This window comes from Pseudoalteromonas sp. SG43-8 (assembly GCF_014164245.1).
Classification (GTDB): Bacteria; Pseudomonadota; Gammaproteobacteria; order Enterobacterales; family Alteromonadaceae; genus Pseudoalteromonas; species Pseudoalteromonas distincta.
In genome coordinates this window covers 1-42,188 of record NZ_JACJEX010000018.1, presented here as the reverse complement: position 1 = coordinate 42,188, position 42,188 = coordinate 1, and the positions used below count along the sequence as shown (strand labels likewise).

At 38.7% G+C, this 42,188-nt stretch carries 35 protein-coding genes, 1 tRNA gene and 1 rRNA gene; 9 read left to right on the top strand and 28 right to left on the bottom strand.

The window, feature by feature from the left end:
• The 8 genes from tolA to H5122_RS18840 all read right to left on the bottom strand — a co-directional run.
• A partial coding sequence (gene tolA / locus H5122_RS18875) for a cell envelope integrity protein TolA (RefSeq protein ID WP_182713006.1) occupies window positions 1-398 on the bottom strand: 398 nt, incomplete at its 3' end.
• Between the two features lie 4 nt (window positions 399-402).
• On the bottom strand, window positions 403-831 hold the full coding sequence (gene tolR, locus H5122_RS18870) for a protein TolR (RefSeq protein ID WP_002960641.1): 429 nt from the start codon (window positions 829-831) through the stop codon (window positions 403-405).
• Window positions 818-1,522, bottom strand: a complete 705-nt coding sequence (gene tolQ, locus H5122_RS18865) for a protein TolQ (protein WP_002960643.1) — start codon at window positions 1,520-1,522, stop codon at window positions 818-820. Before tolQ ends, tolR begins: the two co-directional genes overlap by 14 nt.
• A gap of 965 nt (window positions 1,523-2,487) precedes the next feature.
• Window positions 2,488-3,495: a Holliday junction branch migration DNA helicase RuvB gene (gene ruvB / locus H5122_RS18860; RefSeq protein WP_182682942.1), complete on the bottom strand. Its 1,008-nt coding sequence runs from the start codon at window positions 3,493-3,495 to the stop codon at window positions 2,488-2,490.
• A gap of 7 nt (window positions 3,496-3,502) precedes the next feature.
• On the bottom strand, window positions 3,503-4,120 hold the full coding sequence (gene ruvA / locus H5122_RS18855; protein WP_002960647.1) for a Holliday junction branch migration protein RuvA: 618 nt from the start codon (window positions 4,118-4,120) through the stop codon (window positions 3,503-3,505).
• A gap of 2 nt (window positions 4,121-4,122) precedes the next feature.
• Complete coding sequence (gene ruvC, locus H5122_RS18850) at window positions 4,123-4,647, bottom strand: crossover junction endodeoxyribonuclease RuvC (RefSeq protein WP_002960649.1); 525 nt, start codon at window positions 4,645-4,647, stop codon at window positions 4,123-4,125.
• Between the two features lie 130 nt (window positions 4,648-4,777).
• Entirely contained in the window at window positions 4,778-7,279 is a 2,502-nt protein-coding gene (locus H5122_RS18845) for an ABC transporter permease (RefSeq protein ID WP_182682943.1), read from the bottom strand.
• Entirely contained in the window at window positions 7,269-7,982 is a 714-nt protein-coding gene (locus H5122_RS18840; RefSeq protein ID WP_182682958.1) for an ABC transporter ATP-binding protein, read from the bottom strand. The genes H5122_RS18845 and H5122_RS18840 overlap by 11 nt, the downstream gene beginning before the upstream one ends.
• On the opposite strand from H5122_RS18840, the gene H5122_RS18835 reads away from it, so the two are divergent.
• Together H5122_RS18835 and H5122_RS18830 are read left to right on the top strand one after the other, a co-directional pair.
• Complete coding sequence (locus tag H5122_RS18835) at window positions 7,983-8,606, top strand: arylesterase (RefSeq protein WP_039490141.1); 624 nt, start codon at window positions 7,983-7,985, stop codon at window positions 8,604-8,606.
• A 111-nt stretch (window positions 8,607-8,717) separates the two neighbouring features.
• Window positions 8,718-8,794: transfer RNA gene (locus tag H5122_RS18830), tRNA-Pro, on the top strand.
• A gap of 439 nt (window positions 8,795-9,233) precedes the next feature.
• Here the strand turns inward: H5122_RS18830 and H5122_RS18825 are convergent.
• Window positions 9,234-9,482 carry a hypothetical protein gene (locus tag H5122_RS18825; protein ID WP_024596835.1) on the bottom strand — a complete coding sequence of 83 codons (249 nt, stop codon included), beginning with the start codon at window positions 9,480-9,482 and terminating at the stop codon, window positions 9,234-9,236.
• 92 nt (window positions 9,483-9,574) lie between these two features.
• Window positions 9,575-11,212, bottom strand: a complete 1,638-nt coding sequence (locus H5122_RS18820; protein ID WP_182682944.1) for a cyanophycinase — start codon at window positions 11,210-11,212, stop codon at window positions 9,575-9,577.
• Between the two features lie 262 nt (window positions 11,213-11,474).
• Between H5122_RS18820 and H5122_RS18815 the strand changes: the two genes are divergently transcribed.
• From H5122_RS18815 to H5122_RS18805, 3 genes are all read left to right on the top strand, one after another.
• Window positions 11,475-12,062, top strand: a complete 588-nt coding sequence (locus tag H5122_RS18815) for a hypothetical protein (RefSeq protein ID WP_182682945.1) — start codon at window positions 11,475-11,477, stop codon at window positions 12,060-12,062.
• Window positions 12,063-12,157: 95 nt separating this feature from the next.
• On the top strand, window positions 12,158-13,072 hold the full coding sequence (locus tag H5122_RS18810) for a zinc dependent phospholipase C family protein (RefSeq protein WP_182682946.1): 915 nt from the start codon (window positions 12,158-12,160) through the stop codon (window positions 13,070-13,072).
• A gap of 1 nt (window position 13,073) precedes the next feature.
• The gene (locus H5122_RS18805) at window positions 13,074-13,472 is read left to right on the top strand and encodes a hypothetical protein (RefSeq protein ID WP_182682947.1); all 399 of its coding nucleotides are present in this window, start codon (window positions 13,074-13,076) and stop codon (window positions 13,470-13,472) included.
• Between the two features lie 23 nt (window positions 13,473-13,495).
• Here the strand turns inward: H5122_RS18805 and H5122_RS18800 are convergent, their stop codons facing one another.
• Together H5122_RS18800 and H5122_RS18795 are read right to left on the bottom strand one after the other, a co-directional pair.
• On the bottom strand, window positions 13,496-15,766 hold the full coding sequence (locus tag H5122_RS18800; protein WP_182682948.1) for an EAL domain-containing protein: 2,271 nt from the start codon (window positions 15,764-15,766) through the stop codon (window positions 13,496-13,498).
• A 126-nt stretch (window positions 15,767-15,892) separates the two neighbouring features.
• Window positions 15,893-18,742, bottom strand: a complete 2,850-nt coding sequence (locus H5122_RS18795) for a UvrD-helicase domain-containing protein (protein WP_182682949.1) — start codon at window positions 18,740-18,742, stop codon at window positions 15,893-15,895.
• Window positions 18,743-19,013: 271 nt separating this feature from the next.
• On the opposite strand from H5122_RS18795, the gene H5122_RS18790 reads away from it, so the two are divergent.
• The 3 genes from H5122_RS18790 to H5122_RS18780 all read left to right on the top strand — a co-directional run bounded on the left by H5122_RS18790 (window position 19,014) and on the right by H5122_RS18780 (window position 21,264).
• On the top strand, window positions 19,014-19,751 hold the full coding sequence (locus H5122_RS18790; protein WP_182682950.1) for a hypothetical protein: 738 nt from the start codon (window positions 19,014-19,016) through the stop codon (window positions 19,749-19,751).
• A 114-nt stretch (window positions 19,752-19,865) separates the two neighbouring features.
• The gene (locus tag H5122_RS18785) at window positions 19,866-20,780 is read left to right on the top strand and encodes a M14 family metallocarboxypeptidase (protein WP_182671832.1); all 915 of its coding nucleotides are present in this window, start codon (window positions 19,866-19,868) and stop codon (window positions 20,778-20,780) included.
• Between the two features lie 73 nt (window positions 20,781-20,853).
• Window positions 20,854-21,264 carry a hypothetical protein gene (locus H5122_RS18780; RefSeq protein WP_182682951.1) on the top strand — a complete coding sequence of 137 codons (411 nt, stop codon included), beginning with the start codon at window positions 20,854-20,856 and terminating at the stop codon, window positions 21,262-21,264.
• A 42-nt stretch (window positions 21,265-21,306) separates the two neighbouring features.
• On the opposite strand, the gene ccoG is transcribed toward H5122_RS18780, so the two are convergent.
• From ccoG to H5122_RS18730, 10 genes are all read right to left on the bottom strand, one after another.
• The gene (gene ccoG, locus H5122_RS18775; RefSeq protein WP_182682952.1) at window positions 21,307-22,689 is read right to left on the bottom strand and encodes a cytochrome c oxidase accessory protein CcoG; all 1,383 of its coding nucleotides are present in this window, start codon (window positions 22,687-22,689) and stop codon (window positions 21,307-21,309) included.
• Window positions 22,690-22,834: 145 nt separating this feature from the next.
• Entirely contained in the window at window positions 22,835-24,253 is a 1,419-nt protein-coding gene (locus H5122_RS18770) for a sigma-54-dependent Fis family transcriptional regulator (RefSeq protein ID WP_182682953.1), read from the bottom strand.
• Between the two features lie 94 nt (window positions 24,254-24,347).
• On the bottom strand, window positions 24,348-25,652 hold the full coding sequence (locus H5122_RS18765) for an AarF/ABC1/UbiB kinase family protein (protein ID WP_182682954.1): 1,305 nt from the start codon (window positions 25,650-25,652) through the stop codon (window positions 24,348-24,350).
• Window positions 25,653-25,720: 68 nt separating this feature from the next.
• Window positions 25,721-26,275, bottom strand: a complete 555-nt coding sequence (locus H5122_RS18760; protein ID WP_002960677.1) for a DUF1439 domain-containing protein — start codon at window positions 26,273-26,275, stop codon at window positions 25,721-25,723.
• Between the two features lie 95 nt (window positions 26,276-26,370).
• Complete coding sequence (locus H5122_RS18755; protein ID WP_182682955.1) at window positions 26,371-29,052, bottom strand: DUF349 domain-containing protein; 2,682 nt, start codon at window positions 29,050-29,052, stop codon at window positions 26,371-26,373.
• Entirely contained in the window at window positions 29,042-29,323 is a 282-nt protein-coding gene (locus tag H5122_RS18750; RefSeq protein ID WP_007378333.1) for a YeaC family protein, read from the bottom strand. The genes H5122_RS18755 and H5122_RS18750 overlap by 11 nt, the downstream gene beginning before the upstream one ends.
• 1 nt (window position 29,324) lies before the next feature.
• Entirely contained in the window at window positions 29,325-29,651 is a 327-nt protein-coding gene (locus H5122_RS18745) for a hypothetical protein (RefSeq protein ID WP_024605018.1), read from the bottom strand.
• A 139-nt stretch (window positions 29,652-29,790) separates the two neighbouring features.
• Window positions 29,791-31,293, bottom strand: a complete 1,503-nt coding sequence (locus tag H5122_RS18740) for a sodium:alanine symporter family protein (protein ID WP_002960681.1) — start codon at window positions 31,291-31,293, stop codon at window positions 29,791-29,793.
• 377 nt (window positions 31,294-31,670) lie between these two features.
• Window positions 31,671-32,798, bottom strand: a complete 1,128-nt coding sequence (locus H5122_RS18735) for a carboxypeptidase family protein (protein WP_182682956.1) — start codon at window positions 32,796-32,798, stop codon at window positions 31,671-31,673.
• Window positions 32,799-32,981: 183 nt separating this feature from the next.
• Window positions 32,982-34,424 carry a glyceraldehyde-3-phosphate dehydrogenase gene (locus H5122_RS18730; protein WP_002960684.1) on the bottom strand — a complete coding sequence of 481 codons (1,443 nt, stop codon included), beginning with the start codon at window positions 34,422-34,424 and terminating at the stop codon, window positions 32,982-32,984.
• 174 nt (window positions 34,425-34,598) lie between these two features.
• On the opposite strand from H5122_RS18730, the gene H5122_RS18725 reads away from it, so the two are divergent.
• Entirely contained in the window at window positions 34,599-35,399 is an 801-nt protein-coding gene (locus H5122_RS18725) for a DUF2989 domain-containing protein (protein WP_024596170.1), read from the top strand.
• A 239-nt stretch (window positions 35,400-35,638) separates the two neighbouring features.
• On the opposite strand, the gene ihfA is transcribed toward H5122_RS18725, so the two are convergent.
• From ihfA to rrf, 6 genes are all read right to left on the bottom strand, one after another.
• The gene (gene ihfA / locus H5122_RS18720; RefSeq protein WP_002960690.1) at window positions 35,639-35,938 is read right to left on the bottom strand and encodes an integration host factor subunit alpha; all 300 of its coding nucleotides are present in this window, start codon (window positions 35,936-35,938) and stop codon (window positions 35,639-35,641) included.
• Window positions 35,939-35,940: 2 nt separating this feature from the next.
• Window positions 35,941-38,328 carry a phenylalanine--tRNA ligase subunit beta gene (pheT, locus tag H5122_RS18715; protein WP_182682957.1) on the bottom strand — a complete coding sequence of 796 codons (2,388 nt, stop codon included), beginning with the start codon at window positions 38,326-38,328 and terminating at the stop codon, window positions 35,941-35,943.
• Between the two features lie 15 nt (window positions 38,329-38,343).
• Window positions 38,344-39,324, bottom strand: coding sequence for a phenylalanine--tRNA ligase subunit alpha (gene pheS, locus H5122_RS18710; RefSeq protein ID WP_002960692.1), 981 nt, complete (start codon window positions 39,322-39,324; stop codon window positions 38,344-38,346).
• A gap of 343 nt (window positions 39,325-39,667) precedes the next feature.
• The gene (hda, locus tag H5122_RS18705) at window positions 39,668-40,378 is read right to left on the bottom strand and encodes a DnaA regulatory inactivator Hda (protein WP_002960693.1); all 711 of its coding nucleotides are present in this window, start codon (window positions 40,376-40,378) and stop codon (window positions 39,668-39,670) included.
• Window positions 40,378-41,433: a DUF2066 domain-containing protein gene (locus tag H5122_RS18700; RefSeq protein ID WP_024596168.1), complete on the bottom strand. Its 1,056-nt coding sequence runs from the start codon at window positions 41,431-41,433 to the stop codon at window positions 40,378-40,380. The genes hda and H5122_RS18700 overlap by 1 nt, the downstream gene beginning before the upstream one ends.
• Before the next feature lie 648 nt (window positions 41,434-42,081).
• Window positions 42,082-42,188: ribosomal RNA gene (rrf, locus tag H5122_RS18695) — 5S ribosomal RNA — on the bottom strand; the annotation flags it as partial.

Sequence of the window (42,188 nt, the reverse complement as noted above, 5' to 3'; positions counted from 1 at the left end):
CGCTCTTTTTGCTCAATGGCACGTGCTTTTTTAGCTTCTGCCTCGGCTTGCGCTTTTTCTTTCTCTTTAGCTTTACGCTCTTGCTCTAGCTTTTTAATATTACGTGCTTCTGATTCGCGTTGCTTGCGTGCATTGGCCGCTCTGCGTTCTAAATCACGGATACGTTTATCTTCAGCACTTTTTTTATCTTTTTCTTTCTTTTGAAGCTCAGCAATTTTTTGCTCAACTTGTTTTTGATCAACTGTAACGGCTGATACCGCTTTATCTGGCGTAGGTATAGCCGAATTAAGCGTTACTTCCATTACTTTAGGTGTTGGCGGATGAATATTTGCAGAAGCATACAAAAATCCACCAATCCCTAAATGAAGTACTATTGATTTTACTACTGAACTATTCATACAGCTACTTCCCCTCAAAGGATTCAGTCATTAATCCTACTGATGGTACGCCTGCATTTTTCAAAAAATCCATTAGTAATAATACTTCTTGATACGACACCTTACCCGAGCCTTTAATCATTACCGGCACGTCAGGGTTTTTCATTAGCTGTAATTTTATAACCGCAGCTACATCAAGTGCTTCCATAGGCTCTTCTGGATCTGTACCTACACTCACGTAATATTTACCTTGTGCATCTATTGAGGCAATAATAGGCGGAGTATCTTTAGTATCAACTAAATCAGACTCTTCCATTTTAGGTAAATCAACTTTTACACCATGCGTAATAAGCGGTGCTGTAGCCATAAATATTATAAGTAGTACCAACATTACATCAATGTAAGGTACTACATTAATCTCTGCGACCGGACGGCGCTTTTTACGCTGATACATTCGCTTGTGCCTCTATTTGTGTAGCTGCTTGACGGTGTAAAATATTAGCAAACTCTTCCATAAAGTTAATATAGTGAGACTCAAGCTTTTCAACACTGTTTGAAAAACGGTTATAAGCAATAACAGCAGGGATCGCCGCAAATAAACCCATAGCAGTCGCAATAAGTGCCTCTGCAATACCAGGTGCTACCATTTGTAATGTAGCTTGCTTAACTTCACCTAGTGCAATAAAGGCATTCATTATACCCCACACTGTACCAAACAAACCGATGTACGGACTTATAGAACCTACTGTTGCTAAAAACGATAGGCTAGATTCCATTTTTTCAATTTCACGAGAAAGCGCAACACGCATAGAGCGGTGCGTTCCTTCCATAACAATACTCGCACTTTGAAATGTATTCTTTTTATGGCGAGCAAACTCTTTAAAGCCCGAAGTAAACAAAGCTTCAATGCCTTGAGACTGACCGCTGCGTGACGATATCTCGTTATATAATTTGCTTAAATCAATACCCGACCAAAACTTTTGCTCAAATTTCTTAGCATTTATTAGCGCATCCGATATTGCTTTTTTACGTTGAAATATAATTGTCCACGACATTACAGACATGGCAACTAGCCCTAACATTACTAATTGAACAAGCAAACTTGCTTCTAAAATTAGATCTAAAAAATTAAGCCCTGATCCCACGTTAAACTCCTAAATAATTTCAAAATACGGCAAATTGGTTAATTTGTGTAAATATGACCGCTTACACGGCCAAAAGTTGCATCTAGTGTATCTAGTCCATTTCAAGCTGACAACGGTATTGCTATGAATAGGCAACAAAAAACGTTAAAAAAACAGCTTTAGTTAGCATTTCCCTTTGTCTCAGTATTTTATTTAAACTTTGAAACAAACTCGCTAACTATAAATATGCGTAAATATATACATGAAACGTCATAAAATGCGCCGTTTATTCAAAATAAGAGCATAAACACTCAAAACCTATAAGCCTCACCTGTACGTAATAGTAAAACTAATACCGAGCTATAACGAAAAAAATTACTTAAGTTATAAATTTCATAAACTTATAAATTTAACGATTAATTAACGCACAAGATTCAAACAACAATAAAATTCACTAAATTAGTTTTTCTAATCTGAAAATACAAATTTTCTAGTTTGAACAAAAAAGTAAACTTACGTATTATTCTCCCATACCGAGCTAGCGCACTGAATGAGATAGTTTCATTAAGCCAAGTTCTTAGTAATAGGATATTTTATCGTATTACATTGTTTTACTCTTTCTGGATAAAACCAAATTTAGTAAAACGTAGTTCCCCTGGATTACTTCCTTCAACTTGTTGTTTGCCCGCATTTTTTGCGGGCTTTTTTTTTGCCTGCAATTTAGTGCGCTACATATTTTATTTATAAACTAATAATTGCCCTACCTAATTTACAATAAGTAATTCGCTTACTAGTTTGAATGGTACGCAGAATAGCTTCGCGAGTCTTAACGCCCTGTGAATTAACAGTTAACTATAAAGCGTATTTGTATTTTGAAATAACATTTGCAACAGAGTGTTGAGGTTTTGAGTATAATAATTTGAAACAAAGGGATACTGAGACAATTACCTGCTGCGCAATAAACCACAGCAAGTAAAGTATATAGGCTAGTCTTTTTTAGGAAGTAAACCAAAGTGATGATATGCACTGTCAGATACTATGCGCCCACGTGGTGTACGCTGAATAAATCCTTGCTGGATTAAAAATGGCTCTATTACATCTTCTATTGTTTCGCGCTCTTCACCAATAGCAGCCGCTATATTGTCGAGCCCTACTGGGCCGCCCATAAATTTTTCGATTATGGCGAGTAAATATTTGCGGTCCATATAATCAAAACCACTTTTATCTACGTCAATCATATCAAGGGCTCGCTTAGCTACATCGGCATTTACTGTGCCGTCATATTTTACTTGAGTGTAATCGCGTACACGGCGCAATAAGCGGTTTGCAATACGTGGTGTGCCGCGCGAGCGCTGGGCAATTTCGGTAGCGCCATCGTCACACATTTCTAAACCAAGATAATGTGCTGAACGCCCTACTATGTGCGATAAATCTTCTACAGAATAAAACTCTAATCGCTGCACAATTCCAAAACGGTCACGCAGTGGCGATGTAAGTGAGCCTGCTCGTGTGGTTGCACCAATAAGTGTAAATGCAGGTAAGTCTAATTTAATAGAACGCGCAGCTGGGCCTTCACCAATCATTATATCAAGCTGGTAGTCTTCCATTGCGGGATAGAGTATTTCTTCAACTTGTGGGCTTAATCTGTGTATTTCATCAATAAACAGTACATCGCCTTCTTCTAAATTGGTAAGTAGTGCGGCTAAATCACCTGCTTTTTCAAGTACAGGGCCTGATGTTGTTTTAATACTTACGTGTAATTCATTGGCGACAATATTTGCAAGCGTGGTTTTACCAAGCCCAGGTGGGCCAAATATTAATAAATGATCGAGCGCTTCACCACGGGTTCGCGCAGCTTCAATAAAAATTTCCATTTGCTGCTTAACATGAGGCTGGCCTCTATAGTCGGCTAAAAGTTTTGGTCTTATTGCACGATCTATAGAATCTTCATTTGTTTTTTCAGTCGCATCAATTAAGCGATCCGCTTCAATCATGGGTTACTCACAACATAGATTTTAAAGATTCTCTAATAAGAACCTCAGTAGACATATCGGGTTTACTTATCGATTTTACTGCTTTTTGAGCTTGTGGCAATTTATAACCTAATGCAAGCAGTGCCGATACGGCATCATCCGCTGCATTATTAGCAATTGTCGCATCGCTCATTGGCTCTATTACTGCGCTATCGCTAAATGGTGTAAATAAATCATTACCCCAATCTTTTAGTCTGTCTTTCATTTCGAGTACTAAACGCTCCGCTGTTTTTTTACCTACACCGGGTAATTTAACAAGCGATGTTGAGTCTTCGTTATTTACACAACTTACAAATTGTTTTGCCGACATGCCCGATAAAATAGCTAAGCCAAGTTTTGGCCCTACGCCATTTGCTTTTAATAGCTCTCTAAACAAGGCACGTTCAACTTTATTATTAAAACCAAATAATAGCTGAGCATCTTCACGCACTACAAAGTGAGTGTAAACAATCGCATTTTCACCAATTTTTGGTAAATCGTAAAAACAGGTCATCGGCATTTGTACTTCGTAACCTACACCACTTACTTCGAGTAATATTTCTGGTGGCTGTTTTTCGACTAAAATACCATTTAAGCGGCCTATCATAATTATTTCCTTAAACGTCCTCTAACGGTTTTGCTTGCGCTGCCCGCTAGTTTAATTAAATTTTGTTCTGAGTGGGCGTGGCAAATCGCAATAGCGAGTGCATCAGCTGCATCGGCCTGTGGCGTACCGGGTAGTTTTAAAATATTTTTTACCATGTGTTGCACTTGTGTTTTATCTGCGCCACCGTTGCCTACTACTGCTTGCTTAATTTGCCTAGCTGAGTATTCGAATACGGGTAAGTCGGCCATTGCAGCGCCAACAATCGCAGCACCTCTAGCTTGGCCTAGTTTTAAAGCTGAATCGGGGTTGTGCGCCATAAATACTTTTTCAATGGCAAAGGTTTCTGGCGAAAACTGCTCAATAAGCTGTGTAATGCCTTGGTAGATCATTTTAAGCCTAACCGGAAAAGGATGATCGGCTAACTTAATACAGCCACTGCCTAAGTATGTAAATTTAGAACCTTGATGGGCAACAACACCATATCCGGTCAAACGTGAACCAGGATCGATCCCTAAAATGATGGCCAAACAGCGCTCCATTGTTATTATTTTTAAATTACGCTAATAATGCCAGAGCACTGTATAAATTACCAGTACAAAGAAAAACAAAAATGCCCACGTACTAGGTGGGCATTTACAGGAGTATGTTAGTTTAAGCTTACCCTAGGGCACGCACTAATCCTTGGGTGTTTTGTTTAAGTGTTCGGGCAATCATTAAATAACCTAAACCAGCCACAAATACGCCACCAGCTACCGGACCAATAATCCATATATGTGGGTGTAACTTACCTGCTAAATCAAACATTTGTTGCTGCACAATTAAAAGCGCTATATCACTAAAAAATGCAGCCACTAAACCAGCTAAACCGCCGAGTAATAAAAACTCATACAGGGTCGCGTTTTTAATTAATCGGCTTTTAGCGCCTAGCGTTCGAAGTATTACAATTTCTTGCATGCGCTCACCTAAACTAGCTTGCACTTGCGATATAAGTACAAGCGCGCCACACAGCACAACAATTGCCAGTACAAAGCCAATGGCGAGTGATACTTGCGAAATAGTTGTTTGTATTTGCTTAACAAAGTTATCAATATCAATCGCTGTAATAGTAGGGTAAGTACGCAATAACTGGCTAAAATCACGCTTTTGATCTGGGTTTATACGTACCGACGAAATATACGTTGCCGGAAAATCTGCAAGTACATCTGGGCTTAAAATAATAAAAAAGTTAGGTTTAAGCGTGGCCCAATTAACTTTGCGCACACTGGTGATTTTAGCGTCGAACGACTGCGAACCAATTAAAAATGTAAGCGTATCGCCTATCTCAACATCTAAACGCTCAAGCATCGACTCCTCTACTGAGGCTTCAGCCATCGCATTTTCACCAAACCACGTGCCTTGTGTTACTTCATTTTGGTCAGGCACATCTTTAAGCCATGTAAGGTTTAGCTCGCGGCCAATACCTGCACGTGCTTCTTCGTCTTTTTTCTCGTTGTCTTGCAGCGATACAGAACGTGCTACCAACTCGCCATTCACCGCATTTACGCGCCCACGAATAGTTGGATAAAACTCTGATACCTGAATATCTTTTTGAGCTAAATATTCATTAATTGGCTCAAGCTCATTTTGAGTAATATTAACTAAAAACGCATTTGGCGCATCGTTTGGTAGTTGCGACTGCCAATCAGATATCATGTCGTTTTTAAGTACCACTAAAAACAGCAGTAATTTAATCGCTAACGAAAAACTAATTAACTGTACCGCGTTCACATTTGCACGCTTTTGAATGGATGCAATTGCAAGCGACCAACTGTTACCTGGCTTTAATCCTAGTTTTCGACCACCACCAAATATTAATTTAGATACTAAAAACAGCACACCAATTAGCGCAAGTGTTGATATAAACAAAATAAGCGTTATTTTTATGTTGTTACTAAATAACCACATTAATAAAAACACAGTTAGCGCACTCATACCTAAATGCACACGACTTACAGCCAACTTGTCGCCTAAGTTACGGCGCAGAACTCTAAGCGGCGGAATATCAAATAAATCAAATAACGGTTTGATAGAAAACATAACAGCACAAATTACGCCAGTGCTTATAGCCACCAGCCAAGGTTTAAAGCCACCTAAAGGCAGCTCTGTGCCCATACTTTTTGATAAGTAACTTGTTGCTATTTCTTGCAAGCCATAACCAATTAACAGCCCTATACTTACCGCCATTGCACATACAAGCAATAAATGAAGCATGTATATTTTGCGGATCATTGAGCGGCTACCGCCGAGCGTTTTCATCATCGCTACTGGGTCGTATTGGCGTTCACAATAACGTTTTGCTGAAACAGCTATAGCCACTGCTGCCAAAATAATGCCCAGTAAACCAGCTAGTAATAAAAAGCTCTCAGCGCGGTTTAAGCTGTTTGAAATGGGTGATTGGCGGTCTTTAACGCCATACCATTGTTGGTTTTCTTTCATTTGTGGTTTAAGCCACTCGTAAAAGCTATTTATGTCGGCCTCACTACCTGCATAAAGTTGGCGGTAATAAACACGACTACCCGGCTGCACAACTTCGGTTTTTGCCACATCGTCAATATTGATAAGCACGCGGCGGCTGCTCGAAAATACATTAAATGGCGCATCGGGCTCTTCTACAATAACTTTTGAAACATTAAATAATGCAGCGCCAAGCTCTACTTGCGCGCCTATATCAATATTTAAACTGTAAAATACCGACTCACTTAGCCACACATTACCAGGCGTTGGTCCGCTATTAGCAACCTTAGTTTCACCGGTTAGGGTATCTTTAACTTTTAACTGCCCTTTTAACGGGTACGCATTAGATGCCGCTTTTACTGAGCTAAACTGCATTTCATCATCGGCAAACAACATAGTGTCGAAGTACACCATTTGCGCCGTTTTTAAATTTTGGCTCTGTGCTTTAGTAATAAAAGCAGTATCGAGAACATGATCGCTTGCAAGTACACGGTCTGCAGCAATAAAAGCACTGCTTTTTTGCGCAATACTTTGCCCTATCCGCTCAGTAACCATCGACAGTGTAAGCACGGTTAAAACAGCAAGGGCGATAGCTGCGCTAATAACTGTTAGCTCACCACGGCGAAATTCTCGCGAAAATAACTTAAGCGCTAACTTAACCCACATTAGCAATGTCCTCTACTTGGCTTTTTACCAGTAAGCCCGCTTCTATTTGAATAATGTGCTCACATTTTTGTGCAAGCCCTTCATCGTGAGTAACCAAAATAAGCGTGGTGCCGTGTTGCGTGTTTAAATCAAATAATAAGGATTCAATCATTTTACCGTTTTTGCTGTCTAAATTAGCCGAAGGCTCATCAGCAAATAGTATTTTAGGTGTACCAATAAATGCTCGCGCAATAGCAACACGTTGCTGTTCACCGCCAGAGAGTTGCGACGGGTAATGATCAATTCGATGGCTCAAGCCTACTTTTTCAAGTAATGCAATTGCTTGCTCTTTTGCATCACTTTCACCAGCGAGCTCTGCTGGCAGCATAACGTTTTCTAGTGCCGTTAAGCTTTGTACTAACATAAACGATTGAAATACAAATCCAATTTTAGCCGCGCGCAGTGCAGCACGCTCTTCTTCATCTAAATTGTGTAATGGTTCACCATCTAAAAATATTTCACCGCTGCTGGCGGTGTCCAGCCCTGCTAATAAACTGAGTAACGTAGATTTACCAGAGCCCGACGTGCCAACAATAGCAACAGACTCGCCATGCTTGACATTAAAGCTGATGTCGCTGAGGATGGGCAGCTCACCTTCAAAGGTAGAGACTATTTTAGACAAACCATTAACCTGAATTATATTTAATTGAGAAAGCGCTGACATATGACTCATTCAATCCTTCGTTTAGTATTCATTTTATTTTTAGTTATCAAACCGCTGAGCGCAGCAGCCGACAACACGATTTTAATACTCGGTGACAGTTTAAGCGCAGCCTACGGACTTCAACAAGAAGAAGGCTGGGTAAAATTGTTACAAGATAAATACGATGACGAACAAGCCGACATTGAACTTATCAACGCCAGTATTAGTGGCGAAACATCTGGTGGAGCCCTACGCCGTTTAGATGCATTGCTTGAGCAATACGAACCCACTCATGTACTTATTGAGCTAGGTGCTAATGACGGTTTACGTGGTTTTCCAGTCAAAAAAATGCAAACTAACTTAACGTCTCTTATTCAAAAAAGCCAAGCAGCTAATGCGATGACCGCCTTAATGGAGATTTACATTCCCCCTAATTACGGCCCGCGTTACAGTAAAATGTTTACTGACACTTTTTCGCGCGTTAGCGAAGAAACAAATGCGCATTTAATGAACTTTTTTATGCTCGATATTGCCAGCCAACCTGAGCTAATGCAAAACGATAGTTTACACCCTAACAAAAAAGCTCAGCCATTAATACGAGATGAGATGTATGACTCGATCAAAAAGTGGTTAAATAAAGACTAGCTAATTAATACACCGCAAGGGCGCCTTTTTAGGCCTCTTGCGTAATAAATACCCAAACAAACAATCGCTTATTGATTTTTAAAAAAATACACGTACTATTGCAAACAACGTCGGTATGTAGCGCAGCTTGGTAGCGCACTGTCATGGGGTGGCAGGGGTCGAGAGTTCGAATCTCTCCATACCGACCATTAATACCAATCCGCAATAATACTTAATCATTTTGCGGGGCTAAACGTGTCGCTACCTGTGTTAAAAAATTCTCATTTAGAACAACTAAATAGCGAATTTTTTGCCTAGCTATCAACACGTTTTTCCATCCTAAAAATAGATCACTTAATTAAGCGAATTGGTATAAACTCCCTCTATATCAATAAGTTAAACTTCTCTTCAAAATATAGCCAAAATTCATCTGTTTTGATTCTACAATTTATCCGTAGCACTACCTTATTTATCTAAGCGCACTTAATAAAACTGAGTTTAGCTGGCTAGTTTTGTGGTTTTTGAGGGAGGTTGTATTTAATTGTTATTAACTTGAAGTGGCCTTTGTGGGATCTATATAAAGCCATTTAATTTCAATTTATTGAAATTAAAATAAAAAAGCGCTCTAAGCGCTTTTTTATTAAAGTACTAGTGCTTGCGCCCTACACCATTACGTACCATATCTTGCCCTGTTTGGAATACATCTTCTGTAATACCGCGCGCTAAAAGTAATTTTTGATTATCGTCAAACACGGCTACAAAACGACTACCATCACTATTGTTTGTTGCCATACCAACGCCCGAAACACCCTTAAGGCCAAGACCGCCGTTTTCTACATTTAATAAAAAGCTTTCTAATTCGGCTAGACTAGAAATTACATCATTTTCTTTATTCATTTTAACACTCTTTTAGTAAGGCTTTTAAATCATTATGGTGGCTATTTTATATAGAAGAGCCAAAAACTTAAACCCTTGGCTCAGGTTAGTCACTAAATCGACTTTATAGCTAACTTTAAATTGCTTAGCGCACAACCAAACTCTTTTGCATTGATGCGATGATACTGCGTGTCACTCGTTGCTGTAAGGCTAATTATAAACTCGTCTTGTTGGGCTACCGCGCTTTGCTCTTGGCTTAAACACATAGCTTGAGTAAGTGAACGCAGTTTTGAATTTATTAAAATTGAGCCAAAACGCTGCACTGGCAGTGGAGGTATTTTTATAGCGGGTAACGCTTCATCTATTGTGCGTGCGCTTAAGGTAAACGTGTTATTGGTAATTTCAATTACACTGCTTGTAGGCCAGTACGAATAGCTATAGCTCTTACTCTCAGGTTGGGCTTTACCTTGGTTAGCCAAATGCACTACACCACTTTTGCCTATTACGGTTATTAAACTACCTTTTGGCGATTTAATAACAACTAAGGCTGTATTTTCATCAATACCAAATCCATGTTGAATCTCTGTTTTAGTATTTTTCACTTCGTTATTATTTAGCGTTGCTGCAAGCCTAAATGTACGGTTTTGTTCGCTAAATTGAATATCTAGTACACCAAAGTTAAAACTGCCCAGCCCACCAGCATTAGTGTTATTTTCACTTTTACGAAGTGCCTCAAGGCTTGTCGTATTTGTAAGCATGCCCGTCACTTTACTTTGGATTGCAGCACCGGCTCCTTCACCTACAATTACTGGGCGAGTTTGCAATGCTTGCGTCCACGGGTATGGGTTATTGTTTTGATCAAATAATACCTTATGAGTTAATGCTGCATTACCGCTATTAAACATCACACCGGTACTATTTTTAATAAGTGATACAAGTGCATTAGTGCCATTTTTGCATAAAGCGTATTCGGCCTTTGTGCGATCGGGGTAAATTGCTTCACGGTTATACACATTCATTAATGAATTTCTAAGTGCGGGTAATTCATCGCACGAGTTACTTGTAATCGCTTTAGCAAGCGCTGGGGTTAGTGCTAACCATTGAGTGCTTATATTTGATTGTGCTAAAAGGCTCTGCGCTAAATCTGCCGACTCATAAGGGTCGCGGCTCGATGCCGTAATAGCAAGCATGGTGGGTTTTGCGTTATTAACTTTTAAACTGCCCGACACAAATTGTAAAATACTATTAGTCGCGACCTCATTATTAAAATCGGTATTTACGTGCTCTTTTAAACGCTCACCGTTTTTATTAAGTAGCGGTACTTCTAGCATATCAAATACAAAGTTGTATTCTTGCTGAGTCAGGCTTTCTAATTGCTGGTTATTTATATCGCGCCATAGCCAGAGTAAATCAGTTTTTGATACGTTATTTGACGATTTACTTTGTATGGTTTTAAGTGTTTTTAATACAGCTGTTTTTGTCTCAACATTATTATCAGGCCACTGCTGCGCGATATTTTTTATTTGAGGGCTGCTAAGTGTATATAAATTATGTGACTTACCATCAATAACAGCCTCTTTTTGGCAATTATTAAGCTCAGCGCTAGTGCAGGTAGTAAGCTCTGACCCCACTAAAATTAAAGTTTGGCTCTGCTCTTGAGCCACTGCATTTATTGAAAACCCTGCGCCGAACAATGCCACTACCATACCTAGTAACTTCGGCTGTTGATCACGTAAAAATGCACATATCATAATGTAAACTCTAATATAAATAATAAAACTAATGTGCTGTAGTTTAACAGCTAGCCACTTACGCCTAAATATATTTTTATAAATGTTAAATAATTCAAGCCCCTAAAAAGCGATAGCGTTAAGTACTTCATTTAAATAGATTGTTTAGTTTACATACTTACCCTTATAAATATTGACTAAACAAATTTAAACAGCGCATTTATTGATCAAACCCATTGTTTAAATTATGGTGGTGCATTGTTTTATGTAACTGGAGTGAAATATGGACTTCTCTAATGAAGAGGTAAATTTTTTTGCTGAGTTATTTAAGCCAAATACTAAGCAACGTTCCCCTCGTGACCATATGCTTACAATGAAAAGCTCTATACCTGCGAATATTGCTAACCTTTTTACCCACGCTAATCTAACTTTGCTTGCTGAAGTTGCTAATTACCAACTTTGGTTTCCCCTGCAATTAAAAATTGATGAGTTAGGTGTAATTAATCCCACCTTGAGCGCACCAGAAGTAATTGATACAAAGGGCACTCAACGTAGTTGGCGCTGGAGTGAGCTAAATATTAAAAGCCAAGGTTTTAATATTGAATCGATTTCCAGTACAGGTATATTTTTAAAACCATTAAAAAGTGGAAAGAGCGTAAAAAAATTACAGCACATGAGCTTTACCTTACCCAACCAAGAAAGCATATCGATAGATGTAGAACCCGTTAGGCAAAGTAGCCTAGGAATTGCAGCAAAAATAACTCAGATTCATAGCGGACAAGAGCAATTACGCGCCTATCTGTTTGAAGAACATAAACGCCAATATGCTAAGCTGTACGAAGATGGACAATTAATTGAACAGCTAATTTAGTTTCTTTTAAACACTCACAAGCACTTCGCTTGGCTTTATTTAACCCCCTCTCAATGTTAATCTGTCCACTATTAATAAATCATAAGGATATGACAATGCCAGGTGCTTTTGCGCACATTACTGCCGTTAATATTGCAACGCAAACCAAATCACTCGCTAAAATGGATATGCCTAAAAAAGCAAAGCTTATTTTAAGCCAACGCCAAGCATACCTTGAACTAGGCTGTGTAGCCCCCGATTACCCTTATTTAGCTGTTGCGCAGCCTAGCCAAAATGCATGGGCCGATCTAATGCATTACGAGCACACAGGCGATTTGCTAAAAGCCATGATTGAACACTGTAAAACACTTGAAGGTGAAGCATTTGACAAGTGTTTTGCCTGGTTATGCGGTTATATGGCCCATGTTGCTGCAGATATAACAGTGCACCCGGTTGTTGAATTAAAAGTAGGCCCGTATGAGCAAAACCAAACGGCGCACCGTACCTGCGAAATGAATCAAGATGCGTTTATTTGGCAACGTTTAAATTTAGGTGAGTTAGGCTACGCTGATCGCGTACAACAAAATATTGGCTCTTGTACTAATGAGGACGATAATTTTGATACCGATATTACACAAATTTGGCAACATGCATTATTAACAGTTCACCCAAGCTACGCCGCACAACACGCTCCTAACTTTAATTCATGGCATAACGGTTTTCAGCTTGTAGTAAATAATGTTGAAGAAAGCTATCGGTTATTCGCCTGTGCACGTCATGTTGCTGCTGATTTAGGTTTGTTTTATCCCCGTCCAAACGAAGTAGACCCTACCTTTATTGAACAACTAAAAACGCCGCACGAGCCTATGCATTACAACGATATTTTTGACTTTGCCGTTAGTAACATTCAGCACTACATAACCATTATCAGCAATGCCGTATTTTTAGATACTGATTACAGTGCAATTAAAAATTGGAACCTAGATACAGGCTACGATGAACACAATACGATGACGGTATGGAGAAAATAAAATGAAACACTTACTTTGTATAAGCCTCATAGTATTACTTGGCGGTTGCTACACCCCTAAAAACAACAATCCAGAAGTGATGGCCGACTTAGCCTCGCAATTAAAAGATATTGCTACAGCCGTTGATGGCACACTAAAATTTAGTGAAACATCCTATTCAACAACTGATGAATTGTTAAAAGCTGCTGTTAATAACGATTTAAGCAAACTTGCACCCTTTGGGAAATACACCCTTATTGTAAACGTACAAGATGATAACGCAGTGCTACTTTTATGTGATGCTAATACTGCTTTAATTGAAGATGCAGGCTGTACCGCTCAATCAGATATACAGCATTGGGGATCAGGAGTTATTCATCAGTGCGAAATAACTATAAACGCCCAACAGCTCTGTAACTAGGCAATAAAATACCCGCTATACATTTAAAGTTGAGCCGCTATCTCGTTGGAGTTAAATACTAAGCCATAGCGGCTAACATGCGCTGCAAAATTTTCGGCAGGCATTGGCTTCGCAAAGTAAAAGCCCTGAAATTCTTTACACCCCATTTGCGTCATTATTGCTACTTGCTCTTGGGTTTCTACGCCTTCAGCTACACACTTAATATCAAGCTCTTCACACATAACATGCACCGCTTTAACTAAACTTTTTTGACGCGTAGAGCTTGTTACTTGGCTTATTAATGAGCGATCTAACTTGAGCTTGTTAATAGGGTAATCGGCAAGGCGTGCAATATTAGAATACCCCACTCCAAAATCATCAACCGAAATAGTAAAACCCCACGATTGCAGTGTTTGCATAAGCTTTAGCGAATGTGCTTGGTTTGCCTCAAGAGAGGTTTCAGTCAGTTCTAACTCAATCTGAGGTGGCTTTACGTTAAAGTAGGCAAGGTATTTAACCAGTTTTGACATAAAGTCGGTTTGGCTAAAATCAATTAGAGATATATTTATTGCCACCGGCACACTCGGTAAACCCGCCTTGGTCCAATCGGCAATTTGAGCGCACACCTTTTGAATAATCAGGTCGGTTAATCGACTGACCATTCTGTATTCTTCGGCAATAGGAATAAAAACCACTGGCGACACATTACCTAATATTGGACTGTTCCAACGCGCTAAAGCTTCAAGCCCTATACATTGACCCGTTGCATCTACTTTAGGTTGATAATGCACCGACAAATCGCCCTGCTGAAGGGCTTCATCTAATAACATCGAAATTTCATATTTTTCGATAAAAGCTTGTGATTGTTTCTCGTTATAACCACTAAGAGGCATATTACAGTTTGCAACTTTAAGCGCTTCACATGCATTGCTAAGTACTGTTGTGCTGTTTTTTCCGTGATCAGGATACTTTGCAAAACCAAATAAAAATGATTGCTGACACTTAGTGCCAAACACATTATATGTTTTATCTAATGTATTTTTTATTTGCATTAATAGCTTATCTTCAAGCCCACTTTGCGAGTTTGCCCCAATTATAAAAGCCAGCTTTCCTACTCCTATATGGGCACACAACAGCGGCCCATCCGCCATCGCCTTTAAACGCTTGTATGCATTAATGAGTAATGCTTGTGAGTCGGCTTTAGTAAGCTTTAAATTTAAATATTCACTATTTGCACTTTGGGTAACAACGATATAAAAACCTTTTTGGTATTTGCTTGTTAATCTGTCGCATTGCAGCTCAAACCATTCTCTATTGGGTAGTTTTGTTTGCGAGTCTCTAAAGCGTAAACGTTTATTTTCTTGTTCCATCATCGATAAATTTTGTTTAATGAGCTGCTCTTGCGTGCAATCGTAAAAGTCATATACACGGTAGTTTGTGCTCATTGTTATTTGCTGATAACTGGCTTTAAAATAGCTTTTTTTGTACTTCACAATTTTATTTTGCGCATTTGGATCGTCAAAAACTAAAGAGGGGAATAAATGAGAGAGGTTAACGCATTCTTCTTTTAATTCTTTTTTTATACCAAACATATCAATAGCATGTTGATTAAAATCAGTAATAACAAGATTTTCGTCAACAATAATTTTTGCTTTATTTGATTCAGTGAATAGGCTTCGATAAAGCTCATTTTTGTCTTGAAGGTGAGTATTGGCGCTTATCATTGTGTTGTTTAAACGCTTAGCAGCCACAATTGTGCGTGCTACAGCAAGCGGAATACAAATGTTAAAAAATAAAAATATAAGCCCTGTAATGTATAAGCTGGCATCGGGAAGTTGTTGAGCAATGCCGGTTAAGCCCGATACATCAACGTTATTGATGATCATATAAAACGGTACAATATTTAATATGCCATAAGCTAAGGCTGTTCTATGCCCAAGCAGCATAAGTGCGATTATTGGGCAGGAATACATATACATAGAGCCCACTTTTGCAAGCTCTAGGTCTGTTAAAAATAAGTTCATTGACACGCTAGCAGCTACAATGGCGATTAAAAGTGCATGAGCGCTAAAGTGATAAAAACGCTTACTTGCTATAAGTAAACCACATGCAGTAGCAAAAAAGCTGCTTGTTAGTACAATGATATAGATTAAGTTGAATTCAATAGCGCTTGTGTACGTGTGGCACGCCACAGCAAAACATAACACCATTACTAATGATAGAATAATGCGCAGTGCACTTATCCGCCAATTAGCAACCTGACCAGGGGCTGAATAATGATCATTTAATAAAAAGAATCTATTGAAAAAATGCATAATAAACAACAGTTAAAGCTCATTATTCTATTAGACATTGATAACTTGTTAAAATCAATCAAATGAATATAATTTCTATTTACATTGTTCTATAAAATAGACAAGTGTAAACCTGCTTATTAGCCGTTAAGCACTTATTTTTCGAGTGTTTTTACAGTTATCTTCTTTAAGAGCGAAACCACTGCAGCCTAAAAATTCACCGTGCTTAGATTTACGTTTACGCATTTCGCGACCACACTTTTCACAAATTGGATGCTGCGTTTTACAGTCTATATTCACACATTGAGAATATGTGCTTTTATCAACCGATGGGCTACTACAGCTTTTGCACACTCGCAATTTAGTTTTGCAAATTTGCGTATTAGTACAGCTATAATAGTCACCATACTGACCCGTTTTTGGCACAATTAACCCGTCGCTGCACGTATTACACTCTCTTTGCTTAAGTTGCGACTTGTTAAACAATGTTGAAGCGATTTGAATAGGATAATCGTCATTTACTAGTTCTTTTACAAACGCTGAGCATGCATAAGGGTCGGCAATTAAATACGCTTTATGTTTAGCGCGCGTGATACCTACATAAAGCAAACGCCTTTCCTCTGAATGAGTGAATTCATCTTGCTTTGGTAATAACGACTCCACCAGCACATTATTTTGATTATCGCTAGGAAACCCTAATTTACCTTGTTCAAAACCAATAATAATACAGTAATCAGCTTCAAGCCCCTTAGCGCTATGCAATGTCCAAAAATAAAGAGGGTTTGTATGCTTTTTACCTTTTAAATGCTGCTGCACGCTATTTAACATGTACCTATATCGACTAAGTATGGCAATGCTCGCTGATGCATCGTTTTTTTGAATAGTGCTTATGCTCTGCTGTACTTTCATTTCTACCGATTTAGTACCTTGGTATAAATCGTCTAACAAAATAACTTGTGGTGTAGTTACTTGTGTATGTGTGCTGATCTGCTTTTTATATTGCTCAGGGTTTTGCATTACAAAGCGCCCCGCTACATCACTAATACTATTGTTATATCTAAATGTTTTTTGCAACATAGTAAGTGAGTGGCTGCCCACTAATTCATTAAAGCGTGTAGTAAGCGCTAAATTACCACCCGAGAACCGATAAATTGCTTGCCAGTCATCACCTACCGCAGTAAAGCGTATTCCGTTACCATATTTTAATATCGCATTTAAAAAGCCCATACGCGCACTTGATATATCTTGAAACTCATCAACTAAAATGTGGCTCCATGGAATATTAAAATCTCCGCTTACTATCGCCTTTGTTGCTTGAATAATCATGTCGTCAAAATCAATGGCATTTTGCGTGCTTAGTTCATTTATATAAGCGTCATGAATTTGCACTAACAAGTTTGCATATTGTTGATAGTTTTTAATACCACTTTGCTTGATGCGCTGCGCTATTTGCTTATTACTTAGTTGCTCCACTCGAATAGCTTGTAAGCATTTTATGTACTTATCAATGCCTTGCTGCAACTGTCCTGAGTTATTTAAAGTATGAAATATTTCGTCGCTACTTAAAGGTGTTAATTCAACATTATGCTGCTTTAATTGCTTTGCGAGAGTTTGCTCTAGCTTTCCTTCTACCCAGTTGTAATGAAAGGTCTCGAGTAAAGTGGTGCTATTTTTTTTATGTAACTTACGCTTAAATGCAATTTGCTCGTTATAGTGTTTTTTATCTATATCGGCACGAGTATTCCCTTGCTTATCAATGCCAAAGTGCTCTAAGTAAATATCGTATTGGGGTATATAAAAGTCTGGTTGGTATTGCCCACTTAGCTCTGTGCCTTGATTAAAGTGATAATTCACCTCATAACTGTGCGCCACGCAATTCAAATGTAGCCAGTTTGAAATAAGCACTTCCTGATAACTTTTTACTTTATGACCCGCAAGGCTACGGTATTCGTTATCGCGTACGTACCGCTCGTACTGTGCATTATCTTTAAAGCTAAATATATCAATCGGCTCATGGAGTAAATCTACAAATGCTTTTAAAAACTGTGGCTCGGTTTGTATTTTTTTACTTACCCACCCAGTTAACCAACTATTTAATTGAACTGGGTCGGTTGCAAATTTTGACAACTCGATTGGCTTTTTAGCACTTTGTAATAATTTAAGCCCAAGCGCATGAAACGTTAAAATAGTGGGTACTTTGGTATGCAAGTTTGAATGCGTGGCGCGTTTAATAAAGCGCTCTTTAAGCTCATTTGCTGCTGTTTTATTATAGGCCAGCACCAAAATTTGCTCAGGCTTGGCAATATCATACGCTATTAAATCTAACGATTTTGCGACCATCACAGATGTTTTACCTGTGCCTGCTGCCGCTAATACTAGGTTTTTATCGTTATCGCGTATAACCGCTAAGCGCTGCTCTGTTGTTAATGGATTTAACTCTACTTGATTAAAAAAGTCATTTTTAAGAGTTAGTTGTTTTTTTTCATATTTATGGCGCAGCTGTGCGATTGCATCGTGAGTATTGGGTGTGGAGCTCAGTATATTTAAAAATTTAATACTGCTTGGCGATAAGTGTTGTTGCCATGTATTTGTACTTTGAGCGTATTGTTTAGCAAGTAAAAATACTTCGTTATTAAGTATTTTCATGGAACTATCACGTAAAAACTCATCTAAAGCATAACGCTTTAGCAAAGCCTTGGCGTTATTTACTTTTTGCTCAAGCATGGCTGAAAATTGCGTATTAAGGGCGGTATTTAAAGACTTAGCTTGTGCTTTGTTTAAAAAGCTAATTGATGTATTGCTACTATCGCACAAATTAATTTTGGCGCTAAATAAACGATTTTTAAGTATTGAGTAATTATAAAAGTCTTTAATTAAAAATGTCCGTGCGGGAGCACTTCTAAAATGCACAACAAGGCGCTCTTGTTCAATAGTTACGTGTTTAATACGGGTAAAAAAACGGCCTAGCCAACTTGGAGTAGCAATATACAGCGCCATAATACTCAATATGAAGATATGCTTTGACTTGATTGTAACATACTCTTTTATATTACATTTAACGCTAAATAGTAGTCATTTATCGAGCAACCTCTTAGCAGGCTGACTTTTAAAACTTAATATTATCATTTTACTCACAACCATTAACAATTTTAAACATTTACAGATAGCGTGTTGTGTAACAATGCACAAATACACTTAATATATTTACTAGGTATATCCGCAATTAAACAATTATTTATAGCTAATTCAGTGGTTAAAAGGAGCTAACATGCTTAAAAAGTGCATTACCACAAGTGCTTTAATTTTATCATTATGCGCCTGTACATCAGAAACAGAGTCTAATTTAGTAAAAACAAAAGGAATTTGGGCAGGCTTTGAGCTGGTTTCTGACGGTAACCGCACGCGTGTTAACGCAGAACTAAATGCGGGAGATGCTAATGGCTCAAACATTGTTTTAAGCGATAGCGACTCATTACAAGCTGTTGTTAATAACACTGCTATTGAACTTACAAAAGATACCGACTTTTTAGACGTTGATTACCAAGCGTATATAAATGCTACTGATGATAACCAACAGTTTGATATAAAATTTAAACGAGACGATGGCATAAATGCGAATTCAGGTGTGGAACTACCTTTAAATTTTATTATTTTAACCCCGAGTAACAACCAAACTTTTAGTATTAATAGTCCCCTTACAGTTCAGTTAGATGGCACTGATCCCAATAGTACTAGTCAAGTAGAACTTAGCAGTAGCTGCACTAACAATAATAATGAAACACTTTTACAATCAATGCTTTTTGCGCTTAGTACTTCGCGCCTTGAAATAGATTTGCAAAGCTTAGATATGTTTAGCAGCTCGCAAGTAGATCAAAGTAAAACGTGTAGTTTAACAGTTAGTGTAAAGCGTGAACGACTAGGTAGTATTTCGGGTGAGTTCGCAAACCAAAGTTATATTAAAGCCCAGCAATCACGCGCTATTAAAAATATGACTTTAACGTTTTAATTTGCACGCTAATTTACTCAGCGTTAAGCTACGCCTTTATTAAGTAATTTTACCAATTGTAATTGCCCTCCTTATTTATAGGAGAACAAATAACAGTTGATATAAAGGTTTATTATGACTAACAGCACATACCCTATTGGCACACCAGGCAAAAAATGGAATAACAACGATAAAGCCCAGTGGTTAGCACGCCAAAACATTAAACGCAGTTACCAAAACGAAGTCGTAACGCTAATTAATGACCTTAAAAGCACCTTAGATATAGAGCAATACGGCGAGCTTAATTACGCCGCTGGTACTTACCCATTATATATATTAAAAACGCCTAACTTTAATGCCAATAAACCAACTGTTTTAATCACAGGTGGTGTACATGGCTACGAAACCAGTGGCGTACATGGCGCACTTAGATTTGCTAAAACATCCGCTATGCAACACTCAGAGCAGTTTAATATTGTTGTTGCGCCCTGCATTAGCCCTTGGGGATATGAAACTATAAACCGCTGGAACCCTGATGCTATTGATCCTAACCGCTCATTTTACGAAGGCAGCCCAGCACAAGAGTCAGCAGCTATTATGGCGTTTGTAAAATCACTCAATGTAGACTTAGTTGCTCATATTGATTTACACGAAACAACCGACAGCGATAACAGTGAATTTAGACCCGCACTTGCTGCCCGTGAAGGCACAACAAACACTAATTGGAACATACCTGATGGGTTTTATTTAGTGGCCGATACCAATAAGCCTGAGCCTGAATTTCAAAAAGTAATTATCGAAGATGTAGCAAAGGTCACGCACATTGCACCGAGTGATGAAAATAACCAGTTAATAGGCGTCCCTCAAGAGCAATTTGGCGTTATTAATTACGCAGCACGCGATTTAGGTTTGTGTATGGGCTTTACAGATGCACCCTATGTAACCACAACAGAGGTATACCCTGATAGTCCAACAGCCACAGATGAAGAATGTATTTTGGCGCAAGTAGCGGTTATTAAAAGCGCCCTTAACTATATTAAAGCACTTTAATAAGTTTGCAGCCGCTTGTACCCTCTTGGCTGCTAAACTAAATTTAGATAAAAAGCTAATTTAGGAGGTATTAATGGAATACAAAAATAAAAACGGACACGTTAATTTATCGCTTGAAAATAATATAGTTATTGCACAATTTAGCGGAAACCTAGAACTTGAGCTTTTAAGTAATTTTAAAACAGCGCTTTTTGAAACCATTCAATCATTTAAAGGCGAGAAATGGGGTTATATAAGTGACTCATCAAACGTTGTAGCAGCAACCCCACAGGCCGAGCAAGAAATGGTAGCCATAAGCCACAGCATGCAGCAGAATAACTGTTTAATTAGCGCGTTTGTGCTTACATCACCTATTGCTATAAGCCAAATGCAACGAATAATGCAAAACGCCAAAAGAGACGTTTCTTTCAAAGATTGTCTTTTTGATAATCTAGAATCGGCAAAGCATTTTATTTTAAATGAATTAAACAATGACTTGAGCTAAGTAAAGCTCAAGTCGTTGTTTATATAGAGCTTATATACTGTACTAATTTTTATAAAATTGGCTGTCTTTGGTTATAGTAATGCTGGCATCTTCCTGCGCTGTTACTACAAATTGTAACTTACTCACTTTGTGCGCAATATTGTAACCATCGGCTGTTACAGTAACGGGGACTCTTTTCATTGCTCCTGGCTGTATAAGTGTAGAACTTGGACTTGAGAGTGTTGCTTCTGGCAAGCCCTCTATGGCAATACTGTAATGCAGTGCTTGCTGCGTTTTATTAATAATAGTAAGTGTATAAGGGTTTTCTACCAGGCCCTCGTAGTTCACTCTATAAAGCGCGTTCCTATCGCGTAGTACTGAGGCTTCTATTGGTGTGCGTTGCAGCATCCATGCAAACATAGAAATTATTAACAAAGCCGTTAATGCGCCGTAACCTATTAGTTTTAATCTAAATGGATTGGTTTTTTTGCCTTCCATTTGTTTTTCACTGGCGTATTTAATTAAGCCTTTTTGATAACCAAATTTCTCCATAGTATCGTCGCAAGCATCAATACATAAGCCACAGTTTATACATTCATATTGCAATCCATTTCGAATGTCTATTCCTGCAGGGCATACTTCTACACATAAGTTACAGTCTACACAGTCACCTAAGTTAAGCTCTTTTGGATCAGCTTTGCGTTTACGTGGCCCTCGGCTTTCACCGCGCGTGCTATCATAGGTTACAAGCAACGTATCTTTATCAAACATAACAGCCTGAAAACGAGAATACGGGCAAGCAATCGTGCACATTTTTTCGCGTAAAAACCCTGCATTACCGTAAGTGCAAAAAGCGAATAAAAACACCCAAAAGCTCGTAATACCTGACCATTCAAATGTAAGCATTTCCATATACAAACTTTTTGCTGGAATAAAATACGCCATAAACGAGGTGGCGGTTAAAACTGAAATAATAATCCACGCACTGTGCTTAGTTATTTTTTTGCGCCAAGTACTTAGCGTCCACTGAGATTTATCTAATTTAATTCGCTGATTTCGCGTGCCTTCTATGCGCTGCTCTACCCACGAAAACATGAGCATCCATATTGTTTGCGGGCACGTGTATCCACACCAAACCCGACCAAGCCAGTTGGTTACAAAAAATAACGCAAAAGCCCCCACCATGAATAGTAGGGCTAAAATCATAAAATCTTGAGGAAGGAGTGTTAAACCAAAAATAGTAAAGGTTTGCGTTGCCACATCAAGCAGCACAGCTTGTTGACCGTTATATTGGATCCACGGTATTGCAATAAAAGTTAGCATTAGCAGCCAACCTAAATTACGGCGTATGCGCTGAAAAAATCCTTTTTGCTCGCGGATATAAATTGGCCCTTCGGTGTTATAGGGCTTAATGATCATGTCTTCTTCTTTAATATCAAACTTCATAGTACTTGCTTCATAATGACGGGTATTACGCAAGCATTTGCAACTTTCAGACCAAGCTGATAATTTATTTACACCATTGATATTAAACGGTTTATTTCAGAGCAATAAAATAAAATTCGCGACATTAAACGCACTTCGCGATATATCACGAATCTCTAGTAATCCCTAACTTTCGCATTTTTGAGCGTAGTGTACTCTCAGGTAAGCCCAATTTAACTGCCGCTCCTTTATCACCCGATATTTGCCAGTGCGATAACACAAGAACAGAGGTTATATGCTGCTTTTGCGCTTCATCGAGCGTAAGTGAAGGATTAATAACGACTTCACCACCCGCTTGCAAAGGCTGACTTAACTGAAGTACCGCTTGATTAGATAAAATAGCTTCGCGTTCAAGTACATTTTGCAGCTCTCTAATATTGCCTGGCCAATCGTAAGCCTGCAGCTGCGTAATTGCTTTTTTACTTAGCCCTTTTAAATTTTTCCCGAGCCGTTTATTTAGCTGCGCAATCAAATTAGCGCATAAATAAGGAATATCTTCTTTTCGATCTTTAAGGGCGGGTACTTTTATAGGAAATACATTGAGCCGATAATACAAATCAATTCTAAACGTGCCTTTTTGTACCATTTCCCACAAGTCGCGATTAGTCGCTGCAATTACTCTAATGTTTACTTTTAGCGTGTTGCTGCCACCCACGCGTTCAAACTCTTGTTCTTGCAGGACTCTCAGTAATTTACTTTGCGCCTCAAGTGGAAGCTCTGCTATCTCATCTAAAAACAAGGTGCCTTTATCAGCAAGTTCAAAGCGCCCTTTACGACGCTCATTGGCACCTGTAAACGCGCCCTTTTCATGGCCAAACAATTCCGACTCTAGCAAGCTTGGGGTAAATGCAGCGCAATTTACTTTTATAAAGGCCTGTTCGCTACGTTTGCTCAGCCTATACAAGTTACGGGCTACCAACTCTTTACCCGTGCCATTTTCGCCAAGTATAAGCACTGTGCTGTCGGTTTCACTTACCAGTTTTATTTGATCTAACATGGTTTGAAATATATGGCTTTGTCCAACTAGCCCTGAGTCTTGCCAGTCTTCGTTGAGCTCTGCAATTAAGTAGTTGTTTTCATCTTTTAGCTGCTCACTTAAGTGCTTTACTTGAGTAAGTGCCTCTTGCAGTGCATTTTGTGTTTGCTGTTGCAGTGATATATCGCGAAATACCGCTACAGCACCAATTAACTTATCATTTTGATAAACCGGTGTTGAGGTGTATTCTACTGCAAATGAGCTACCGTCTTTACGCCAAAAAACTTCATTTTTAACTTCACGACGCTTTCCGTCAAACATGGTACAGTAAATTTGGCATTCATCTGCGGGATAAGGTGTGCCATCAGCATGAGTATGGTGATGATATTGGTGTATTTTTTTACCTAATAGTTCCTCAGCGCACCAACCTGTCATGCGCTCAGCGGCAGGATTAACAAATACCGCATTACCCGATAGGTCAAAACCGTATATGCCCTCACCTACTGCGTTTAGCAATAATTTAGGATCGTTTAAAAATTGTTTTATCATAAAATACACCTCGCGAAATATCGCGAGCATTATGGCAATTTTATACGCTAAGTGCACTCATTACTTAAAGTGCACTTACGCGTAAATTAAAACGCTATAAATAGTGCTTAAATAACGTTTTTACATCTATTTTTGCACCTAGCCTTGCGGCTATTAAATAAAGTCCTGCAAGTTTTCGGTGAATAAATAACGCATCAACGGGCGGTGTATGCCATTGCTGAGATTGCGCACTAAGGGCAAGCCCTGCATTTTTAGTTTTGAGCGCGAGTTCACTATTTTTAAAATCAAATTCCCCTTCTACTCTCAGTGGCTCGCACGCCATTAAGAATAAATCAATGACGTTGTTTTTATACTCATCAACTAAGTCATTTTTAAAATAACCAATGTGTGAAGCCGCTTTAAGTACACCTTCTCGGTTGTTTTCACTACCCGCTTCAAATAAGGCTAAGTACGCTAAGCTAAGCTCGGTTGATATTTCTCGCGTTGCACCAAAATCAAATAAAACAATTTTTTGTGTATCAAGCTGATAATGAAAGTTGGCAAAGTTAGGGTCGGTTTGAATCAATTTAAATTCAAACATTTCTTTAAAAAACAAATCAATAAGTTGCTCTGCAACAAAGCTTTTTTGACTATCAGGTAGCTCTGTAATGCTCTCAATAGGTTCTGCTTTTATATACTCCATAGTTAGCACTTGTTGTATGCTGTGCTCTGGATATACGTTGGGTACTTTAAAGTGGGGATTAGTTGCTAATGCATTTTTATAACGTATTAAGTACTGAGCCTCACGTTTATAATCAGCCTCAGCTAATAACTGTGCCTTAGCCTCATTAATAAGTGGTTTAATATTAAGATCTTTTGGCAATAAACGAGAAATCGTTAATAACGAAATAACGTTATCGACATCACTTACTACACTTTTTGCAATACCAGGGTATTGAATTTTAACAGCAAGCTGCTCGCCATTTTCTTTATAAGCCAAATGAACTTGCCCTATAGAAGCCGCTGCAAAAGGTCTTAGCTCAATGTGAGAAAAACGCGCTAGCCACTCATCCCCCCATTGCTCTTTTAACACTTCAACAAGCTGCTTATGAGGCATTGGGTTCGCGTCTGAGCGAAGTAAAGCAAGTAACTGAGCTAATTCAGGACTAAGTAGATCACCGGCATCCATTGAGAGCAATTGCCCGAGTTTCATTGCTGCACCACGTAAATGTGATAGCTGTGTGGCTAGTTTTTCAATGTTTTTAGGTTGTAGTAGTAAGCTTTTATTATCCCAACCTTTACCTGTTAGCGCGCTCTTAGCACCATCAACTAACATGTTGGTAGCAACACCTGTGGCAAGTGAGCCTAATTTTGCAAATCGAGAAAGCCGAGAAGTGGGGACAGTACGAGGAGCCGCCATAATATTAAAACCTAATTAGCCTGAAAGTCAGGCTAATCAATACGTATATTGTAAGTAGGTCGATCTACTTATAGACGAGGTACTAGCTTAATTGCACCTTCAACCACCTTCATATCAAGTGGAAGTTTACTAAGTAGCATCATTTTAGGGTCATCCATGTTTAGAGTATAAACTGGGTTAACCGCTAAAAAAGCATTAATAACATCCATTGCTTGGCTATCAAGCGCACCTAAATTACCTTTAAAACCACCGGCATCTACACTCGAATCAAGTAATTTAATATTACGTAAAAACACTGCTTTTTTCTCACTGTCGTAAAATGGGCTACCTTCAATTTGCAGCTTTAAACGCACAGGGTATTTAAGTGCGAATGCATTAATTTCAGCGCTCGAATCGGCACCAAGCACAACAACATCGCGGTTATCAGGTCCAATGTTGACACTTAAGTCGTTTACATCAAACTGAACGGGTAAACCCATTAAGCTTACTTTTTCACTTAACTTTGGTAATTGCTTGCCCAGTACAGATTCAACCTCTGAGTTAGTAAATGAATATACTGATATGCCTTGCGTGGTATTACAGGCAGTTAAAAATAACGCTGCAATAATAACTAAAATTCTCATGAGAACCCTTTTGTTTATGAATTAGTGATACATAAAAAAGCCGCTATTAAAGCGGCTTAGTAAAATAGTAACCAGCACATATTATGCTGGTTTTATTAAGCTGCAAGTGTCGCTTTAAGTCGCGTTAGTGTGTCAGGTTCAACTGAACCGTCACTGAGCGCTAATAACTGTTTTAAATAATAGTTTAAATCAGGATGATCGCCACGATGTTTGTCATCTAGCATGGCTACTTGTTCTGCCATTCTAAGTGACTTATCGGTTGAACTTACGTTCGCTAGTATTTCCATGCGAGTAATAAGTTGCTCTTTACTTAATGTTGTTTTAAGCGGTGCTTGATACTGACTTGGTAACGCTTCATTGTTTTCAAGTGCAGTAATTAATGCATCTAAATTAGCTTGCTCAGATTTACTTGTAAGCAATGCAAGTTTATCTTCAATAGCAGCTAGTAGCTTAGTAACCTTTGGCGCTAACGATCTAAATTGCGTGTACCCTTTCACTTTTGTTTCTAGGTCGTGCAACTGTGCTCTTTGATTAACATCACTAAGTGCTGCTTCAAGTTCAGCAAGTTCTGCAATTGCTTGTTTATCTGACTCGTTTTGCTCGAGTTTTTGCTGCTCAAACTCACTACTACGCTTAGTAAATGTTTCATCGTTATACTGACGAAACTTTTGCCATAACGCATTTTCAGCTTTTAAACCAGCAAAGCCAATGGTTTGCCATTGCTGCTGCATTTGCTTCAACTCTTGGCAGGCAGCGGCTAAATCATCGCTTTGTGATAATTGCTGCGCTTTTTCTACTAACTCATTTTTAAGTGCTGCATTACTTTTATGAAATGCGTTTAATAAAGCCAGTACTTGTTGTTGCTCATTTTTATAACGATCGTTTAGTGTACGGTATGTTTTAGGGTCAACTTTACCCACACTGCGCCACGCTTTATTTAAACGATTGTATTGGCTTTCATATTGTTTCCAATCAAAATCATCCTCAGCAGTTGGCTGTAAATGGAGCGCATGCATGTCGTTAATAATACTTTCACGCTGTGCTTTTGATGCTTCACGTTGCACTTCTTGCTCTGCGAAGTAACTACGGCAAGGCGCAAATAACAACTCGATTTGTTCATCAAACTGCACACCTTGTAGCTTTTCTTCATCTGTATCTAAACGACCTAACTCATTCCAGCGTTTACGTAGCGCTTTTACTTGCTCTGCGCGTTGTTGTGGGTCTGTACACTCTTCGCTTACTAATGCACTTACTTCTTCTAATAAAGCTTTACGCTTTGGTGCTGCAGCGTATTTTTGCCAATCTTTCGCATCTGCAAGTTGCGCTTCAAGGTCTGCTTTTATGTTCACAAGTGGCTGCTGATATTGCTCAGTAAGTGTATTAAATAACTCTTCAAAGCCTTTAAATACGCCAAAAGCAACATTAAAACGACCCTCTTCAATTAGGCGCTTAACATCACGAGCTTTGCGCTTTGCTTGGCTTTGGTTTTTTTCAAGTGGCTTAACTAGCTCATTCATTGGTGCTAAAAATTGCTTTTTATGCCCATTTAACTGTGTTTTAAAGGTACTTTGCAGTGCACCATCTAAAATATTCAAATGATTACGCGCTGCTTTAAAGCCATTATTAAATTCAGTTAGAGTTGCATCGTATTGTGCTAAATCTTCTGCTGGCTTAATTTCGCATAATGCTGCAAAAGCGAGTTTGTACTCTTTAATAGCCGTTGTTAGCTCAGGTAACTTAGCAACTTGAGTAAATAGTTTTTCTAACTTGCTTACAGCGAGTTTTGATTGTGCATTATTAGCAAGTTCTGTTTCGCTAATAGCTTGCTTAGCTTGCGCTACTTTTGCATCAAGCCAATCTTGTTGAATTTGCTCTGGAGTTTCAAGACCAAGCTGTAAGGCATTTTCAATTTCTTCACCTAAAGCTTCAAGTGTTGCAAGTGCTAATAATTGACGCTGTTGTAGCGCTAATTGCTGCTGCTCTTTGTCATGTACTGCCTTTAGCTGTTCAATGTGTGCGTCTAACTTAGTAGTAATAGAAATATATTTTTCATCAAGCAGCTTTACACGTTCATCACTTAGCCATTTGAGCTCAAGTGCTTGCCACTGGGCCATTAATTCGCCGGCTTGTGGATTTACAACACCAAAATCTGTTTTTTCACGTAAAGCATTTAACTTAGCTAAAATAACACGTGTTGCACTTTCAACCTGAAGTGGCATTTCAATTGCTAAACGCTCATTTTCAATATGCGTTTCAAATGCTGCTTTTGCATCACCTTTTGCATGTTTTACTAATGGCTTAATTAATTGATGGGTAATAACAAGTTCAACTAACTGAGTTTGAAGCTCTTCGCTACCTTCTTTAAATGCTTTTTCTACTAATTTTGGATTTGCTAAACGTTTTAATAATTTAACGCGTACTTGCAGTTCTTTTTCTGCAAATGCTAACTTTTCAAGTGTTTTAACAGGTGCAAAACGCTCTATGTATTCATTTTTGATTTGCGCTGTTAGTGTACTTTCGCTATTTAAAACAGCATTAGATATTTGCAGCTCTGCTATATCTTTTAATGCTTGATCTTGTTTATACGCTTTCCACCATAGCGGCAAATTGTTTACCTTTTGCAGCGCTTTACGGCGAATTTCAGCTGAGCTATCTTCAAGTGCTAACGTGTTTAATATGGTTGCATCACGTTCAATGTCTAATTTTTCGATAGCATCGAGACGTACTTGTTGCTTAGGGTGTTTCCACTTAGGTGTAAAAAGGTGCTTAAAGATCATGTTCACTAAACCTAGCTATTTCGTTGTCTGATTTGAATTCTTTTTGTAGTTGAGCTTTTGTCTTTTGGATCATTTCACCATTAGCACCAATCGTAAATTGCTCGTTTGATTGAGCCACCTTTGCTTGATACAACATAACCAACTGCACTGTTTGTTGCTTTTGTTCATCTGATAAAACGGTACCGTCTGGCCACTTGCCAGTAGAAGCACCGTATTGTAAGCGTTCAAATAATTCGGGAGTAATATTTTGTACAAGATTGTCGATGTTCATGTCATTTTTTCTTTTTTAGAGTCACTAAAATAATACGATTTACAAGGTACCAAATACAGCCTATGCCTATCGCGGCAGTGTAAGCATACCACTGAAGTGTTTCTTCTTGCGGTTGTAAAAAGTACAAGCAGAAAAAACCACCTAAAAATAAGATAAGCGCCAAAAAGGAGTGATTTATAAACATCTGCTTTTTTTTAATTCGCTGTTCGCGCTGAAGTTGTAAAACTTGCTCGTCGTTTAGCTCTGCAATGTTGCTTTCGCAATGCGGACATTGCTTATGTTTATCTGAAATTGATTTTGCACATTTTGGGCAACGAATAATCGCCATACTTCTCTCCATACTACGCATAAAAAAAGCGCCTTTCGGCGCCTTTATTGTACTTGTTTTATTTCTCGTTGTCTTTTTTGAATTCAAACCAACAACTGATTTAGGGGCTATAATTTTCTAAGTTGCCCACTAAGTTTAATTACTCAGCGTCTTTTGACTGTTTCTCTAGACGCTTTTCCCAAAACGAGGCGTTTTTAATCCCTAATTTAACTGGATCAAATGTGATTTTTCCGCCTTTTTTCTTCTGATCCTCATAATCGCTCAAACATAACAAAGCTGGCTTAGCTACAAAGAAAATAGCTAAAATACCCAATATGTTAATCCAAGCCATTAAGCCAACGCCAATATCTCCAATAGTCCAGATATAACCTGAATTATTAACCATACCGTATGCAACCATGAACATAATCACAAATTTCACAAGGACAAGCGGGATATTGCCTTTAAAGTAACGATTTAAGTAAGCAATATTTGTCTCTGCAATGAAGTAATAAGCAAGTATTGTGGTAAAGGCAAAGAAGAATAATGCAATACCGACAAATGCTTGTCCAAAGCTGCCAAATACACTAAATAAAGCCATTTGAGTAAAGGCTGCTGAGCCTACTTCAGTCGCAGCATCTACATTTTGTACAATAAACTGTCCTGCTGGTAAATCACCTACAACATTATATTGCTGCGTTATTAAGATCATTAATGCTGTTGCAGTACATACAAAAATGGTATCAACATAAACCGAAAAAGCTTGTACTAAACCCTGTTGAGCTGGGTGATCAACCTCTGCAGCAGCTGCAGCATGAGGCCCACTACCTTGGCCAGCTTCATTAGAATATATACCACGCTTAACACCCCAACCAATAGCAGCACCAAAACCTGCCTGCGCAGTAAATGCATCACTAATAATTAAATAGAATATATCAGCTACTTTATCTAAATTTAAAAAAACCACGATTAATGCCAGTACTATGTAACCCAGTGCCATAAATGGCACTACTACTTGCGTAAAGTTTGCAATACGCTTTATACCGCCAAAAATAATAAACGCTAAAACAATAAGGATGATTGCTAAAGCGACTAACTTAAAGCTACCTACGTCACCAAAGCTAGTAGTAACCATGTTGCCACTGCCAAACACTTGGGTAAACGCATTACCTACTGCATTTGCTTGTACGCCTGGCAGAAAAACACCACATGCAATAATTGCCGAAACAGCAAATAAAACAGCTAGCCACTTTTGCCCTAAACAACGGTCAAAATAATACGCTGGGCCACCACGGTATTGCCCGTCTTCTTCTGTTTTATAAATTTGGCCTAAAGTAGACTCTGCGTATGCAGTACTTGCACCTAAAAATGCAACAACCCACATCCAAAAAATTGCGCCTGGCCCACCAAAGCCGATAGCGGCAGCAACGCCAGCGATATTACCAACGCCTACTCGTCCAGACAACGATACTGCAAGGGCTTGAAAAGATGAGATACCTTTATCAGACGTGTTAGGACTAAATAATAACTTACACATTTCTTTAAAATGTCTAACTTGAGCAAATCGAGTTAATACTGAATAAAACAAGCCTGCGCCTAGGCATAAATAGATGAGTGCATTACTCCAAACAACATCATTAACAGCACTTACAAAAGCTTCCATGGATATCCTCTATAGTTATATTTATTATTTTTAATTACGAGACTCTGCTTTAGCTACTACGCTACATAAGCTTTACGAAATAAGGTTTTACCTCTCCCGTCCCGACTCATGATTTAATTAATCTTAACTTAAGTAACCTAACTTTGTTAACACTTAATTTTCAAAATATATAATTACACACTTGGCGAAAGGCACTACATCTGTAGTATTTAAATGAAAGTAGATTGATTTGTACCGATACGGTGATGATACGCAGCGAAGAAGCGTTGAAAACGTTTTAAGAATAAAGCTGCTATATGATTATTTTTTTTATACAAAGGGTTTTATTAAAAGCAAAAAGGGTATCAAAACTATTGATACCCTTTTAGATAAGCGTTTTATCTTAAATCATCAACAACATTAACAATAGCCGCTAATGTATCTTGACCAAATTGATACGAACGACGATCTGACCAGCCATAATCTGGATCAGGTAAATCATTGTTGTCTTTAAATGGCATTTCAATTGTGTACGTTAAGGCTTTAAATTCTTCAGCAGTAGCTGATGAACCTACCGTAAGGTTAGCTTGACCTGGCTCATCTTTTGGATAGCCATGCTCATCTTGAAATTCTGGTGTAATAGTTAAAAGCGCAGCTTTAAAGCTATCTTCTAAGCCTTTTAAGCGTTCATCGTAACTTGGAATACCTTCACTGCCTGCCACAAAGTTATATGGGATAGCTTCATCGCCGTGTATGTCTAGGTGCATATCTAAGCCAGCTTCGCGCATTTTATTAAGCACTAAGTAAACCTCAGGGCTATTTTCCATGCTTGGTGTTTGCCATTCACGGTTTAAGTTAACACCTTTAGCGTTAGTACGAAGATGTCCGCGTGCGCTGCCGTCTGGATTCATATTTGGCACAACGTAAAACACTGCTTTTGATAGAAGCGCAGCTGCATGTGGGTCTTCGTCATCAAGAAGTTTGTGCAGTAGACCTTCAACATACCACTGCGCCATTGTTTCACCTGGGTGTTGACGTGCTGTGATCCAAATGGTTTTCTTGTCTTCACTTGGCTCACCAATTTTAAGCACACTCATATCGCGGCCATCGAGTGTTTCACCAAGCGTTATTAATTGGCAAGCGCCTTGGCTTTGTGCCCAAGATAATAAATCTAAATGGCGGTCGTAACTGTATGGTGCAAAGTAAGCAAAATATACACTGCCGCACTCTGGTTCAATTTCAAAGCTTAATGTGCCATTTTCATAGCTTGATGCTACACGAAACCATGTTTGGCGGTCATATGATGCAACGGCTTGATACCCTTCCCAACCATCTGGGTAAGCTGATTTATCAAGCTCATTAATATTTAACTTATGCAATTGGTAAGGTGTTGTTTCAAGACGAAAGTGAAACCACTGATAAAATTCAGACTGGTGATCTTTATTAATTTCTAATTGAATATTTAAAGGATCGGTGGCTTCAATAACTTTGATATTACCACTGTCGAAATTGCTGCTGATTTTCATGAAAAAACCTTTAGGTTGAATAAGTTTATCTGCTTATTAATTCACAGAACTGACATTATTTTATAAATAGTAAAACGAATGTGCACTTTCTTAATTAAAGCCTATCACAAGGCATACGCTTTAAAAATAATACACGACCAAAAAAGCCAGCAACATGCTGGCTTTTAAGTCACTGCAAATAACTTAGCGAGGTAAGCTTGGGAATGACACTTCGGCCATATCGCGCATACAACGAACTACTTGGCAGCTGTAACCAAACTCATTGTCGTACCATACATATAAAACAATACGGTTATCTTCAACAATTGTTGCTTGTGAATCAACAACACCTGCGTAACGGCTACCTACTAAATCGGTAGATACAATTTCCGTTGATGCAGTGTAATCAATTTGATCACGTAAGTCTGAATGAAGTGCTGTATCGCGTAAAAATGCGTTTAGCTCTTCAACTGATGTGCTTGTTGCTAAGTTAAGATTTAAAATAGCTAGCGACACATTAGGTGTAGGTACGCGGATTGCGTTACCTGTTAACTTGCCTTCAAGCTCTGGTAATGCTTTTGAAACCGCTTTTGCAGCACCTGTTTCAGTAATTACCATATTAAGTGCTGCGGCACGGCCACGGCGCTCTGCTTTGTGGTAGTTATCAATAAGGTTTTGATCGTTCGTGTACGAGTGTACAGTTTCAACATGGCCATTATTGATACCAAACTTATCGTTTAATGCTTTAAGCGTTGGTGTAATTGCATTGGTTGTACAGCTTGCTGCACAAACAATTTTATCTTCAGGTAAAATATCTTTGTTATTAACACCATATACGATGTTTTTGATATTGCCTTTTGCAGGAGCTGTTAATAATACTTTTGCAGCGCCCTTACACTCTAGGTGCTGGCCAAGGCCCGCTTCGTCTTTCCAAATACCTGTGTTATCAACAATTAATGCATTGTCGATACCGTATTGAGTGTAATCAATTTCGCTAGGAGAGTTAGCGTAAATAACTTGAATGTAGCTACCGTTAGCTTTAATTGCATTGCGTTCTTTATCAATCGTGATTGAGCCATTAAATGGACCGTGAATTGAATCACGACGCAGTAAGCTTGCACGCTTTTCAAGATCCCCATCTTTACCACCACGCACAACAATAGCGCGCAAACGTAAATCTGAATATGGACCTGATTTTTCAATTAATAAGCGCGCTAATAAACGACCGATACGACCAAAACCATACAATACTACATCGCGTGGCTCTTTCGCTGGTGAGTCTGTTATTTCTGCAAGTTCATCTTTTACAAACTCTTCTACTGAACGACCTTTTGCGGCTTCAGTGAACAAATAACTATATGCAAGCTTACCAATATCAATACGTGCTGAGTTTAATTCCATTTTGCTGATAGCTTCTAAAAATGGGAAGCTTTCGCGCAAACGTAATTTAGTGCCTTCAAACTGAGCAACGGTTTTGTGAGATTTGATAATATCGATAGTACTGGCATTTACGAGAGGACGGCCATATACAGCGATTTCAATACCACGATTACGGTAAAGCTTACCAATGATTGGTTGCATGCTTTCTGCGTAATCTTGGCGCTCTTGCCAACTATTTGTGTATTCTAACTCGTGAGATGAGGTCATTTTATTTACCTAAGTTTATCATTTTGAACGGATAGCCTTTAAAAATGCACTATATTTTGAGAGTAATGCACTTCAGGCAGGGCTATTCTAATTTAAACTGAAGTTATTCTCTACTGTTAGGCGTTAAATGATTGCGTTAGAATAACAAAGTAAATATTCATTTGGGGTTAAGGAATGCTTAAAAAAGCAAGTGTACTATTGGGTTTGCTAACATTGGCAGGGTGTGAAGAGCCGTTAACACTCGCACAAGTGTGCAAAGAAACACCTGGCTTTTGTAGCGACTTAAACAAAGACAGTCACTGCAAGGATGAGCGTTCTGATGTAATTATCAAACGCTACATAGAATACAAAGACCCTACTGATGAAAATAAATACCAATTACTCAAGGACTTTGAATCTTATAACCAATGCATAACTTTGGCCGCTAAAATTGAACATATTAAGTTAAAAGCTAAAAAAACGTCACGTATTGATGGTCAATTAACGAGTATTAAAGAAATGACTCGGTTATATCAAGATACCCAAAATACAAACCACCCAGGTTTGCTCTACTACCAATGGTCACGAAATAACAACCAAAGTGCGTTGACTAAATTATTGGCTATAGAAAATGATAAAAGTGTAACGCAAAGTGCCGAAATGCAATTTTTTTTAGCATCGTACTATATTAAATTTGATGATGAAAAAACCATTGATTTACTTTATAAAACTCTAGAGCTCAATAAAAAAGACAACATACCGAATCCGGAAGTGTATACATCACTTATTAGTCTTTTTTATAAACATGATAAGTTTAAGCACGCATATATATTTTCTAAAGTAGCGCAAATGTCGGGGATTGAAAATATTGATGTATTTGAAATTGAGCAGAAATTAGTCGCAAATGGTAAAAGCTTAGATAGCCTAGATGTACTTGCAGAGCAAACATTTCAGCAAATAATGGCAGGTGATTTTGTATCTCCTCGAGAGTTTTAATTTATAATCGCAAAAATAACCTAATACCAATCTGCTTATGTATGGGGTCTATTTAACGTTAAGAAAATTACGCTAGAACTAGGCAAAAATTTTTGTATCTAGTTGTTCTAGATAAAAATATTTTAACGACGTTATAGTGCTATTTAATTCGTTAAATTGATCAAAGATTTATGCAGGTTGGTATAATTTAATAACTAGGTTATTCAGGCAAATAAAAAGGCAGCTTACGCTGCCTTTTTTTATTTTGCTTTGCTTGTGCCCACTTCTACGCGGGTTTTAAGCTTTTGACCTGGTCGAAAAGTCACCACGCGACGTGCCGAAATAGGAATATCTTCGCCTGTTTTCGGGTTGCGGCCTGGTCTTTCTTTTTTGTCTCGAAGATCAAAGTTACCAAATCCAGAGAGCTTAACCTGCTCGCCTTTTTCTAGCGCTGAGCGGATTTCTTCAAAAAACGCTTCAACTAAATCTTTGGCATCTTTTTTATTGATCCCGAGCTTTTCAAATAGGTGTTCAGCTATGTCGGCTTTAGTAAGCGCCATATCTAGTCCCTCAACGATGCATTAAACTGTTCGGCCAATTCGGCCACCACGTTATCAACTACTAGATTGATATCTTTCTCTTCGAGTGTTCTATCAACCGCTTGCAGTGTTAGAGCAATCGCCAAACTCTTATAATTTGGCTCAATACCTTTGCCCTTATACACATCGAATAAGTTTAGGTCAACCAATTGATTTCCGCCAACTTTTTCGATCACGCTTAAAATGTCGCCAGATTTAACGCTGTCTGCCACTAAAATCGCGATGTCGCGGCGATTTGAAGGGAATTTAGACACTCCTTCGGCTTGCGGTAAATTTCTTTTTTCTATTGCTGACATTTCAATTTCAAAAACAAAAGTTGCGTTGTTGATATCTAACGACTTTTGAGCTTGAGGATGTAAAGCACCAAAAAAACCAACCTTTTTACCATCAACATATATTACTGCTGATTGACCAGGGTGAAGTCCATCTGACTGCTCGGCTTTAATTTCAAAGCGAGTAATGTCATTGGTAATTGCAAGTAAGGCTTCAACATCACCTTTTAAATCGTAAAAATCAACATTACGTTTTTCTTCAACCCAATGCTCGCCATTTACAAGGCCAGTTATAACACCGCCAATAACCGGTACTTGGTAAACACCATTTTCTGCACTTTCGTCGCTTATAAATTTAAGACCATGTTCGAATAAACGAATACGAGGCTGTTGGCGATTTTGGTTATACGCTACAGACGCTAATAAACCCGGCATTAAACTTACACGCATTGCTGACATTTCAATTGAAATAGGATGCGGTAATACCATTGCTTTACACTCTGGGTGTAAAATAACTTGTGCTTTAGGGTCTACAAAGCTGTACGTAATTGCTTCTTGGTAACCACGAGTCACTAACGTATAGCGGAACTTGCTAAGCGCAATAGTTGCTTCGTTATGTGTCGTCATTTTAAGTTTTGCAGTTGGTGCGACATTTGGAATGCTGTTGTAACCGTAAACACGTGCTACTTCTTCAATTAAATCTTCTTCGATGCGAATATCAAAACGGTAGCTTGGTACGTCCGCACTCCAGCTTTCATTTTCTACTTTAACATCAAGACCTAAACGCGTAAGAATGTCTGTTACTTTAGCATCTTCAATATGATGACCAATCACACGGTCTAAACGTGCACGACGAAGACGTACTTCAGTCACTTTTGGTAGTTTATCAGCCGCAACAGCTTCAACGACTGGACCTGCTTGACCACCCACAATTTCAAGAAGAAGTGCTGTTGCACGTTCCATTGCATCGTGTTGTAGAGCAAAATCAACACCGCGTTCATAACGGTGTGAAGCATCAGTGTGTAAACCGTAGCTACGTGCTTGTCCTGCAATTGCTACAGGATTAAAAAATGCGCTTTCAAGTAATATATCAGATGTTTTATCTGTAACACCTGATTGCTCCCCACCAAAAATACCCGCAATTGCAAGTGCTTTATTATGATCGGCTATCACAAGTGTTGTGTCGTTTAATTTAGCGGTATTACCGTCTAATAAAACAAGTTCTTCGCCTGCGTTTGCACTACGAACTTTAATACCATCTTCAATCGCATTTAAATCAAACGCGTGCATTGGGTGACCAAGTTCAAGTAAAACATAGTTAGTAACATCAACTACTGGGTCGATTGAACGTACGCCACTACGACGTAATTTTTCAACCATCCAAAGTGGTGTTTCAGCATCAAGGTTAATGCCTTTTATCACACGGCCAAGGTAACGAGGACATGCATCTTCGTTAACTAGCTCAATTGATACTTTGTCATCAATTGTTGGCGTAACCGCTGGGATATCTAATACATTTACGTCAATGCTATTTAAAACACCTACTTCACGAGCAAGGCCTTTAATACCTAAACAATCACCACGATTTGGTGTTAAGTCAACATCTATAATATTGTCATCAAGACCTAGGTAGTCACGTAAATCAGTACCTACTGGTGCATCGCTTGGCAATTCCATAATGCCGTCGCCTTCTTCGCTAATACCTAGCTCAACAAAAGCACATAGCATTCCGTTTGAAGGTTGGCCGCGTAGTTTGGCTTTTTTAATTTTAAAGTCACCAGGAAGTACAGCGCCCACAGTTGCAACAGCAACTTTAATACCTAAACGACAATTTGGTGCACCACACACAATATCAAGTAGCTCATCGCCACCTACGTTAATTTTGGTAACACGAAGTTTATCTGCATCAGGGTGTTGACCACATTCAACAACTTCACCAACAACTACGCCATTAAATTTGGCAGCAGCAGGCTCAACACCATCAACTTCTAGACCAGCCATTGAAAGCTGTTCCGAAAGAGCTTGCGTATCAATAGCAGGATTGACCCACTCTCTTAACCACTTTTCACTAAATTTCATTTTATTGTTTCACTCTTAACGGAACTGGTTCAGGAATTTTAAGTCATTTTCGAAAAATGCACGCAAATCGTTTACGCCATAGCGCAACATAGTTAAACGCTCTACACCCATGCCAAAGGCAAAGCCGGTGTATTTTTCTGGGTCAATGCCCACAGACTTAAGTACATTTGGATGTACCATGCCGCAGCCTAGTACTTCTAACCACTTACCGTCTTTTCCCATAACATCTACTTCAGCCGAAGGTTCTGTAAACGGGAAGAATGAAGGACGGAAACGAATTTCCATATCTTCTTCAAAGAAGTTACGTAAAAAATCATGCAAAATACCTTTTAGCTCAGTAAAGCTAACATCGGTATCAACCATTAAACCTTCAACCTGGTGGAACATTGGTGTATGTGTTTGGTCGTAATCGTTACGGTATACACGTCCAGGTGAAATAATCCGCAGTGGTGGCTGCTCAGTTTCCATAGTACGAATTTGCACGCCACTAGTTTGTGTGCGTAGTACTAATTTAGGATTGAAATAAAAGGTATCATGATCAGCACGTGCTGGATGGTGCTCAGGGATATTTAGCGCATCAAAGTTATGAAAATCGTCTTCGATTTCTGGACCAGATTTAACTTCAAAACCTAACTCACCAAAAAAGCTTTCTATACGCTCAATAGTACGCGTAACAGGGTGTAAACCGCCGGTAGGCATAACACGCCCTGGTAGAGTTACATCTATAGTTTCAGCAGCTAGCTTTTCTTCAAGTGCTTTACTTGCAAGCAATTCACGCTTTTCGTTAATAGCAGCTTGTACATCCTGTTTGGCTTGGTTTATAACTTGGCCTGCTTCTTTACGTTCTTCAGGTGCTATTTTACCTAACGTTTTAAGTAAGCTAGTGATTTCGCCTTTTTTACCAAGGTAATTAACCCTGATATCTTCTAACTGCGCTATTTCACTGGCACTGGCTACCGCCTCAAGTGCTTGCGCTAATATGTTTTCTAAGTTCATTCGATACCTGATCTTTCACAGAAGGTGATTGCTTAAGAGCGTGTTGGCCTTTCAAGATTGCTTTCAACTGTGTGATTGGCAAATAAATAAGGTTAGGCATTGGGCTGTAGTTTCCTACATAAGTCATGCAATAACCCTAAATAAAGACCAAACACGTGTTGTTCGAAGTGTTTATCTGGAGGCTACTCTCTTTGTTGTTCGGGTTTTGCATATAAAAACTATGCTAATGTCCTCACGACGCGATTAAAGCCCACTTAAATTAAACAAATTCCAATCAGGAAAGGTAAACACGCTCTGATAATAGCTTATGATAACTGAAAGCAGGGTCTAGATTCTAGACCTACTACAGCTTTAACGTTGATTTTATAAAAGGAATAGTTAATTTTCGCTGTGCAGCCATAGATGCATGATCTAATTTGTCGAGTACATCTAATAAAGCTCGCATATCACGGCTTAAACGGGTTAATAAAAAGCGTGCACACTCATCACTTAATTCAAGGCCACGCATGTGAGCGCGCTTAACAAGTGCTTGTGCTTTATCGTCATCACTCATAGAACGAATTTGAAAGGTTGTTCCCCACGTTAAACGAGACTCTAAATCAGGCAGAGATATATTGAGCATGCTAGGAAGTAAATCAGCAGTTACTACTAACATTTTACCGGGTTCGTTAAACCGGTTAAAAAAGTTAAATAGTGCTTTTTCCCACGCATCATTCCCTGCAACTAAATGCACATCATCAATACATAGAACATCAAGCGCCTCTAAACCGTCTAATACCATAGGTCCAAAGTCAATTACTTCGCGCATAGACAGTAGCATATTAGATAAGCCACGCTCTTGTGCTTTTATGCAGGTTGCATATAAAAGATGAGACTTACCCGAATCACCTAAACCACATAGGTATGTATACTGAAACGTTTTTGCTAATTTGGAAAAGCTATCTTTTAGGTGATTAACCTCCAAAGAGTCTTCTCCCCCAAAATACGATGCAAATGTTTCGTCATCCGGTAAAGTAACCGGTAGTGCCATTTGCATCGGCTCAGACATTAGCATTAAGGTGTTACCCATTGATATTCTAAGCTATTTTTATCAACAACATGATAAAATGCGCGTGGATCCTCATAATCTTTAAATGAAGAGTCTAGCCCTAACCCTTTTTTAAGATCACTCAAGTTACCAGTATGATTTAGTTTAAATTCAACAAATTCCGGTGTTTTACGAACAATTTTGACTTGCGTAACAACACTCAGGCTCAATAATCTTCGTTTCGCTAATTCTATATCAACAAAACTTTGTGTACCCTTTAGCGTGAGCGTAGCAGTTGCTTGTTCATAATAAGCATTTGGATCAATTGCATACTCGCTTGCAAGGCCTCGCGCTAAGGTGTCAATCATCTGGCTCACTATTTGCTGTTTATCACCCGTTAATCGATTTGAATCAAATTGATCATCATTAGTAAAACGCCAATCTAAAATCCAATTTTCGCTATCTGCTTCTTTATACATTCTAGCTGTAATACTTCGCTCAGCGCTGTAGCGTCTAGAGGCCTCTTCTACTGGTTCTGAAAAGTTACCCCACACCTCAGGAATACCTACTAGACGTCGATCTTGTAAATCAAGTAATGGAACAACGACAGGTAAACCACGACGCCCTGCTTTGTCATAAATTAACTGCTCTAACTGCGGGTAACTTTCTTGTGTTACCAATTCTCTGCGCCAATTGTCTTCAATACCTAACCATATTGCGACTAATGGACGTTGTACTCCCCATAAAGGTAAGTTTAACTCTTTGATTAGCGCGTTGATCTTTCGAGCTTCAAATTTAACAACGAGTTTCAATTGTCCATTTGCTCTCTCGTCATATTCAAACTTAAGCATATAATCAGAAATATCTTTAGTACGTTGCTGTGCTAATTTATTTTGATCTGCAGTTTCATCACCGCTTACTTTCACTAAAACATTAAGCAAAGCTTTACGACTCGCAGCTAATCGAGTATCTCGTGTTTTGTCATCCACTTTTAAAATATCTTGATATAGATCAGTTACTTCAACTGCCGACACAGAAAAACAAAATAAAATGGATATGGCGCTAATTAATAATCTATACACAGGCTGTTAGTTCTTGGTTTTAAACTGATTTGATCCTAAATCAAAGACAGTAACAAAGCAAAATTAAATTTGTTATCTAAGAAAATGAAAGTAGTTAGCTTTTATAAAAAATAAAAAAATTAAATTAACGTCAGAAGTCGCTAAGCTCACCCGATCTACGTGATGGGTGTTGATGTGAGTGGATGTTAATTACGCGTATTTTACTTTTCTGCAGACGTAAAAAAGCCCGACTATTTCTAGTCGGGCTTTCTACAATGTGAGGTCGGTGCGCTACGCAGTAAGATGTCGTAGTGCCCACAGCGGTGGAGAGCCACAGTGAAATGCTGCACTCTCTTTGTGTCAGGGCGGCCTTCAGTGGGTCTCGCCTTCGAGCTGTTTTGTTTCACTGCTGAGTGTGGTTTGGGCTCTTGGCTATTTATTAAATCCCAGACAGCAAAAAACCCGTCACATTGCTGTAACGGGTTTCTTTAATTTGAAGCCTGGCAATGTCCTACTCTCACATAGCAAATGCTACACTATCGTTGGCCGGGGCTCGCCTTCGAGCTGTTTGGTTTCACTACTTAGTTCGGCATGGGCTCTTGGCTATTTACTAAATCCCAGACAGCAAAAAACCCGTCACATTGCTGTAACGGGTCTCTACAATTTGAAGCCTGGTAATGTCCTACTTTCACATAGCAAATGCTACACTATCATCGGCGCTGTTTCGTTTCACTACTGAGTTCGGCATGGAGTCAGGTGGGTCCAAAACGCTATTG

Bases quoted from the DNA above. Each gene is read 5' to 3' on its own strand.
- H5122_RS18740 (WP_002960681.1), bottom strand. From the start codon at position 31,293: ATGGAAGCTTTTGTAAGTGCTGTTAATGATGTTGTTTGGAGTAATGCA.
- pheT (WP_182682957.1), bottom strand. From the start codon at position 38,328: ATGAAATTTAGTGAAAAGTGGTTAAGAGAGTGGGTCAATCCTGCTATT.
- H5122_RS18735 (WP_182682956.1), bottom strand. From the start codon at position 32,798: ATGAAAATCAGCAGCAATTTCGACAGTGGTAATATCAAAGTTATTGAA.
- H5122_RS18780 (WP_182682951.1), top strand. From the start codon at position 20,854: ATGGAATACAAAAATAAAAACGGACACGTTAATTTATCGCTTGAAAAT.
- H5122_RS18770 (WP_182682953.1), bottom strand. From the start codon at position 24,253: ATGATAAAACAATTTTTAAACGATCCTAAATTATTGCTAAACGCAGTA.
- H5122_RS18845 (WP_182682943.1), bottom strand. From the start codon at position 7,279: ATGTGGGTTAAGTTAGCGCTTAAGTTATTTTCGCGAGAATTTCGCCGT.
- pheS (WP_002960692.1), bottom strand. From the start codon at position 39,324: ATGAACTTAGAAAACATATTAGCGCAAGCACTTGAGGCGGTAGCCAGT.
- H5122_RS18785 (WP_182671832.1), top strand. From the start codon at position 19,866: ATGACTAACAGCACATACCCTATTGGCACACCAGGCAAAAAATGGAAT.
- H5122_RS18835 (WP_039490141.1), top strand. From the start codon at position 7,983: ATGACTCATTCAATCCTTCGTTTAGTATTCATTTTATTTTTAGTTATC.
- H5122_RS18820 (WP_182682944.1), bottom strand. From the start codon at position 11,212: ATGATATGTGCATTTTTACGTGATCAACAGCCGAAGTTACTAGGTATG.
- H5122_RS18745 (WP_024605018.1), bottom strand. From the start codon at position 29,651: ATGGCGATTATTCGTTGCCCAAAATGTGCAAAATCAATTTCAGATAAA.
- H5122_RS18800 (WP_182682948.1), bottom strand. From the start codon at position 15,766: ATGCATTTTTTCAATAGATTCTTTTTATTAAATGATCATTATTCAGCC.
- H5122_RS18795 (WP_182682949.1), bottom strand. From the start codon at position 18,742: ATGGCGCTGTATATTGCTACTCCAAGTTGGCTAGGCCGTTTTTTTACC.
- H5122_RS18825 (WP_024596835.1), bottom strand. From the start codon at position 9,482: ATGAATAAAGAAAATGATGTAATTTCTAGTCTAGCCGAATTAGAAAGC.
- ccoG (WP_182682952.1), bottom strand. From the start codon at position 22,689: ATGAAGTTTGATATTAAAGAAGAAGACATGATCATTAAGCCCTATAAC.
- hda (WP_002960693.1), bottom strand. From the start codon at position 40,378: ATGCTAATGTCTGAGCCGATGCAAATGGCACTACCGGTTACTTTACCG.
- H5122_RS18725 (WP_024596170.1), top strand. From the start codon at position 34,599: ATGCTTAAAAAAGCAAGTGTACTATTGGGTTTGCTAACATTGGCAGGG.
- ruvB (WP_182682942.1), bottom strand. From the start codon at position 3,495: ATGATTGAAGCGGATCGCTTAATTGATGCGACTGAAAAAACAAATGAA.
- H5122_RS18815 (WP_182682945.1), top strand. From the start codon at position 11,475: ATGGACTTCTCTAATGAAGAGGTAAATTTTTTTGCTGAGTTATTTAAG.
- H5122_RS18760 (WP_002960677.1), bottom strand. From the start codon at position 26,275: ATGAGAATTTTAGTTATTATTGCAGCGTTATTTTTAACTGCCTGTAAT.
- H5122_RS18810 (WP_182682946.1), top strand. From the start codon at position 12,158: ATGCCAGGTGCTTTTGCGCACATTACTGCCGTTAATATTGCAACGCAA.
- H5122_RS18765 (WP_182682954.1), bottom strand. From the start codon at position 25,652: ATGGCGGCTCCTCGTACTGTCCCCACTTCTCGGCTTTCTCGATTTGCA.
- H5122_RS18750 (WP_007378333.1), bottom strand. From the start codon at position 29,323: ATGAACATCGACAATCTTGTACAAAATATTACTCCCGAATTATTTGAA.
- tolR (WP_002960641.1), bottom strand. From the start codon at position 831: ATGTATCAGCGTAAAAAGCGCCGTCCGGTCGCAGAGATTAATGTAGTA.
- ihfA (WP_002960690.1), bottom strand. From the start codon at position 35,938: ATGGCGCTTACTAAAGCCGACATAGCTGAACACCTATTTGAAAAGCTC.
- H5122_RS18805 (WP_182682947.1), top strand. From the start codon at position 13,074: ATGAAACACTTACTTTGTATAAGCCTCATAGTATTACTTGGCGGTTGC.
- ruvA (WP_002960647.1), bottom strand. From the start codon at position 4,120: ATGATAGGCCGCTTAAATGGTATTTTAGTCGAAAAACAGCCACCAGAA.
- H5122_RS18755 (WP_182682955.1), bottom strand. From the start codon at position 29,052: ATGATCTTTAAGCACCTTTTTACACCTAAGTGGAAACACCCTAAGCAA.
- H5122_RS18790 (WP_182682950.1), top strand. From the start codon at position 19,014: ATGCTTAAAAAGTGCATTACCACAAGTGCTTTAATTTTATCATTATGC.
- H5122_RS18730 (WP_002960684.1), bottom strand. From the start codon at position 34,424: ATGACCTCATCTCACGAGTTAGAATACACAAATAGTTGGCAAGAGCGC.
- H5122_RS18840 (WP_182682958.1), bottom strand. From the start codon at position 7,982: ATGTCAGCGCTTTCTCAATTAAATATAATTCAGGTTAATGGTTTGTCT.